This window comes from Streptomyces sp. NPDC043738 (assembly GCF_056436545.1).
The window spans coordinates 71,080-127,224 of sequence record NZ_JBWKCJ010000019.1; the positions used below are offsets into that span (position 1 = coordinate 71,080).

Annotated in this window: 52 protein-coding genes, 1 tRNA gene and 1 pseudogene (1 of these 54 only partly in view); 31 read left to right on the top strand and 23 right to left on the bottom strand. The window is 71.8% G+C overall.

What is annotated here, in order from left to right; translation table 11 throughout:
• Positions 1-110 precede the first annotated feature (110 nt).
• Positions 111-782, bottom strand: a complete 672-nt coding sequence (locus AC0680_RS23985) for a response regulator (protein ID WP_478632164.1) — start codon at positions 780-782, stop codon at positions 111-113.
• A 106-nt stretch (positions 783-888) separates the two neighbouring features.
• The gene (locus AC0680_RS23990; RefSeq protein ID WP_478632167.1) at positions 889-1,821 is read right to left on the bottom strand and encodes a RecB family exonuclease; all 933 of its coding nucleotides are present in this window, start codon (positions 1,819-1,821) and stop codon (positions 889-891) included.
• Positions 1,822-2,002: 181 nt separating this feature from the next.
• Between AC0680_RS23990 and AC0680_RS23995 the strand changes: the two genes are divergently transcribed.
• From AC0680_RS23995 to AC0680_RS24005, 3 genes are all read left to right on the top strand, one after another.
• Positions 2,003-3,265: a site-2 protease family protein gene (locus AC0680_RS23995; protein WP_478632169.1), complete on the top strand. Its 1,263-nt coding sequence runs from the start codon at positions 2,003-2,005 to the stop codon at positions 3,263-3,265.
• Between the two features lie 100 nt (positions 3,266-3,365).
• The gene (locus AC0680_RS24000) at positions 3,366-4,301 is read left to right on the top strand and encodes a tRNA (adenine-N1)-methyltransferase (RefSeq protein ID WP_384441351.1); all 936 of its coding nucleotides are present in this window, start codon (positions 3,366-3,368) and stop codon (positions 4,299-4,301) included.
• Positions 4,302-4,599: 298 nt separating this feature from the next.
• A complete protein-coding gene (locus AC0680_RS24005) occupies positions 4,600-5,184 on the top strand; it encodes a hypothetical protein (RefSeq protein WP_478632172.1) in 585 nt (194 codons plus the stop codon).
• 45 nt (positions 5,185-5,229) lie between these two features.
• Here the strand turns inward: AC0680_RS24005 and AC0680_RS24010 are convergent, their stop codons facing one another.
• Positions 5,230-5,523 carry a ferredoxin gene (locus tag AC0680_RS24010; protein ID WP_384441345.1) on the bottom strand — a complete coding sequence of 98 codons (294 nt, stop codon included), beginning with the start codon at positions 5,521-5,523 and terminating at the stop codon, positions 5,230-5,232.
• 249 nt (positions 5,524-5,772) lie between these two features.
• On the opposite strand from AC0680_RS24010, the gene arc reads away from it, so the two are divergent.
• The 6 genes and pseudogenes from arc (at position 5,773) to prcA (ending at position 11,869) form a co-directional block, all read left to right on the top strand.
• On the top strand, positions 5,773-7,539 hold the full coding sequence (gene arc / locus AC0680_RS24015; RefSeq protein WP_384441342.1) for a proteasome ATPase: 1,767 nt from the start codon (positions 5,773-5,775) through the stop codon (positions 7,537-7,539).
• Positions 7,540-7,816: 277 nt separating this feature from the next.
• Positions 7,817-9,328 (top strand): depupylase/deamidase Dop, encoded by a 1,512-nt coding sequence (gene dop, locus AC0680_RS24020; RefSeq protein WP_478632176.1) that lies wholly within the window; start codon positions 7,817-7,819, stop codon positions 9,326-9,328.
• A gap of 189 nt (positions 9,329-9,517) precedes the next feature.
• On the top strand, positions 9,518-9,736 hold the full coding sequence (locus AC0680_RS24025) for a ubiquitin-like protein Pup (RefSeq protein ID WP_006607619.1): 219 nt from the start codon (positions 9,518-9,520) through the stop codon (positions 9,734-9,736).
• A 205-nt stretch (positions 9,737-9,941) separates the two neighbouring features.
• A pseudogene (locus AC0680_RS24030) lies at positions 9,942-10,145 on the top strand (endonuclease VII domain-containing protein); the annotation flags it as partial.
• Positions 10,097-10,942 carry a proteasome subunit beta gene (gene prcB, locus AC0680_RS24035; protein WP_384490081.1) on the top strand — a complete coding sequence of 282 codons (846 nt, stop codon included), beginning with the start codon at positions 10,097-10,099 and terminating at the stop codon, positions 10,940-10,942. The pseudogene AC0680_RS24030 and the gene prcB, both read left to right, overlap by 49 nt.
• 66 nt (positions 10,943-11,008) lie before the next feature.
• Entirely contained in the window at positions 11,009-11,869 is an 861-nt protein-coding gene (gene prcA, locus AC0680_RS24040) for a proteasome subunit alpha (RefSeq protein WP_478632181.1), read from the top strand.
• A gap of 48 nt (positions 11,870-11,917) precedes the next feature.
• On the opposite strand, the gene AC0680_RS24045 is transcribed toward prcA, so the two are convergent.
• Positions 11,918-13,021, bottom strand: a complete 1,104-nt coding sequence (locus AC0680_RS24045) for a LacI family DNA-binding transcriptional regulator (protein ID WP_478632183.1) — start codon at positions 13,019-13,021, stop codon at positions 11,918-11,920.
• Positions 13,022-13,150: 129 nt separating this feature from the next.
• Here AC0680_RS24045 and AC0680_RS24050 point away from each other — a divergent pair, with 129 nt between their 5' ends.
• The 11 genes from AC0680_RS24050 to AC0680_RS24100 all read left to right on the top strand — a co-directional run bounded on the left by AC0680_RS24050 (position 13,151) and on the right by AC0680_RS24100 (position 24,507).
• Positions 13,151-14,410, top strand: a complete 1,260-nt coding sequence (locus tag AC0680_RS24050; RefSeq protein ID WP_478632185.1) for an MFS transporter — start codon at positions 13,151-13,153, stop codon at positions 14,408-14,410.
• A 9-nt stretch (positions 14,411-14,419) separates the two neighbouring features.
• Entirely contained in the window at positions 14,420-15,781 is a 1,362-nt protein-coding gene (pafA, locus tag AC0680_RS24055; RefSeq protein WP_384441322.1) for a Pup--protein ligase, read from the top strand.
• Positions 15,782-15,917: 136 nt separating this feature from the next.
• Entirely contained in the window at positions 15,918-16,907 is a 990-nt protein-coding gene (locus tag AC0680_RS24060; protein ID WP_478632188.1) for an FKBP-type peptidyl-prolyl cis-trans isomerase, read from the top strand.
• A gap of 68 nt (positions 16,908-16,975) precedes the next feature.
• Positions 16,976-17,350: an FKBP-type peptidyl-prolyl cis-trans isomerase gene (locus tag AC0680_RS24065; RefSeq protein ID WP_478632191.1), complete on the top strand. Its 375-nt coding sequence runs from the start codon at positions 16,976-16,978 to the stop codon at positions 17,348-17,350.
• A gap of 144 nt (positions 17,351-17,494) precedes the next feature.
• Positions 17,495-18,463 (top strand): helix-turn-helix transcriptional regulator, encoded by a 969-nt coding sequence (locus AC0680_RS24070; protein ID WP_478632194.1) that lies wholly within the window; start codon positions 17,495-17,497, stop codon positions 18,461-18,463.
• 17 nt (positions 18,464-18,480) lie between these two features.
• On the top strand, positions 18,481-19,431 hold the full coding sequence (locus AC0680_RS24075) for a helix-turn-helix transcriptional regulator (protein ID WP_384441310.1): 951 nt from the start codon (positions 18,481-18,483) through the stop codon (positions 19,429-19,431).
• A gap of 84 nt (positions 19,432-19,515) precedes the next feature.
• On the top strand, positions 19,516-19,761 hold the full coding sequence (locus tag AC0680_RS24080) for a hypothetical protein (RefSeq protein WP_384441307.1): 246 nt from the start codon (positions 19,516-19,518) through the stop codon (positions 19,759-19,761).
• A gap of 16 nt (positions 19,762-19,777) precedes the next feature.
• Entirely contained in the window at positions 19,778-19,981 is a 204-nt protein-coding gene (locus AC0680_RS24085) for a hypothetical protein (protein WP_384441306.1), read from the top strand.
• Between the two features lie 231 nt (positions 19,982-20,212).
• Complete coding sequence (tatA, locus tag AC0680_RS24090) at positions 20,213-20,512, top strand: Sec-independent protein translocase subunit TatA (protein WP_478632198.1); 300 nt, start codon at positions 20,213-20,215, stop codon at positions 20,510-20,512.
• Positions 20,513-20,577: 65 nt separating this feature from the next.
• Positions 20,578-21,543: a twin-arginine translocase subunit TatC gene (gene tatC, locus AC0680_RS24095; RefSeq protein WP_478632201.1), complete on the top strand. Its 966-nt coding sequence runs from the start codon at positions 20,578-20,580 to the stop codon at positions 21,541-21,543.
• 144 nt (positions 21,544-21,687) lie between these two features.
• The gene (locus tag AC0680_RS24100; protein ID WP_478632204.1) at positions 21,688-24,507 is read left to right on the top strand and encodes a DEAD/DEAH box helicase; all 2,820 of its coding nucleotides are present in this window, start codon (positions 21,688-21,690) and stop codon (positions 24,505-24,507) included.
• A gap of 120 nt (positions 24,508-24,627) precedes the next feature.
• Here AC0680_RS24100 and AC0680_RS24105 read toward each other — a convergent pair whose 3' ends face one another.
• Entirely contained in the window at positions 24,628-25,107 is a 480-nt protein-coding gene (locus AC0680_RS24105; RefSeq protein ID WP_478632206.1) for an ABA4-like family protein, read from the bottom strand.
• On the bottom strand, positions 25,104-26,030 hold the full coding sequence (locus AC0680_RS24110; protein WP_478632326.1) for a hypothetical protein: 927 nt from the start codon (positions 26,028-26,030) through the stop codon (positions 25,104-25,106). Before AC0680_RS24110 ends, AC0680_RS24105 begins: the two co-directional genes overlap by 4 nt.
• A 196-nt stretch (positions 26,031-26,226) precedes the next feature.
• On the opposite strand from AC0680_RS24110, the gene AC0680_RS24115 reads away from it, so the two are divergent.
• Positions 26,227-26,880, top strand: coding sequence for a MerR family transcriptional regulator (locus tag AC0680_RS24115; protein ID WP_478632209.1), 654 nt, complete (start codon positions 26,227-26,229; stop codon positions 26,878-26,880).
• A 99-nt stretch (positions 26,881-26,979) separates the two neighbouring features.
• Positions 26,980-27,417, top strand: coding sequence for a phage tail protein (locus AC0680_RS24120; protein ID WP_478632210.1), 438 nt, complete (start codon positions 26,980-26,982; stop codon positions 27,415-27,417).
• Positions 27,418-27,452: 35 nt separating this feature from the next.
• Here the strand turns inward: AC0680_RS24120 and AC0680_RS24125 are convergent, their stop codons facing one another.
• Together AC0680_RS24125 and AC0680_RS24130 are read right to left on the bottom strand one after the other, a co-directional pair.
• Positions 27,453-28,304 (bottom strand): siderophore-interacting protein, encoded by an 852-nt coding sequence (locus AC0680_RS24125; protein ID WP_478632213.1) that lies wholly within the window; start codon positions 28,302-28,304, stop codon positions 27,453-27,455.
• 49 nt (positions 28,305-28,353) lie between these two features.
• Entirely contained in the window at positions 28,354-29,268 is a 915-nt protein-coding gene (locus AC0680_RS24130) for a 5'-3' exonuclease (RefSeq protein ID WP_478632328.1), read from the bottom strand.
• Positions 29,269-29,495: 227 nt separating this feature from the next.
• Between AC0680_RS24130 and AC0680_RS24135 the strand changes: the two genes are divergently transcribed.
• Positions 29,496-30,668, top strand: coding sequence for a quaternary amine ABC transporter ATP-binding protein (locus tag AC0680_RS24135; RefSeq protein ID WP_478632215.1), 1,173 nt, complete (start codon positions 29,496-29,498; stop codon positions 30,666-30,668).
• Positions 30,661-33,258, top strand: a complete 2,598-nt coding sequence (locus AC0680_RS24140) for an ABC transporter permease/substrate binding protein (RefSeq protein ID WP_478632218.1) — start codon at positions 30,661-30,663, stop codon at positions 33,256-33,258. The genes AC0680_RS24135 and AC0680_RS24140 overlap by 8 nt, the downstream gene beginning before the upstream one ends.
• A 141-nt stretch (positions 33,259-33,399) precedes the next feature.
• Here AC0680_RS24140 and ehuA read toward each other — a convergent pair whose 3' ends face one another.
• The 4 genes from ehuA to ehuB are packed head-to-tail and all read right to left on the bottom strand — an operon-like array spanning position 33,400 to position 36,533.
• Entirely contained in the window at positions 33,400-34,227 is an 828-nt protein-coding gene (gene ehuA / locus AC0680_RS24145; RefSeq protein ID WP_478632220.1) for an ectoine/hydroxyectoine ABC transporter ATP-binding protein EhuA, read from the bottom strand.
• Positions 34,217-34,834: an ectoine/hydroxyectoine ABC transporter permease subunit EhuD gene (gene ehuD, locus AC0680_RS24150; RefSeq protein ID WP_384431236.1), complete on the bottom strand. Its 618-nt coding sequence runs from the start codon at positions 34,832-34,834 to the stop codon at positions 34,217-34,219. The genes ehuA and ehuD overlap by 11 nt, the downstream gene beginning before the upstream one ends.
• Before the next feature lie 32 nt (positions 34,835-34,866).
• Entirely contained in the window at positions 34,867-35,598 is a 732-nt protein-coding gene (gene ehuC, locus AC0680_RS24155; protein WP_478632223.1) for an ectoine/hydroxyectoine ABC transporter permease subunit EhuC, read from the bottom strand.
• On the bottom strand, positions 35,595-36,533 hold the full coding sequence (ehuB, locus tag AC0680_RS24160; RefSeq protein ID WP_478632225.1) for an ectoine/hydroxyectoine ABC transporter substrate-binding protein EhuB: 939 nt from the start codon (positions 36,531-36,533) through the stop codon (positions 35,595-35,597). The genes ehuC and ehuB overlap by 4 nt, the downstream gene beginning before the upstream one ends.
• A 130-nt stretch (positions 36,534-36,663) precedes the next feature.
• Here ehuB and AC0680_RS24165 point away from each other — a divergent pair, with 130 nt between their 5' ends.
• Complete coding sequence (locus AC0680_RS24165; RefSeq protein WP_478632227.1) at positions 36,664-37,164, top strand: DUF3830 family protein; 501 nt, start codon at positions 36,664-36,666, stop codon at positions 37,162-37,164.
• Here AC0680_RS24165 and AC0680_RS24170 read toward each other — a convergent pair.
• Positions 37,145-38,566 carry an amidase gene (locus AC0680_RS24170; RefSeq protein WP_478632229.1) on the bottom strand — a complete coding sequence of 474 codons (1,422 nt, stop codon included), beginning with the start codon at positions 38,564-38,566 and terminating at the stop codon, positions 37,145-37,147. The genes AC0680_RS24165 and AC0680_RS24170 overlap by 20 nt on opposite strands.
• Before the next feature lie 82 nt (positions 38,567-38,648).
• Complete coding sequence (locus tag AC0680_RS24175) at positions 38,649-39,623, bottom strand: D-2-hydroxyacid dehydrogenase (RefSeq protein WP_478632231.1); 975 nt, start codon at positions 39,621-39,623, stop codon at positions 38,649-38,651.
• 207 nt (positions 39,624-39,830) lie between these two features.
• Here AC0680_RS24175 and AC0680_RS24180 point away from each other — a divergent pair, with 207 nt between their 5' ends.
• The 3 genes from AC0680_RS24180 (at position 39,831) to AC0680_RS24190 (ending at position 42,857) form a co-directional block, all read left to right on the top strand.
• Positions 39,831-40,754 (top strand): maleate cis-trans isomerase family protein, encoded by a 924-nt coding sequence (locus AC0680_RS24180; RefSeq protein ID WP_478632232.1) that lies wholly within the window; start codon positions 39,831-39,833, stop codon positions 40,752-40,754.
• 145 nt (positions 40,755-40,899) lie between these two features.
• A complete protein-coding gene (locus AC0680_RS24185; RefSeq protein WP_478632234.1) occupies positions 40,900-41,625 on the top strand; it encodes a maleate cis-trans isomerase family protein in 726 nt (241 codons plus the stop codon).
• A gap of 104 nt (positions 41,626-41,729) precedes the next feature.
• On the top strand, positions 41,730-42,857 hold the full coding sequence (locus tag AC0680_RS24190; RefSeq protein WP_478632237.1) for an LLM class flavin-dependent oxidoreductase: 1,128 nt from the start codon (positions 41,730-41,732) through the stop codon (positions 42,855-42,857).
• A gap of 77 nt (positions 42,858-42,934) precedes the next feature.
• On the opposite strand, the gene AC0680_RS24195 is transcribed toward AC0680_RS24190, so the two are convergent.
• Complete coding sequence (locus AC0680_RS24195) at positions 42,935-44,731, bottom strand: putative bifunctional diguanylate cyclase/phosphodiesterase (RefSeq protein ID WP_478632240.1); 1,797 nt, start codon at positions 44,729-44,731, stop codon at positions 42,935-42,937.
• A 360-nt stretch (positions 44,732-45,091) separates the two neighbouring features.
• Here AC0680_RS24195 and AC0680_RS24200 point away from each other — a divergent pair, with 360 nt between their 5' ends.
• Positions 45,092-46,330: a M6 family metalloprotease domain-containing protein gene (locus AC0680_RS24200; RefSeq protein WP_478632243.1), complete on the top strand. Its 1,239-nt coding sequence runs from the start codon at positions 45,092-45,094 to the stop codon at positions 46,328-46,330.
• 94 nt (positions 46,331-46,424) lie between these two features.
• Here the strand turns inward: AC0680_RS24200 and AC0680_RS24205 are convergent.
• The 6 genes from AC0680_RS24205 to AC0680_RS24230 all read right to left on the bottom strand — a co-directional run bounded on the left by AC0680_RS24205 (position 46,425) and on the right by AC0680_RS24230 (position 52,109).
• Positions 46,425-46,498 (bottom strand) — tRNA-Lys (locus tag AC0680_RS24205).
• A gap of 56 nt (positions 46,499-46,554) precedes the next feature.
• On the bottom strand, positions 46,555-47,163 hold the full coding sequence (locus AC0680_RS24210; protein ID WP_478632245.1) for a bifunctional DNA primase/polymerase: 609 nt from the start codon (positions 47,161-47,163) through the stop codon (positions 46,555-46,557).
• 255 nt (positions 47,164-47,418) lie between these two features.
• Positions 47,419-47,745 carry a hypothetical protein gene (locus AC0680_RS24215; RefSeq protein WP_478632247.1) on the bottom strand — a complete coding sequence of 109 codons (327 nt, stop codon included), beginning with the start codon at positions 47,743-47,745 and terminating at the stop codon, positions 47,419-47,421.
• 155 nt (positions 47,746-47,900) lie between these two features.
• Complete coding sequence (locus AC0680_RS24220; protein WP_478632250.1) at positions 47,901-49,265, bottom strand: AAA domain-containing protein; 1,365 nt, start codon at positions 49,263-49,265, stop codon at positions 47,901-47,903.
• 40 nt (positions 49,266-49,305) lie between these two features.
• Positions 49,306-50,856, bottom strand: coding sequence for a hypothetical protein (locus AC0680_RS24225; RefSeq protein ID WP_478632252.1), 1,551 nt, complete (start codon positions 50,854-50,856; stop codon positions 49,306-49,308).
• On the bottom strand, positions 50,847-52,109 hold the full coding sequence (locus AC0680_RS24230; protein WP_478632254.1) for a hypothetical protein: 1,263 nt from the start codon (positions 52,107-52,109) through the stop codon (positions 50,847-50,849). Before AC0680_RS24230 ends, AC0680_RS24225 begins: the two co-directional genes overlap by 10 nt.
• Positions 52,110-52,274: 165 nt before the next feature.
• Between AC0680_RS24230 and AC0680_RS24235 the strand changes: the two genes are divergently transcribed.
• Entirely contained in the window at positions 52,275-52,868 is a 594-nt protein-coding gene (locus tag AC0680_RS24235; RefSeq protein WP_478632256.1) for a histidine phosphatase family protein, read from the top strand.
• Positions 52,869-52,884: 16 nt separating this feature from the next.
• Here AC0680_RS24235 and AC0680_RS24240 read toward each other — a convergent pair whose 3' ends face one another.
• Positions 52,885-54,312: a tetratricopeptide repeat protein gene (locus AC0680_RS24240; RefSeq protein WP_478632259.1), complete on the bottom strand. Its 1,428-nt coding sequence runs from the start codon at positions 54,310-54,312 to the stop codon at positions 52,885-52,887.
• 213 nt (positions 54,313-54,525) lie between these two features.
• Here AC0680_RS24240 and AC0680_RS24245 point away from each other — a divergent pair, with 213 nt between their 5' ends.
• Positions 54,526-55,005: a hypothetical protein gene (locus tag AC0680_RS24245; protein ID WP_478632261.1), complete on the top strand. Its 480-nt coding sequence runs from the start codon at positions 54,526-54,528 to the stop codon at positions 55,003-55,005.
• Between the two features lie 50 nt (positions 55,006-55,055).
• On the opposite strand, the gene AC0680_RS24250 is transcribed toward AC0680_RS24245, so the two are convergent.
• Positions 55,056-56,145 carry the 3' portion of an NAD(P)-binding domain-containing protein gene (locus AC0680_RS24250; protein WP_478632330.1) on the bottom strand. It continues 209 nt past the right edge of the window, so the window shows 1,090 of its 1,299 coding nt (coding positions 210-1,299); its start codon lies off the right edge, out of view — the gene reads right to left on this strand; its stop codon occupies positions 55,056-55,058.

Here is a 56,145-nt window from a genome sequence, read left to right on the forward strand (position 1 = left end):
AGAAAGACAAACCCCCCCCTGCTCCCGCACACCACCCCCCAGATGGCGGTCCGCCCCCCCCCCCCCCCCCCCCCCCCCCCCCCCCGCCGCCGTATGCGTGCACCAAGGCCTTACTGCGCGCCCGGGCGCACCAGACCGCTCTCGTAGGCGTACACCGCCGCCTGCACCCGGTCGCGCAGCCCCAGCTTCGTCAGTACGTGGCCCACATGCGTCTTGACCGTCGTCTCGCTGACGAACAGATCCGCGGCGATCTCCGCGTTCGACAGCCCGCGCGCCACCAGCTTGAGCACCTCCACCTCGCGCTCGGTGAGGGTGTGCAGGGTGTCCGGCACCGGTTCCTCGCCCGACGTCAGATGCCCGGCGTACTTGTCCAGCAGCCGGCGGGTGATGCTCGGCGCCAGCATCGCCTCGCCCGCCGCCACCACCCGGATCGCCTGCACCAGCTCATGGGCCGGTGCGTCCTTCAGCAGAAAGCCGCTGGCCCCGGCCCGCAGCGCCTCGACGACGTACTCGTCCAGGTCGAACGTCGTGAGCACCAGCACCTTGGCGGGGCCGTCCTTGGCCGGACCGGTGATCTGCCGGGTCGCCTCGACACCGTCCATCCGGGGCATCCGGATGTCCATCAGCACCACGTCGGGCTGCAGCGCCCGCACCTGCTCCAGTGCCTGCAGACCGTCACCGGCCTCCCCGACGACCGCCAGATCCTGCTCCGCCTCCAGAATCATCCGGAATCCCGTACGCAGCAGGGGCTGGTCGTCGACCAGCAGGACGCGGATGGCCACGAGCTCTCCTTCGTTGTGCCCGGACTGGGCCCGGGGTCTGTCCGATGGGTCACGGCCGGGCCCGCGACGCCTGGCCCGGCTCTTCCGGCCCCGGCCCATGGCAGACCTAGATCGTCCCCATTCTGCCCTGCGGCCCCCCGGCGCCGTCCGCCGGGCGCACCTGCAGCGGGTACACCGGGGGAGTGCCGCCGAATTCCGGACAGTGCGCCTGGTGGTCGCACCAGCCGCACAGCTTCGTCGGACGCGGCCGCCAGTCGCCGGTCTCCGTCGCCAGCCGGATCGCCTCCCACAACGCCAGCAACTTCCGCTCCACGCCCCGCAGATCGGCCTCACTCGGGTCGTACGTCAGCACATCGCCGCTGCCCAGATAGACCAGCTGCAGCCGCCGCGGCACCACCCCGCGCAGCCGCCACACCACCAGCGCGTAGAACTTCATCTGGAACAGCGCGCCCTCGGCGAACTGCGGCCGCGGCGCCTTACCGGTCTTGTAGTCGACGATCCGCACCTCGCCCGTCGGCGCGAGATCCACCCGGTCGATGAACCCCCGCAGCCGCAGCCCCGAATCCAGCTCCGTCTCCACATACAGCTCACGGTCGGCCGGCTCCAGCCGCGTCGGATCCTCCAGCGAGAACCACCGCTCGACCAGCGCCTCGGCCTCGGCCAGCCACCCCGCCAGCCGCTCGCCCTCCGCGTCCTGCGCGAACAGCTCCGCCAGCTCCGGCCGCTTCGCCAGCAGCCGCTCCCACTCGCCCGCCACCATCGCCCGCGCCGCGGTCGCCGTACGCTCCGCCGCCGGCGAGTCGAAGAGCCGCTCCAGCACCGCATGCACGACCGTGCCCCGGGTCGCCGCCGCGCTCGGCTTCTCCGGCAGCTTGTCGATCACCCGGAAGCGGTACAGCAGCGGGCACTGCATGAAATCGCCGGCCCGCGACGGCGACAGCGCCATCGGCGGACGTGCCTGCCGGCCCTCGTCCGACCCCGCCGCGGCCGCCTCGGCATCCTGCGTCCCCGCCCCGGCCTGCTCCGTGCTCCATCCCATGCCACCAAACCCTACGGCCCGCCACTGACAAGCGCCGAACGGCCACGAGCGGTAAGGGCCCCGCAGCGGACCGGGCCCGAACGCTCCGCATACCATCGACGCCGGACCCTTTCGCCCTGCATGATCGAGATATCAGGCCGAGCAGGGGCGAATGCCGTATTCGATGAGGGGACGCCACACCGTGGACGACAGCGGGAAGCCGCAGGATCCCGAGGAGTCCGTGCGGCCCCGGCCGCCCGAACCGTCCAAGGGGGACGACGGGCCGAAGGTGACGCCGCCGGGCAAGAAGCCCGGCGGAGGCGGCATCCTGATGGGCCGTCCCTTCGGCGTGCCGGTCTACGTGGCCCCCAGCTGGTTCCTCGTCGCGGCCCTGATCACCTGGGTCTTCGGCGGCCAGCTGGAGCGGGTGCTGCCCGAACTCGGCGCCGCCCGCTACCTGGTCTCGCTCTTCTTCGCCGTCGCCTTCTACGCCTCGGTGCTCGTCCACGAGCTGGCGCACACCGTCGCCGCGCTCCGCTTCAAGCTCCCCGTACGCCGCATCCAGCTGCAGTTCTTCGGCGGCGTCTCGGAGATCGAGAAGGAGACCGAGACGCCCGGCAGGGAGTTCGTCCTCGCCTTCGTCGGCCCCCTGCTCTCGCTCGTCCTCGCCGGCGTCTTCTACGCCGGGATGCACATGGTCGAGCCCGGCACGGTCCCCGGCGTCCTGCTCGCCGGCCTGATGATCTCCAACCTCATCGTCGCGGTCTTCAACCTGCTGCCCGGCCTGCCCCTGGACGGCGGCCGGATGCTGCGCGCCGTCGTGTGGAAGATCACCGGCAATCCCATGCGCGGCACCGTGGCCGCCGCCTGGGTCGGGCGCGCGCTCGCCGTCACCGTCCTCATCGGGCTGCCGCTGCTCACGCACACCGGGGCCCTGGGCAACGACCGGCCCGAGCTCGGCGGCGCCGACTCTCTCACCGACGCCCTGCTCGCCGCGATCCTCGCCGCCATCATCTGGACCGGCGCCGGCAACAGCCTGCGCATGGCCCGGCTGCGCGAGCGCCTCCCGGACCTCACCGCCCGCACCCTGACCCGGCGCGCGGTGCCCGTCGAGACCGCCACGCCGCTCTCCGAGGCGCTGCGCCGCGCCAACGACGCCGGCGCCCGCGCCCTGGTCGTCGTCGACCCGCAGGGCACGCCCACCGCGCTCGTCCGGGAGGCCGCCATCGTCGGCGTCCCCGACCACCGCCGCCCCTGGGTGCCCGTGGGCACCCTCGCCCAGGACCTCAAGGACGGTATGCGGGTCTCCGCCGAGCTCGCCGGCGAGGACCTCCTGGACTACCTGCGAGCCACCCCCGCCACCGAGTACCTCGTCGTCGAGGAGACCGGCGAGATCTACGGCGTCCTGTCCACCGCCGACGTCGAGCGGGCCTTCGTCTCCGCCATGGCCCGCAAGGCGGCCTGACGGGGCCCGGTCCGCCTCCGGGGGCGGCTCGCCCGCCCTGAGCCGCGCCCGGCCCCGCCCACTGGTCCGCGGCGCCCCGACGGGCCGGTAGGCTGGTCACATGTCCGAACCGACCGGTGCCGCCCGCCGTCGCGGGCCCTTCAAGGTCGGGGACCAGGTCCAGCTCACCGACCCCAAGGGACGCCACTACACCTTCACGCTCGAAGAGGGCAAGAGCTTCCACACCCACAAGGGAGCCTTCCCCCACGACGAGCTGATCGGTGCTCCCGAGGGCAGTGTTGTCCGTACCACCGGGAACGTCGCCTACCTTGCGCTGCGCCCGCTGCTCCCCGACTACGTCCTGTCCATGCCCCGCGGCGCCGCCGTGGTCTACCCCAAGGACGCGGGGCAGATCCTGGCGATGGCCGACATCTTCCCCGGCGCCCGCGTCGTCGAGGCCGGTGTGGGCTCCGGCTCGCTCAGCAGCTTCCTGCTGCGCGCCATCGGCGACGACGGCATGCTGCACTCCTACGAGCGCCGCGCCGACTTCGCCGAGATCGCCACCCAGAACGTCGAGCGCTACTTCGGGGGCCCGCACCCCGCATGGACGCTCACCGTCGGTGACCTCCAGGACAACCTCTCCGACACCGACGTCGACCGCGTCATCCTCGACATGCTCGCCCCCTGGGAGTGCCTGGAGGCCGTCTCCAAGGCCCTGGTCCCCGGTGGCATCCTCTGCGCCTACGTCGCCACGACCACGCAGATGGCCCGCACCGTCGAGGCGATCCGCGAGCACGGCACCTTCAACGAGCCGTCGGCCTGGGAGACCATGGTCCGCACCTGGCACGTCGAGGGCCTCGCCGTCCGCCCCGACCACCGCATGATCGGCCACACCGGCTTTCTGCTGACCGCCCGCCGCCTCGCCGACGGCGTCGAGCCCCCGCTGCGCCGCCGCCGCCCCGCCAAGGGCGCGTACGGCGAGGACTACACCGGCCCCGGTGGGCGGGACACCGCCGCCTCCGGGAAGGACCGGGCCGCCGCCGACGGGCGCGACTGACGCCCCACGGCAACCGGCCGGATCGGGCCACCGAACCCACAGGCGCCGCCGACGAGTTCCCCCCACCGGGGAACCGCCGGCGGCGCCCCTGCGTTCACCGGCCAGGGGCCTGCCCGACCCCTACGGGACGCCCGCGCGACGCCCTACGGGACGCCCGCGCGACGCCTCCCTGTGACCCCCGCGTGAGGCCCCATGGGAAACCCGTAAAACTCCGGCCCAGCCGGTTCCTTGCCGCCCCCTCCTGTGGAACGATGCTGGGCACTCCCACCGGCACAGCACTTCACAGGAGTTACCCCGCGTGCAGCCCATGGCAGGCCAGGACCTCTTGCACACCCAGCCGCGCCCCATGCACTGGCTCGCCACCGCCACCGCCGTCTCGGCGGTCGTCGCGGCCGCGTCCCTCGTCCAGCCCCCCGATGCCACCGCCACGCCCGCCCGCGACGCCCGGGCCGGCAAGGCCTCCGCGGCCGCCCCCGACCCGAGCCGGGTGTCCTTCCCCGTCGACTGCGGACCCAGCCGCCTCGACGTGGTGAAGAAGGCCTCCGGCGACCTCGACGGCGACGGTACGACCGAGACCGTCGCGGTGGTCCGCTGCCACAGCGAGACCGGCACTCCGCCCAGCGGTGTCTTCGTCCTCGCCCAGCCCACCGACGCGAAGGCCGCACCACGGGTCGTGGCGACGCTCCTCGCGCCCGCGCAGCGGCTCAGCGTCCAGACCCTGGCCCTCAAGGCCGGCGCGGTCTCCACGGAGCTCCTGGGCTACTCCGACCTCGACGTACCGCGCTGCTGCCCGGACGTGCACAAGAACGTCAAGTGGCAATGGCGAGGCGGGAAGTTCGTTCAGAGCGAACTTCCCGCGGCCATGGGTGCCAGGAGTGTCTGACCGGTCACCCGGTGTGCCCGAGGGGAGCGTTCCGCTCCCTGAGGGCTACTCCGCGTCCGGTCCGTAGACCTCGACGAGGTCGTTCACGCGGCGGACGTGGATGCAGTCCCCCGGGCACTCCTTCGCGGAGTCCCGCACGTCGGCGAGCAGCTTCAGCGGGACGGGCGTTGTGGCCCCCTTCTCCTGCAGCAGCTCGTCGTCGGCGCTCTTCACATAGGCCAGACCGTCGATATCGAGCTCGAAGACCTCCGGCGCGTACTGCGCGCAGATGCCGTCCCCGGTGCACAGGTCCTGGTCGATCCAGACTTCCAGCTCCGGGGCTTCGTCCTGTGCGGTCATCTCGCCTGCCGTTCCTGCGTACGTGAACCGTTTTTGTCTAAGTGGCGCCAGCCCTGACGGGTGTTGACCGACTCGACGATACAACCGCTCGCTTTCCGATGTTGATGGGTGGGTATTCCCTTGGCGTGAGGACGTGCGCAAGGGTGAAGATCGGACACACCCCGACAGTCTTTTCGATCTAGGGGTTTCAACCTGCACCGGCCCAGGTAGGGTCAGGAAGCGTCCAGCTCCTTGGAGGAGGTGAGGACCGTGGCAGCCCACGACGACGACATCAACCGCGGCATCCGGCCGGGGCGGGGGTCTGAAGATCCCGCCGGTCAGGTTGCCTATCTCGAGCAGGAGATCGCCGTCCTGCGACGCAAGCTCGCCGACTCTCCGCGTCACACGAGGATTCTCGAAGAGCGGATCGTCGAGCTGCAGACCAACCTGGCCGGCGTCTCGGCGCAGAACGAGCGTCTCGCCAATACTCTCCGCGAGGCCCGCGACCAGATCGTCGCCCTCAAGGAAGAGGTCGACCGGCTGGCACAGCCGCCGGCCGGCTTCGGTGTCTTCCTGCAGGCGAACGAGGACGGCACGGTCGACATTTTCACCGGAGGCAGAAAACTCCGGGTCAATGTCAGCCCGAGCGTGGAGTCGGAGGACCTCAGGCGCGGCCAGGAGGTCATGCTCAACGAAGCGCTCAACGTGGTCGAGGCCATGGAGTACGAGAGCGCCGGCGACATCGTCACCCTCAAGGAGATCCTCGAGGACGGCGAGCGCGCCCTGGTCATCGGGCACACCGACGAGGAGCGGGTGGTGAGGCTCGCCGAGCCGCTGCTGGACACCACCATCCGCCCCGGCGACGCCCTGCTCCTCGAACCCCGCTCCGGCTACGTCTACGAAGTCATCCCCAAGAGCGAGGTCGAGGAACTGGTCCTCGAAGAGGTCCCGGACATCGACTACACCAAGATCGGCGGTCTGGGTGGCCAGATCGAGCTGATCCGGGACGCGGTCGAGCTCCCGTACCTCTACCCCGACCTCTTCAAGGAGCACGAACTGCGCCCGCCCAAGGGCGTCTTGCTCTACGGCCCGCCCGGCTGCGGCAAGACGCTCATCGCCAAGGCGGTCGCCAACTCCCTTGCCAAGAAGGTCGCCGAGGTGACCGGGCAGCCCGCGGGGAAGAGCTTCTTCCTCAACATCAAGGGCCCCGAGCTGCTCAACAAGTACGTCGGTGAGACCGAGCGGCACATCCGGCTGGTCTTCCAGCGCGCCAGGGAGAAGGCCAGCGAGGGCACCCCCGTCATCGTCTTCTTCGACGAGATGGACTCCCTCTTCCGGACCCGGGGGTCCGGAGTCAGCTCGGACGTGGAGAACACCATCGTCCCCCAGCTGCTCTCCGAGATCGACGGTGTCGAAGGCCTCGAAAACGTGATCGTGATCGGCGCCTCGAACCGCGAGGACATGATCGACCCGGCGATCCTGCGCCCCGGCCGCCTCGATGTGAAGATCAAGATCGAGCGCCCGGACGCGGAGGCCGCCAAGGACATCTTCTCGAAGTACCTCACGGAGAATCTCCCGCTGCACGCCGACGACCTCGCCGAACACGGCGACTCGCGCAAGGCGGCGGTCAGCGGAATGATTCAGTCCGTCGTCGAGCAGATGTACGCGGAATCCGAGGAGAACCGCTTCCTGGAGGTCACCTACGCCAACGGTGACAAGGAAGTCCTCTATTTCAAGGACTTCAACTCCGGTGCGATGATCGAAAACATCGTAGGACGCGCAAAGAAGATGGCCATCAAGGCCTTCCTCGAACACAATCAGAAGGGTCTGCGGGTCTCCCACCTCCTCCAGGCGTGCGTGGACGAGTTCAAGGAGAACGAGGACCTGCCCAACACCACCAACCCGGACGACTGGGCCCGGATCTCCGGAAAGAAGGGCGAGCGGATCGTATACATCCGCACCCTGGTCACCGGAAAGCAGGGCGCCGACACCGGCCGTTCCATCGACACGGTGGCGAATACCGGCCAATACCTGTAACACCGCTCTCCGGCTGCGGATGTCCTGCACGGGGCGTCCGCAGCCGGACGCATTTCCGGGAGCATCGCCGACGCTCCCGATAAAGAGCGCGATGGACCAGGGAAAACCGGACTGGAGCAATGACTGTAATGATCTCCCCAGCGCCGCAAAGGCGTTCTAGGCTCTTCGGTACCGCTGCGTCACGCTGTGCGGGCGTGGGGCACGCACACGGAACGCAGACTCAGCGGTACTTGAGCGCCGACCCCATCCGGGGGCGCCGCCGGGCAAGGAGGGCCGCATGACCGTACGGCGAGTAATGGGAATCGAGACGGAGTACGGGATCTCCGTCCCCGGCCACCCGAACGCCAATGCCATGCTCACCTCATCCCAGGTAGTCAACGCCTACGCGGCCGCGATGCACCGGGCACGCCGTGCCCGCTGGGATTTCGAGGAGGAGAACCCGCTGCGGGACGCCCGCGGCTTCGACCTCGCACGTGAGAACGCCGACGCCAGCCAGCTCACCGACGAGGACATCGGCCTGGCCAATGTGATCCTCACGAACGGTGCCAGGCTCTACGTCGACCACGCACACCCCGAATACAGCGCCCCCGAGGTCACCAATCCGCGTGACGCCGTCCTGTGGGACAAGGCCGGCGAGCGGATCATGGCCGAGGCCGCCGAGCGGGCCGCCCAGGTGCCCGGCGCCCAGCCCATCCACCTCTACAAGAACAACACCGACAACAAGGGCGCCTCCTACGGCACGCACGAGAACTACCTGATGAAGCGGGACACCCCCTTCTCGGACATCGTGCGGCACCTGACGCCGTTCTTCGTCTCCCGCCAGGTCGTCACCGGCGCCGGCCGGGTCGGTATCGGCCAGGACGGCCACGAGCACGGCTTCCAGATCAGCCAGCGCGCCGACTACTTCGAGGTGGAGGTCGGCCTGGAGACGACCCTCAAGCGGCCCATCATCAACACCCGCGACGAACCGCACGCCGACGCGGAGAAGTACCGGCGGCTACACGTGATCATCGGCGACGCGAACCTCTCCGAGATCTCCACCTACCTCAAGCTGGGCACCACCGCCCTGGTGCTGTCCATGATCGAGGACGGCTTCATCGCCGTCGACCTCGCCGTCGAGCAGCCCGTACGCACCCTCCATCAGGTCTCGCACGACCCCACCCTGCAACACCTGATCACCCTCCGCAGCGGCCGTTCGCTCACCGCCGTACAGCTCCAGATGGAGTACTTCGAGCTGGCCCGCAAATACGTCGAGGACCGCTACGGAGCGGATGCGGACGAGCAGACCAAGGACGTCCTCACCCGGTGGGAGGACGTGCTCGGCCGGCTGGAGAACGATCCGATGAGCCTGTCCGGCGAGCTCGACTGGGTCGCCAAGCGCGAGCTCATGGAGGGCTACCGCCGCCGGGACGGCCTGGACTGGGACGCGGCCCGGCTCCACCTCATCGACCTGCAGTACGCCGACGTACGCCCCGAGAAGGGCCTGTACAACCGTCTGGCGGCCCGCGGGAAGATGAAGCGGCTCCTGGACGAGCCCGACGTCCAGCGCGCCCAGCAGAAGCCCCCAGAGGACACCAGGGCGTATTTCCGCGGCCGCTGCCTGGAGCAGTACGCGGACGACGTCGCGGCCGCCTCGTGGGATTCGGTCATTTTCGATCTGCCCGGTCGTGACTCCCTGCAGCGGGTTCCCACGCTGGAGCCGCTGCGCGGGACCCGCAGGCACGTCAAGGAGCTCCTGGACCGCTGCCGTACCGCAGAGGAGCTGGTGAGGACGCTTTCCGGCCGCTGATGCACGGCAGGTGCACGACAGATTTCGCGGCGATCCACAGCTGCTTCGCGGCTGAAATCGCCGCGATGCGGGAATCATCGAGGTGACTCCCGGGCGTTGCAGCAAGTGCAGGGCCGATGTCGGGCCCTGCTTGTAGGGTCGGATCTTGAAGGTCACATCGAGCGGGGCGAACCGAGCGGGGTGAGGGATATGGCGACCAAGGACAGCGGCGGCGGACAGGCCAAGGCCACGCGTTCCACGGAAGAGGTCGAGGAGCAGACACAGGACGCGCAGGCCTCGGAAGACCTCAAGGAACGCCAGGAGAAGCTGAGCGACGACGTGGACTCCGTCCTGGACGAGATCGACGACGTGCTCGAGGAGAACGCCGAGGACTTCGTGCGCTCCTTCGTGCAAAAGGGCGGACAGTAATCACGTACGTGAACGAGGGGGGCGAAGCGCCGGACCGGACGTGAGCGAGTGCTGCCACTCGCTCCGTTCGTGGCGGATCGCCATCGGCGTGACGGGCTCCAGGGGTGATGTCGGCGGTGGGCGGCCGGGCGTTCGGCCGCCACCGCCGGCATCGCCGACGCCGAGCACGCCGCGCTGAAACACGGAGCGGCGCCGGATGTACGTGATCTGCCTGGATGCCGACCCCGTACATGTGGATCACGATCACGAGGCGGGTAAGGTCCGAGGCGTACTGTGCTTCAGTTGCAACGCAGCCTTGGGCCAATTCAAGGATCGGCCGGACGTCTTGAGGCGGGCGGCCGAGTATCTGGAAGGAATCGTGTGGAAGCCAACACTCGAAGCACCGGGCGTCTACCAGCTGCCTTCCTGACGCCTGGATCCTCGTCGTTCATGGACTTTCTCGGGGCGCACTCGCCCGAGCTGCTGCCCGGCAACCGACCGTTGCCGCCGGTGCAGGGTGCCATCGAGGCGCCGCACGGCACGACGATCGTGGCCGCGACGTTCTCCGGCGGCGTGGTGCTCGCCGGTGACCGGCGGGCCACGATGGGCAACGTCATCGCGCAGCGGGACATCGAGAAGGTCTTCCCGGCCGACGAGTACAGCGCGGTGGGCATCGCCGGCACGGCCGGCCTCGCGGTCGAGATGGTCAAGCTCTTCCAGCTGGAGCTGGAGCACTTCGAGAAGGTCGAGGGTGCCCAACTCTCCTTGGAGGGCAAGGCGAATCGTCTGTCGACGATGATTCGCAGCAATCTCGGGATGGCCATGCAGGGCCTGGCCGTGGTGCCGCTGTTCGCCGGCTTCGACCTCGACCGCGAGAAGGGCCGGATCTTCTCGTACGACGTGACCGGCGGGCGCTCGGAGGAGCAGGGATTCGCGGCGACGGGGTCCGGCTCGGTCTTCGCGCGCAGTGCGCTGAAGAAGCTGTTCCAGGAGGACTTCACGGAGGATCAGGCCGCCACCGCCGTCGTCCAGGCGCTGTACGACGCCGCCGACGACGACTCGGCGACCGGCGGGCCCGACATGGCCCGGCGGATCTACCCGATCGTCACGGTCATCACCGATGAGGGCTTCAAGAAGCTGGCCGATTCCGAGGTCGCGGAGATCGCCCGTGCGATTCACGAGCGCCGCCTCGACCAGCCCGACGGCCCGCGTGCCGCGCTGCTCTGACGGGACGGATGTTCCGCTATGCATTCGCCACTGAACGAGCTCTTGACAGGAAGGGACGGATAGCCGGTGTCGACGCCGTTCTATGTCTCACCCCAGCAGGCCATGGCCGATCGCGCCGAGTACGCCCGCAAGGGCATCGCGCGCGGCCGCAGTGTCGTGGTGCTGCAGTACACCGACGGCGTGGTCTTCGTCGCCGAGAATCCCTCCCGGGCCCTGCACAAGGTCAGCGAGATCTATGACCGGATCGCCTTCGCGGCGGTCGGGAAGTACAACGAGTTCGAGAACCTGCGGATCGGCGGGGTGCGCTACGCCGATCTGCGGGGCTACACCTACGACCGCGAGGACGTCACCGCGCGCGGCCTGGCCAACGTCTACGCCCAGACGCTCGGCACGATCTTCTCCAGCGCCGCCGAGAAGCCCTACGAGGTCGAGCTGATCGTCGCCGAGGTCGGCAGCGCCCCCGAGGACGACCAGATCTACCGGCTGCCGCACGACGGCTCGATCGTCGACGAGCACGGCTCGGTGGCGGTCGGCGGCAACGCGGACCAGATCAGCAGCTACCTCGACCAGCGCCATCGCGACGGCATGACGCTGTCCGAGGCGCTGAAGCTGGCCGTGGAGTCGCTCTCGCGCGACACCAACGGCGGTGAGCGCACGCTGACCGCCGAGCAGCTGGAGGTCGCCACCCTGGACCGTACGCGGCCCCAGCAGCGCAAGTTCAAGCGGATCCTGGGCCGTCAGCTGTCCCGTCTGCTGGAGGGCGGCGGCGAGGCGGGTGCCGAGGAGCCGGCGGCGGACGCCGACGCGGCGGCAGGCGAGTCCGGGGCCGCCCCGGAGGAGAGCGGCACCAAGGGCGCCAAGGGCAAGGGAGCCAAGGGCCAGGACGGTACGGACAAGGACGGTCCCGAAGGGGAGCCGCTGCTCTGACGTACCGCTTCCGGGCCGGTGGTCCGGATCGCGCGCCCCGGTGGGTCATCACCCGCCGGGGCGCGCGGCGTTGTCGCCGGCCGCCGCCGGGGCGGTGGAGCCGCGGGTGACCAGCTCCACCGGCAGGGTGGGGGACGGTTCGGGGCGGCCGTCGAGCACAGCCATCAGCGCCCGCATACCGGCCTCGCCGAACTCCTCGGCGGGCAGCCTTACGGTCGTCAGCTCCGGCTCGACGGCGAGTGCGAGGGCGAGATCGTCGAATCCGGTGACGGAGACGTCCTCGGGGACCCGTAGGCCGAGGCGCCGGACGGCCTTGCAGGCGCCCGCGGCGATGATGTCGTCGTCGCAGAGCAGGGCCGTGGGGCGGGGGCCGGGGCCGGTCAGGGCGGCATGCGCGGCGCGCAGTCCGGCGTCGACGCCGAGAGCGGCCGGCTCGCGGCGCAGCAGCGCGCCGGGGACGCCGTCGAGGGCCGCGGAGACGGCGCGGGCGCGTACGTCGAAGGTCCAGGAGTCCACCGCGGCCGCGAGGTGGGTGATGCGGCGGTGGCCGAGGGCGAGCAGATGGCCGGTCAACTGCCGTACGCCGTCGGCGATATCGAGGTTGACGGTGGCCGAGGCCCGGTCGTCTCCGGGGTCGCTGTCGAGCATGACCAGCGGCAGGCCGGCGGTGCGCAGGGCGGTGAGCGCCTCGGCGGCCATGGAGGAGGCGAGCACGCCGTCGAGGGTGGCCGCGGCGGAGTCGAAGGGGTCGCGCGCGGGGCCCACGCCCTCGGGCGAGGGGTACAGGACGACGCCGAAGCCGTGGTCGGCGGCGATCCGGGCCGCGCCGGTGTAGACCCGGGCGAAGAATTCGGTGGTCAGGGCGGGAACGACGAGGAGCACGGTGCGGGTGCGGCCCATCCGCAGGCTGCGGGCGGCGAGGTTGGGGCGGTAGCCCAGTTCGCGGGCGGCGGTGCGCACCGCCTCGGCCTTGCCGGGGGAGACCCGGCCCTGCCACTTGTCGCCGAGGACGAGGGAGACGGCGGCCTGGGAGACCCCGGCGGCGCGGGCCACGTCCCGGCTGGTGGCCGGGCGACCAGGGCGCGCGGCGCCGACCGCTCCGGGGGAGCCGGCGCTCGTACCGGGGGATGGCGTGGCCTCGTTGCTGGTCACCGGGTGCTTCACTCCTCGCTTTCGGCCGCTGCGGGGTGGACCGCGGGTTGTCGCCATGGTACGTATAACGACGAAGGTTATACGTAACACGTGCGCACGTTCGATTGGTCCGGACGGAAAGGAGCGGCGATGGCCGCGGGATATGCGGAGCTGCTCAGGACCCGTTACGCGGTCCGGCTGCTGACGGGGACCCTTGTCGGCAGACTGCCGAACGCCACCGCGGCGCTGGCCGTGGTGCTGTTCGTACGCGCCGAGGGCGGCGGATACGCGCTGGCCGGCGCGCTCTCCGCGGTCTACGGAGTGTGTACCGCCATCGGCCAGCCGCTGCTCGGCCGGGCCGTGGACGTCTACGGCCAGCCCCGGGTGATGCTGCCCGCCGCGGTGCTCTCCGCCCTCGGGATGGCGCTGCTGGCGGTCGTCGGCCTGGAGGTGCTGTGGCTGTCCTACGCCGCCATGGTGATCGCCGGAGTCTTCACCCCGCCCCTGGAGGGCGGTCTGCGGGCGCTGTGGCCGGGGGTGCTCCGGCGCGCGGACCAGGTGCACGCCGCGTACGCGCTGGACGCGGTGGCGCAGGAAGTCATGTTCGCGGTGGGGCCGTTGCTGGTGACGCTGTGCGTGGCGGTCTGGTCGGCGGGGGCCGCGCTCCTGGTCATCAACGCGATGGGGGTGCTCGGCGCGCTCTCCGTCGTGGTCTCCGAGCCGTCCCGGCGGTGGCGCAGCGCGCCGCGGGAGGCGCACTGGCTGGGGGCCCTGCGCTCGGCGGGGATGCTGGTGCTGATCGGGGCGTTCTTGTTCGTGGGGCTGGCACTGGGGTCGATAGCGGTCGCGGCGGTGGCGTACGCCGACGAGCACGGCGGCGGGATGATCTCCAGCTGGCTGCTCTCCGCGCTGGGCGCGGGCGCACTGCTCGGTGGCATCGTCTACGGAGCGCGGCAGTGGCCGGGACAGCCGGAGGGGCGGCTGCGGCTGCTCGTCGCGCTGCTGGCACTGGGGTATCTGCCGCTGGCGCTGGTGCCCGGTGTGGCCGGGATGACGGCGCTGACGGGGGCGGCCGGGGTGTTTCTGGCGCCGGCGCTGGCCTGCGCGTTCGTGGTCGTGGACCGGCATGCGCCCAAGGGGACGGTGACGGAGGCGTTTTCGTGGCTGGTGACGACGTTCGGGGTCGGTTCGGCCGTGGGCGCCTCGGTGGCCGGCCCGGCGGTGGAGGCCGGCGGTGCGGCGGCGGGATTCGCCGTGGCCGGGGCGGGTGGTCTCGCCGCGTTGTCCGTCCTTTTGTCGACGAAGCGATTTCTCGGGGAGCCCCGGCCGCGTACGACGGAGGCGGCTCCGGCGGAAAATGATCGAAACGGGGCCGTCGAACCCGGTTTCAGAGCAGGCCGTCAGGCGTAATGTTCAGTCATGGACCGCCGCATTTTCGGGCTGGAGAACGAGTACGGCGTCACGTGCACGTTCAGGGGACAGCGCCGACTGTCGCCTGACGAAGTGGCGCGGTACCTCTTCCGCCGTGTCGTGTCATGGGGCCGCAGCAGCAATGTCTTCCTGCGGAACGGCGCCCGCCTGTACTTGGACGTGGGTTCGCACCCGGAATACGCAACTCCCGAGTGCGACAACGTGACCGAGCTGGTCACCCACGACAAGGCCGGCGAGCGCATTCTCGAGGGCCTGCTCGTCGACGCCGAGCGCCGCCTGCATGAGGAGGGAATCGCGGGCGACGTCTATCTCTTCAAGAACAACACCGATTCGGCGGGAAACTCCTACGGCTGCCACGAGAATTATCTCGTCGCCCGCCACGGCGAGTTCTCCCGGCTCGCGGACATCCTCATTCCGTTCCTCGTCACCCGTCAGCTGCTGTGCGGCGCGGGCAAGGTGCTGCAGACCCCGCGGGGCGCGGTCTACTGCGTCAGCCAGCGCGCGGAGCACATCTGGGAGGGCGTCTCCTCGGCGACCACCCGCTCCCGTCCGATCATCAACACCCGGGACGAGCCGCACGCGGACGCCGAGCGCTACCGCCGGCTGCACGTCATCGTCGGCGACTCCAACATGTCCGAGACGACGATGATGCTCAAGGTGGGCGCCACGGATCTCGTCCTGCGCATGATCGAGGCGGGCACGGTCATGCGCGATCTGACGCTGGAGAACCCGATCCGGGCCATCCGCGAGGTCAGCCACGACATCACCGGCCAGCGCAAGGTGCGGCTGGCCAGCGGGCGCGAGGCGTCGGCGCTCGAAGTCCAGCAGGAGTACTACGAAAAGGCCGTGGATTTCTGCGAACGCCGCGGAATCCGTACGGGCCTCGTCGAGCGGGTCCTGGAGCTGTGGGGCCGGACGCTGGAGGCGATCCGGGACGAGGATCTCGACCGGATCTCCACCGAGATCGACTGGGTGATGAAACATCATCTGATCGAGCGTTACCGCGCAAAGAACAACATCACCATGTCCCATCCGCGCGTGGCGCAGATAGACCTCGCGTATCACGACATTCACCGTCGCCGGGGGCTTTACTACCTCCTGGAGCGGAAGGGCCAAGCGGCGCGGATCTGCAATGACTTGAAGATCTTCGAGGGCAAGTCGGTGCCGCCGCAGACGACTCGGGCCCGGCTGCGCGGTGACTTCATTCGCCGGGCCCAGGAACAGCGGCGCGATTTCACCGTCGACTGGGTGCACCTCAAGCTCAATGATCAGGCGCAGCGCACGGTCCTGTGCAAGGACCCGTTCCGTTCGGTGGACGACCGGGTGGAGAAGCTGATCGCCGGGATGTGACCCGCGGGGAAGGGGTGGTGTGCCGGGAGCGGGCAGCTCCCGGCACATCGCTGTGTTGTGCCGGGGGAGGTCCACGGGGACAGGTCGTAGAGTGGCTGGCATTGCCCACCTTCCCCACAAGCCCCGAGATGGACACATGAACCTCACGAAGAACACCTGTCGCGCCGCTGCGGCTGCGCTGACCGTGCCCCTCCTGCTGTTCACCGCCGCCTGCGGGTCCGACGACGGCAAGGGCTCGTCCGGCGAGGCCGTCGTCAAGGTCGAGGGCAAGGCGGGGGCGCAGCCCAAGATCACCGTGCCCAAGGGCGCCAAGCCGTCCGACACGGCCGTCACCAAGACCCTGATCAAGGGGGACGGCGCGGTCGTCAAGAAGGGGGACCTGGTCCGGCTGGACTTCTCCGCGGAGTCGATGAAGGGCCAGAAGCTCGGCAGCACCTGGACGCCGCAGCCCGGTGGCAAGAAGGGGGCGCCGCGTACCCAGGTCGTCAGCGAGGTCACCGACCAGATGACCCAGCAGATGCTGCCGCCGAAGGTGCTGTCCGCGGTCGCCGGGCAGAAGGTCGGCAGCCGCTTCGAGGTCGAGGGCACCGCCAAGGCGCTGATCGGGGAGGGCCTCAACCCCCAGTCCGGCATCAAGCCGGGGGACGGCCTGGTGTGGGTCGTCGATGTGGTCGGCGCCCAGAAGGTCGACAAGAAGGCGCACGCCGAGGGCGAGCAGGTGGCGCCGGAGAGCGGCATGCCCGAGGTGAAGGCGCCGGACGGCAAGGCCGCGACGATCACCGTCCCCAAGGGTGAGAAGGCTCCCAAGGACCTCAAGGAGCAGGTCCTGATCAAGGGCAAGGGCCGCGAGGTGAAGGCCGGCGACGGGCTGATCGCGCAGTACACCGGGGTGAAGTGGGAGGACGGCAAGAAGTTCGACTCGTCCTGGGACCACGGTGGCGCGACCGCGTTCCAGATCGGCACCGGGCAGGTCGTCCAGGGCTGGGACAAGGCCCTGGTGGGCAAGCACGTCGGTGACCGCGTGGAGATCGTGATCCCGCCGAAGCTGGGTTACGGCGCGAGCCCGCAGCACGAGCTGGCCAAGAACACCCTGGTCTTCTCGGTCGACATCGTCGGCACGGTCTGATCGCGCCCTCGGCGAGATCTGCGAGACTGACCCGGCAATCGTAAAGATTCGTAAGTAGGAGCACATTCGTGAACATCGACAAGCCCGAGATCGACTTTCCTGAGGGCCCGGCTCCCACCGAGCTGGAGATCGTGGACCTGTGGGAGGGCGACGGGGCGGTCGCCAAGGCCGGGGACTTCGTCAAGGTCCACTACGTCGGCGTCGCCTTCAGCTCGGGCGAGGAGTTCGACGCGAGCTGGAACCGCGGCACGCCGCTGGAGTTCCAGCTCGGCGCCGGACAGGTCATCGCCGGCTGGGACCAGGGCGTGCAGGGCATGAAGGTCGGCGGCCGCCGCCGGCTGACCATCCCCGCGCACCTCGCCTACGGCGAGCGCGGCGCCGGCGGCGGCCGCATCGCCCCGGGCGAGACGCTGATCTTCGTCTGCGACCTGGTCGCCGTCTGAGACGGCCGCCGGTCCCGGCCCGGGACCGCGCGCCCGCGAGGCATCCGAGGGCCCGTGCCATCCCTGGCACGGGCCCTCGGCTTTTGCCTGGACCACCCCGAGCGGTACGGTCAACGATCGGGAGTTCAACGAGAAAGGGCGTCGATGGCGATTGCCAAGGCCGAGCGGCTGATGAACCTGGCGCTGTGCCTGCTGGGGACGCGACGCCCGCTGACCAAGCGCGAGCTGAGATCGTCCATCGAGGCCTACATCGAGGCGAGCGGCGACGACTCCTTCAACCGCATGTTCGAGCGGGACAAGGACGATCTGCGCGAGCTCGGCCTGGTCATCGAGACCGTCGAGGGCATCGAGGGCGACATCGGCTACCTCGCCCGCCGCGACAGCAACCGCCTCCCCCCGATCACCCTGGACGCCGAGGAGGCCGCCGCCCTCGGGCTCGCCGCCAAGATCTGGCAGCAGGCCCGGCTGGCCGGCGCCGCCAGCGGCGCGCTGCAGAAGCTGCGCGCGGCCGGGATGCCGCTGGCCGGCGACGGCGAGGACTACGACGCCGGGCAGCCGCACAGCGCCCTGGAACCCCGCATCCCCGCCCACGAGGCCGCCTTCGAGCCGCTGATGCTGGCCTGCCGCGACCGCCGCCCGGTCGTCTTCGACTACCGCAAGTCCACCGCCGCCCACCCCGAGCAGCGGCAGGTCGAACCGTGGATCCTGGAGTGCTGGCGCGGCCACTGGTACCTCGCCGGCTGGGACCGCGACCGCCAGGCCGAGCGGGTCTTCAGGCTCTCCCGGATCACCGGCAAGGTCCGTTCGCGGCAAGGGAAGTTCACCGCCCCGGTGCCCGATCACGTCACGGTCCGCGAGACCGTGGAGAGCTGGGCGGGGGAGACCGCCACCGGCACCGCCAGGATCAAGCTCCGCGCCGAGCACGGCTATCCGCTGCGGGCCCGTGCGCTGACCGTCCGCGATCTGGGCGACGGCTGGGACGAGCTGGAGATCCCCAGCGGCCATGGACTCGACGCCTGGCTCGTGGAGTTCGGGCCCGACGTGGTCGTGCTGGAACCCGCCGAGCTGCGTGCCGAGGTCATCGACCGGCTGCGCGCCGTGGCCAAGGGCTGAGAGGGACGAACGACTCCATGGCTACGAACGCGATCGACCAGACCCGCCGGATGCTGTCGCTGGTGACGTATCTGCGCGAGCGCCCCGGCGCCCGCGTCGGCGACGTCGCCCGCGCCTTCGGCATCACCGAGGACGAGCTGATCGCCGACCTCGACGTACTGCCGATGTGCGGGACGAGCTTCCGCGGCGGCGACCTGCTCGACATCGACACCGACGGCGACCGCATCTGGTGGCACAACCCCGACGATGTCGCCGAGCCGCTGCGGCTGGCCGCCGACGAGGCGACCGCCCTGCTGGTCGCGGCCCGCGCCGTGGCCACCCTGCCCGGGCTGCGCGAGGGCGACCGGCAGGCGCTGCTGCGCGCCACCGCCAAGCTGGAGGCGGCGGCCGGCGAGGCGGCCGGTGCCAGCGCCCGGCTCTCGGTGACCTTCGAGTCCGAGGGCGGGGTCTTCGCCGACGTCGACCGCGCCATCGCCGAGCGGCGCCGGCTGTGGCTGCGCTACTACTCCCCGGCCCGCGACGAGCTGACCGAGCGCGAGGTGGACCCGATCCGGCTCTTCGCGGTCGGCCACACGTACATGGAGGCCTGGTGCCGGCTCTCGGAGGCCCGGCGCACCTTCCGGCTCGACCGGGTCGCCGAGATCAAGCTGCTCGACGCGCCCGCCGATCCGCCGCCGGTCGAACTGCGCGACCTGTCGGAGGGCCTGGTGCAGCCGGCCGCCGAGGACCCCGAGGTGTCCATCGAGGTCGGCCCCGGCGGCCGCTGGGTCGCCGAGTACTACCCGCACGACAGCGCCGAGGAGCTCCCCGACGGCGGGCTGCGCATCACCCTGCGCACCCCCGACCCGGCCTCGTTGCGGCGGCTGGCGCTGCGGCTGGGCAGGGACGGCCGGATCGTGGCGCCGCAGGCGCTCGCGGACAGCGCGCGGCGCGCGGCGGACCAGGCGCTCGCGGCGTACGGCGAGTGAGCGCGCGGCGCGCCGGGATCGCCCGGGGCGTCGGGCTCACCGCGGACCGCGTGCACGGCAGGGAGAAGGAGGAGGCAGCGAAGGATGACGACCATGATGGCGGGCGCAACCGCTCCGGTGCTCTTCAAGGCGGCCTGCCCGGACTGCCGGGGCCGCTTCGAGCTGGCCTCGGACGCCTTCCGGCTGGCGATCGGCGCCAGCAGCCGCACCACCTTCTACTCCTTCACCTGCCCCGACTGCGGACGGGCGGTGCGCAAACCGGCCGGCGAGCGGATCGTGGAGCTGCTCACCGGCGGCGGGGTGCGCACGCTGCGGCTGCACATCGGCTGACCGATAGGCTCGCTCCATGCTCTGGCCCATGATCGCTGTCGCCCTCGGCTTCGCCGGGATCGCCGTGCTCGGCGTCCTCGCCGTCCGCGTCTTCGTCGAGGTACGGCGGCTGGCCCGCCAGGTCGGTGCGACGTCGGAGCGGATCCAGCGGGCCGCCCAGGACCTGGAGCGCGCCGCCACCCCGCTGGCCTCCCGGATGTACGAGGCCGGCCGGGACTGACCTCCGGGGCCGGGACGTCGCCGCGGGCGTCGGCGCTCTGCTGCCGCGCGGGGGTGGAGGGGTAGGCTGATCCGCGGTTCAGACAGCGCGGCGGTCGGGGCAATCGGGAGTATGCAAGGGGATTGCCCGGCGTTCACCACCGAACGTTACGATCGATGCAGCACCAGCACGCCAGTCCGACCCATCGGCAGGCAACCAGCAGACGCCGCCCCGGCGAGAAGGTAGTCGCACATGCTCAGCAACCTGAGGGCCCCCGAGATCATTCTGATCCTCGTTGTCATTGTGCTGCTGTTCGGCGCGAAGAAGCTGCCGGACATGGCGCGTTCGCTCGGCAAGTCCGCTCGCATCCTCAAGAGCGAGGCCAAGGCGATGAAGAAGGACGGCGAGGCGGAGGGCGGTGCCACCACCGGTACGACGTCCGAGGCTTCCTCCGAGGCCGCGCAGCCGGCCCCTCGTACGATCCAGGCGGCTCCCGGTGATGTGAGCAGCTCGCGCCCCGTGGCCGAGCCGAACACCACCAAGCAGAGCTGACCGAACCGATCCAGTCGCACCGGCCCGGGGTCGGTCACGGCTGATGCACGAGACGAGGAAGTGGGTTGCTCAAGTCTGCCCGCAAGCAGGAGAAGGACCCCGAGGGGCGGATGCCGCTCGCGGCGCACCTGCGTGAGCTGCGTAACAGGCTGCTGAAGTCGGTGCTGGCGATGGGTGTGGTCACCGCCGTTGCGATGTGGCAGTACGAGTGGATCGCTCACTTCATCACGGGCCCGGTGATCGACACGGTGGGATGCCCCAAGGGCACCACGGCGGCCGCGCCGCGGGACCATCCGTGCGTCGTGGTCACCGCGAACGGTCTGCTGGCACCGTTCACGATCATGCTCAAGCTCTCCCTCACCACGGGCGTGGTCATCGCCAGCCCGGTGTGGCTCTACCAGCTCTGGGCCTTCCTCGCCCCGGGGCTGCACCGGCACGAGAAGAAGTACGCGCTGAGCTTCGTCGGCGCCGGCGTGCCGCTGTTCCTCGGCGGCGCCTACCTCGCCTACGCGGTGCTGCCGACCACCGCGGGCGCGCTGGTCGGGCTGACGCCCAGCGACTGGGCCAACCAGTTTCCGGCCGACGAGTTCTTCGACATCGTCACGCGCATGGTGCTGGTCTTCGGCCTCGCCTTCGAACTGCCGCTGGTGCTGGTACTGCTCAACTTCGGCGGGGTGCTCACCGGCCGCCGGATCATGAGCTGGTGGCGGTTCATGGTGCTGGGCATCACGATCTTCGCGGCGCTGGCCACGCCGACCGGTGACCCGCTGACCATGGGCCTGCTGGCCGCCCCGATCGTGGTGCTGTACTTCGGTGCCGCCGGCGTCTGCCTGCTCAACGACCGCCGCCGCAGGCTGGGCAACCCGGACGCGGGGCTGAGCGACGACGAGGCCTCCGAGCTGGACCTGACGCCCGAGCGGGTCGGCGAGATCGAGTCGGTGTCGTCCGGGCGGATGCTCCCCGAGCAGGCGGGCGGGGACGCCGGCGAGGGCGGCACGGCGCGTCGCGGCGGCTACGACGACGTGACGTAACGGTTCATGACATGCCGTGACGGCCCCGTGCTCGACGAGCCGGGGCCGTCGCGCTGTGCGGACCCGGGCGTCACATCCGCTCGGTAAAGGCCGCACATAAAGATCGGGTCGTTGTCAGAGGTGGCCGGTAGTCTCGTAAGCACGATGACCGAGGACATGTCCCCTGCTGAGCGCTATGCCGCCGCCAAGCTCCGGGCGGCCGAGCAGGCCACCGCACTCGCCCCGTTCCGAGAGATGTACGACTTCGATCTGGATCCGTTCCAGGTCGAGGCATGCCAGGCCCTGGAGGCCGGAAAAGGCGTGCTGGTCGCGGCCCCCACCGGGTCCGGCAAGACGATCGTCGGCGAATTCGCCGTCCATCTGGCCCTGGAGCAGGGCCGCAAATGCTTCTACACCACGCCCATCAAGGCGCTGTCCAACCAGAAGTTCCAGGATCTGGTCAAGCGTTACGGCGCGGACAAGGTCGGTCTGCTGACCGGCGACAACAGCGTCAACTCCGAGGCGCCGGTGATCGTGATGACCACCGAAGTGCTGCGGAACATGCTGTACTCCGGCTCCCAGTCGCTGGTCGGCCTCGGCTATGTGGTCATGGACGAGGTGCACTACCTCTCCGACCGCTTCCGCGGCGCCGTATGGGAAGAGGTGATCATCCATCTCCCCGAGTCGGTGACGCTGGTGTCACTGTCGGCGACGGTCTCCAACGCCGAGGAGTTCGGCGACTGGCTGGACACGGTCCGTGGCGACACCGCCGTGATCGTCTCCGAGCACCGTCCGGTGCCGCTGTGGCAGCACGTCCTGGCCGGCCGCCGGATCTACGACCTGTTCGAGGAGCGGGACGGCCGGAGCGGCGGTGGCCGCCGCGAGGTCAACCCCGACCTGGAGCGGCTGGCGCGGATGGAGAACAGCCGGCCGACCTTCGGCAGGGACAAGCGCCGGGGCCGCAATCTGCGCGAGGCGGACCGTGAGCGGGAGCGGCGCCAGCGCGCCCGGATCTGGACGCCGAGCCGGCCCGAGGTCATCGACCGCCTGGACAACGAGGGCCTGCTGCCCGCGATCACCTTCATCTTCAGCCGGGCCGGCTGTGAGGCCGCCGTCCAGCAGTGCCTCTATTCGGGACTGCGGCTCAACGACCAGGAGGGCCGTGAGGAGGTCCGCCGCATAGTGGAGGCGCGGACGGCCGGTATCCCGGACACCGATCTCCATGTGCTGGGCTACTACGAGTGGTTGGAGGGCCTGGAGCGGGGCATCGCGGCGCACCACGCCGGCATGCTGCCGACCTTCAAGGAGGTCGTCGAGGAGCTGTTCGTCAAGGGCCTGGTCAAGGCCGTCTTCGCGACCGAGACACTGGCCCTGGGCATCAACATGCCCGCGCGGTCGGTGGTGTTGGAAAAGCTCGTGAAGTGGAACGGCGAGCAGCACGCCGACATCACCCCCGGCGAGTACACCCAGCTGACGGGCCGGGCCGGGCGCCGCGGCATCGACGTCGAGGGCCATGCGGTGGTGCTGTGGCAGCGGGGGATGAACCCCGGTGCGCTGGCCGGCCTCGCCGGGACGCGTACGTATCCGCTGCGTTCCTCCTTCAAGCCGTCGTACAACATGGCGGTCAACCTCGTCTCCCAGTTCGGCCGGCACCGCTCGCGGGAGCTGCTGGAGATGTCCTTCGCACAGTTCCAGGCCGACAAGTCGGTCGTCGGGATATCGCGCCAGGTGCAGAAGAACGAGGAGGGGCTGGCCGGCTACCGCGGCTCGATGACCTGCCATCTCGGCGACTTCGAGGAGTACTCCCGGCTGCGGCGGGAGCTGAAGGACCGGGAGACGGAGCTGGCCAAGCAGGGCGCGGCACAGCGGCGGGTGGCCGCCGCGGCCGCCCTGGAGAAGCTCAAGCCCGGCGATGTCATCCATGTGCCCACCGGAAAGTACGCGGGCCTGGCGCTGGTCCTGGACCCCGGCATGCCCTCGGGGCGGACCAACGGCCACCGCGGCTTCGACGCCCAGGACGGCCCGCGGCCGCTGGTGCTGACCGCCGAGCGGCAGGTCAAGCGGCTGGCCTCGATCGACTTCCCGGTGCCGGTCGCGGCGCTGGACCGGATGCGGATCCCCAAGTCGTTCAACGCCCGCAGCCCGCAGTCGCGCCGCGATCTGGCGTCCGCGCTGCGGACGAAGGCGGGCCATATGGTGCCGTCGCGGCATCGCAGGCCCCGTTCGGAGGCGGCCGACGACCGCGAGATCGCCCGGCTCCGTACGGAGCTGCGCGCGCACCCCTGCCATGGCTGCGACGAGCGCGAGGACCACGCCCGCTGGGCGGAGCGCTACCACCGGCTGCTGCGCGACACCCGCCAGTTGGAGCGCCGGATCGAGGGCCGGACGAACACCATCGCCCGTACCTTCGACCGGATCTGCGCGCTGCTGACCGAGCTGGACTACCTCGAAGGCGACACGGTCACCGACGAGGGACGACGGCTGGCCCGGCTCTACGGCGAGCTGGATCTGCTGGCGAGCGAGTGCCTGCGCGACGGCGTCTGGGAGGGACTCGGCCCGGCGGAGCTGGCGGCCTGCGCCTCGGCGCTGGTGTACGAGGCGCGGCAGGCGGACGACGCGGCGGCGCCCAAGCTGCCGTCCGGCAAGGCCCGGGACGCCCTGGGGGAGATGGTCCGCATCTGGGGCCGGCTGGACGCCCTGGAGGAGGACCACAAGATCAGCCAGGCGGAGGGCGTCGGCCAGCGCGAGCCGGACCTCGGCTTCGCCTGGGCGGCTTACCGCTGGGCCTCCGGCTTCGGCCTCGACGAGGTGCTCCGCGAGGCCGAGATGCCGGCCGGCGACTTCGTCCGCTGGTGCAAGCAGCTGGTCGACATCCTCGGCCAGATAGCGGCGGCCGCCCCGCCCGAGGGCTCGGTGGCGCGGACGGCCCGCCGGGCGATGGACGGTGTGCTGCGGGGCGTGGTGGCGTACTCGTCCGTGGGCTGACCGGCAGGCCCCGGCCCCGGCACTGCGGCGGCGCCGCGTTCCCGTACGCAGGGGGCGCGGCGCCGCCGTGTTCACCGGAGGGCGACCGGCCCGTCGGGACTCCCGCCACGACTCTTGTTGTCAAGGAGTGGAGAGCCGTCGGTGTGCCGCGGGGTGCCGCTCTCCGGTGGCGCGGCGCCTGCGGAGGCGGACGGCCGCGCGCAGACCGAGGAAGAGCAGCACGCCGAGGGGGGAGAGCAGCACGGTCAGCACCAGCAGCGGCCCCATCACCAGCGGATGGATCCCCAGGGCGCGGGCCTCGCGGTACATCCACTGCCCCAGGAACAGATCCCAGGCGATCACCTGCGCCCAGATCGCACCGGCGCCGCCGCCCAGCCGCAGCAGTTCCTGGAACGCCGCGAGGCCGGGGTGGCTGACGGCGGCCCACAGCTGCGGGAAGACCGGGACTGCCAGGGCGAGATAGACCGCGAGGACCGGCACCATTGGCAGCGGCGAGGCGGCGATCCGGTCGGTCCAGCGCCATCCGGGGGCCAGGACCAGCAGCGCCCAGAACGGTGCCGCGAGCAGGAAGGCCAGGTCGAAGAGGGTACGGTCGCTCATGCGGTCAACTCCGGTGCGGGGGTGGCGGATTCCGTGCTGCGGTCGTCTTGGGTGGGGGCGTCCGCGGGTCGCCGCAGCGCCGCGTACGTCCCGATCGCGGCGGCCGCCCCGATGGCACCCAGCGCGCCCAGCGTCAGCGCGTCCGGATGGACCAGCGCCTGGCCGCGCAGCGCCTGCCAGGTCACCAGCGCCAGCAGCGCGGTGAGGAGACCGGCCGCGACCAGCACCAGCCGCAGTCGCACCCGCTCGTGCCGCAGCCGGGCGAACCGGCCGGCCAGTGCCTCGATCCCGTACAGGAACAGGGGCAGCGCCTGGAGGGCGTGCATGCCGACGAAGTGCGGGATGCGCAGATCGCCGCCGGTGGTGTTCCAGCCGGTCAGCGGCATGGCCGGACCGCCGTCGGGGACGCCGACGCTGTGTGCGCCGACGACGGTGCTCAGTTGGCCCGCGGCCTGTTGCTGCGGGGTGGGCGCCAGCATCAGCCCGCCGAGCAGCAGCCCGGCCAGTGCGATCAGCAGACCGAGCCGGATCGCCCAGGTCGCGGCCCGGTCGCCGAGGCGGGCCCGGAAGAGCAGCAGCGCGATGACGAGGGTGGCCGTCCACAGGACCACGATGGTGAGGCCCATGACGACGAACAGGCCCTGGTCCAGGGGGGTTTCGATGTTGAAGTGGCTGCGCCGGCCGCGGATCGCCTGTCCGGTGATGATCGCCATTTCGATGGTCCCGGCGGCCACGACGGTGTGTGCGGCCCATTGGGCGGCCCGGCTTCGGACCGGGCGCCGGGACAGCATCCAGGCGAGCGTCAGCCCGTAGGCCACGAACGACACCGCGAACTTCAGCGGCTTGAACCAGATCGGTGCGCCGGCCAGGACCCGGTCGTCGACGACCAGGCCGACCGCCGCGACGACCGCGAGCGCGGCCATCGCCCAGGAGAAGGCGAGCAGCGAACGATATCTGGACATACGGGTCCCCCTGAAGCGAAGAATGGATAGTGGCGCTTACCGCTATCTGATAGCTGGACTATCTATGATGGGGACCGGATTGGCAAGGCCGGGAGCGGGCGGGGCGCCCCGGGAGGCAAGGAGCGCCGGGCGGTGGCCGGGCGCGGGAAAGGGCGGCATGCGCATCGGGGAGTTGAGTCGCGCGACCGGCGTCGCGGTTCCGACGATCAAGTACTACGTCCGGGAGGGGCTGCTGCCCGCGGGCCGGCTGAGCAGCCCCAACCAGGCCAGTTACGACGAGAGCCACGTCCGCAGGCTGCGGCTGATCCGCGGGCTGATGGACGTCGGCGGGCTCTCGGTCTCGGCCGTCCGCGAGGTGCTGGCCGCCGTCGACTCCCCCGGCGAGTCGGTGCACAAGGTGCTCGGCGCCGCGCAGCTGGCGATCACCCCGCCGCCGACCGCCACCCCGGACGGTATGGAGGAGGCGCGGGGCAAGGTCGCGGCGCTGATCCGCCGGCGCGGCTGGCGGGTGGAGCCGGAGAACCCGGCGGTCGAGGCGCTGGCCGTCGCGCTGGCCACCTTCCGGGGCATCGGGCACGGCGAGTTCGAGGAGATCGTCGACGACTACGCCGAGGCCTGCGAACGGGTGGCCACCGCCGATCTCGCATGGGTGGGCCGCAATGCGGAGGTCGACGGCCTGGTGGAGAGCGTGGTGGTGGGGACCGTACTGGGGGACGCGGTCCTCATGGCGATGCGGCGGCTGGCGCATGTGGAGGCGTCGGCGCGCAGGTACGAGCAGGGGGAGGGCCGGGGCGGGCCGGACCAGGGTTGAGGTGCGCTACCTGGCCCGCCGTCGGTCGTTGTGAGGAGTGGTCAGGCGGCCGGGGGGCGTCCCCGGCCGCCCACGCGCGAACCGCAGGAGGCCCTGCCCATGTTGACCGGCGATGCTCTCACCAGCCATACCTTCACGATCGAACTCGGCAAGTTCCAGGTGGAGACCCTCCAGGACGTCTCCGGACTGACCCTGGGTCAGGACGTGGTCGAGGTGCGGCAGGTCTCCTCGACCGGCGAACTGATCGTGCGCAAGCAGCCGGGCGCCCTCCGGGCCGGCGAGGTCACGCTCACCCGTGGCATGGACAAGAGCACGGCGTTCACCGACTGGATCAAGTCCAGTCTGGACGGCGACGTCGACGGTGCGCGGCAGAACGTCACCATCACCGTGTCCGACGCCGCCAAGCAGCCGGTCCGGCGGATCCACCTCGCCAACGCCTGGGCGTCCTCCTGGACGGGCCCGGAGCTGGACGCGACCGGCTCCGGGCCCGCCACGGAGACGGTGACCCTCGCCTACGAGGACCTCTCCGTGGAGTAGCCGGGCGGTGTGGCGGGGGTGCGCGGTGACGCCGCTCAGGCCGCCGCGGGCGACTCCTGCTCGGCCTCCACCTGCTGGTTCCAGTCGCGCTTGGAGGCCTGCCAGCCGTCCTCGTCGTGGCCGGCGCGCCAGTAGCCGGAGATGGACAGGGACTCGCGGGGGACGCCGCGCTCGACGCGCAGCAGGCGGCGGAGTTCCTTGACGAAGCCGGCCTCGCCGTGGACGAAGGCCTGGACCCGGCCGGCCGGGAAGTCCAGGGCCTGTACGGCGGCGACGAGTTCGCGGCCGACGGGGGCGCCGCCGCGGTGGAGCCAGGTGATCTCGGCGCCGGCCGGGGCGGCGAGGTCCTGGTGCTCCTCCGGGCCGGCGACCTCGATGAAGGCGTGCACCGGTACGCCCGCGGGCATGCGGGCCAGGGAGGCCGCGATGGCGGGCAGCGCGCTCTCGTCGCCGGCGAGGAGGTGCCAGTCGGCGCCGGGCTCGGGGGCGTAGGCGCCGCCGGGGCCGAGCAGGAAGATCTCCTCGCCGGGCTTCGCGGCGGCGGCCCAGGGGCCGGCCAGGCCCTGGTCGCCGTGCACCACGAAGTCCACGGTCAGCTCGCGGGCGTCGCCGTCCCAGGCGCGCACGGTGTACGTACGGGTCCGGGGCCAGCGGTCGCGCGGGAAGTCGGCGCGGATCTGCGCGATGTCGAACGGCTCGGGGTACTCCACGCCGGGCAGCGGGAAGACCAGCTTGACGTAGTGGTCGGAGTACTCGCCCGCGGCGAACTCCGCCAGCCCCTCACCGCCCAGCACCACGCGGACCATGTGCGGGGTGAGCCGCTCGGTGCGCTGTACCCGGGCGCGGTGCACGGCGGGCTTCTTGCGGGACGGACGCTCTGCTGCCACGGCGGTCTCCCCTGATCCGGTACTTGTTAGGTATACCTAACCTAACAGGTCATCGGTGGAGGGTGACGAGCAAACGGTGCAGGGCGCCGCCCAGACCCCACCGTGTGGCGAGCGCTTCCAGCCACTCGGGGTCGGCCGGCTCGGTGGGCAGGGTGTGATCGACGTCCGGGACGGCGACGTCGCCGGCCACCTTCACCACCTTCGGGGCGACGGCGACGTACGGGCGCGCCTCCAGCAGGCGCTTGCGCTGGGCGGGGGTCACCTTCGAGGCGGGGTCCTCGGCGGCGGCCATGATGCCCGCGAGGTCGCCGTAGGAGGCGAGCAGCTTGGCGGCGGTCTTCTCGCCGATCCCCGGGACGCCGGGCAGGCCGTCGCTGGGGTCGCCGCGCAGCAGTGCCAGATCGGCGTAGCCGGGGCCGTCCACACCGTACTTCTCGCGCAGCAGCGCCTCGTCGGTGATCTGGAGCGTGCCGACGCCCTTGAGGGGGTACAGCACGCGGACCCCGCGCCGGTCGTCGACGAGCTGGAACAGGTCGCGGTCGCCGGTGACGATGTCCACCGGGCCCTTCGCCTGCGCGGTCAGGGTGCCGATGATGTCGTCGGCCTCGTAGCCGGCCGCACCGATACGGGCGATGCCGAGCGCGTCCAGGACGTCCTCGATGACCGGGACCTGCGGCGAGAGGGTGTCGGGGATCTCCTCCTCGTCGGGCTCCGCGGACCCGGCCGGGGCCTCTTCGGCGACCCGGTGCGCCTTGTAGGTGGGGATCAGATCGACCCGCCACTGGGGGCGCCAGTCGAAGTCCATGCAGGCGACCAGGTCGTCGGGGTGGTGGTCCTGGACGAGCCGGGCGATGAAGTCCAGCAGGCCGCGTACCGCGTTCACCGGCGTACCGTCCGGCGCCTTGACCGATTCCGGTACCCCGAAATAGGCGCGGAAGTAGAGAGAGGCGGTGTCGAGGAGCATCAGGCGTCGAGTCACACCTCGCATGATGCCGTATGCCCCATACGTCGCATCGTTGTGATCTAGAACACCGTCGTGTTTGAGCCGTATAAGGGCGGGCAGGCGCGCAGCCGGTGCGGACCCGGTGGAGATCCAAACTTTTCACCGGTGAAGGCGGGCCGAACCCGTCCCGCACCACGACCTGCCTGCGGGGGTGGCAGGTCGTTTCTCGTGCGACAAGAGAGGTTTATGTGTCCAGGCTGCAAGCCGAGCACCTGTACAAGGTGTTCGGCAGAAGACCCGAGGACGCGGTCCGCTCCCTCGAAGCCGGCGCGAGCCGGGACGAGCTGCGCACCGAAGGCACCACCGCCGCCGTGATCGACGCGTCGATCGAGGTGGACGAGGGCCAGATCTTCGTCGTCATGGGTCTGTCCGGATCCGGTAAGTCCACGCTGCTGCGCATGCTCAACGGGCTGCTGGAGCCGACCGCCGGAACCGTCCGCTTCGACGGCCAGGACCTCACCTCGCTCAGCGACCGGGAACTGCGCAAGGTCCGCTCCGAGAAGATCTCCATGGTCTTCCAGCACTTCGCGCTCTTCCCGCACCGCAGTGTGCTGGAGAACGCCGCCTACGGGTTGGAGGTGCAGGGCGTGCCGCGCGCCGAGCGCGAGCGGCGCGCCACCCAGGCGCTGGCCCTGACTGGGCTGGAGGGCTGGGAGAAGTCCTGGCCCGACGAGCTGTCCGGCGGTATGCAGCAGCGCGTGGGCCTGGCCCGGGCGCTGGCCACCGACGCCGACCTGCTGCTGATGGACGAGTCCTTCAGCGCGCTCGACCCGCTGATCCGCCGCGATATGCAGGACCAGCTGCTGGAGCTGCAGAAGACCCTGAAGAAGACCATCGTCTTCATCACCCACGACCTCAACGAGGCGATGCGCCTCGGCGACAAGATCGCGGTGATGCGGGACGGGCGGATCGTCCAGACCGGCAGCGCCGAGGACATCCTCGTCCGGCCCGCCAACGACTATGTCGCGTCCTTCATCCAGGACGTGGACCGCAGCCGGGTGCTGACCGCCGGCGCGATCATGACCGGGACCGGCACGGTGCTGGGCACCACGGCGCCGGACGGGCGCGAGCTCGCCACCGAGGCGGAGTTCCGGGCCGCCGCGCCCGCGACCGTCGGCCTCGACACCCCGCTGGCCGAACTGTTCGCCCCCTGCTCCACCAGCACCGTTCCGGTCGCCGTGACCGACGACGAGGGCGCGCTGGTCGGTGCCGTGCCGGCGGAGCGGCTGCTGGCCGTGCTCGGCGAGTCCGGCGCGGCCCAGGACCCGGCCCCGGCCGTCGCCCCCGCCCGGTCCGTGGCGAAGACCGCCGCCAAGGCCGCGGACAGCGAGCCCAAGGGCAAGGTGATCGCCGGTGCCTAGGATCCAGATAGGCAGCTGGGCCAATGACGCCGTCAACTGGCTGCGCGACAACCTCGACTGGCTCTTCACCCTGATCACGAAGGTCCTGAACGGCCTCTACGACGGGATCCACACGGTCCTCGCCGGGCCCGAACCGCTGCTGCTGGCCGGCATCCTCGCGGTGCTCGCCTGGTGGCTGCGCGGTCTGCCGGCCGCCCTGCTCACCTTCCTCGGGTTCGCGCTGATCGACTCGATCGAGCAGTGGGGCCCGACCATCGAGTCGCTCTCCCTGGTCCTGGTGGCCTGCCTGATCACCGTCGTGGTCGCCGTGCCGCTCGGCATCTGGGCGGCCCGCAGCCGGGTCGTCGGCGGTGCGCTGCGCCCGGTCCTGGACCTGATGCAGACCATGCCGGCGATGGTCTACCTCATCCCCGGCATCCTCTTCTTCGGCCTCGGTGTGGTCCCCGGCATCGTCGCCACCATCGTCTTCTCCATGCCGCCCGCGGTCCGGATGACCGAGCTCGGCATCCGGCAGGTCGACCAGGAACTGGTCGAGGCCGCCGAGGCGTTCGGCACCCACCCGCGGCGCACGCTCTTCCGCGTCCAGCTGCCGCTGGCGCTGCCCACGATCATGGCCGGCATCAACCAGGTCATCATGCTGGCGCTGTCCATGGTCGTCATCGCCGGCATGGTCGGCGGCGGCGGACTGGGCTCGTCCGTCTACAACGCGATCAGCTCGGTCAACGTGGCGCTGGGCGCCGAGGCGGGCCTCGCGGTCGTCATCCTCGCCATGTACCTGGACCGGATGACCGGCGCGCTCAACCAGCGGGTCTCCCCGCTCGGCCGGCGGGCGCTGGCCAAGGCGCAGGCGGCGCTCGGCGGACTGAAGTTCCTGCAGTGGCGGCCCGCCACGTCCGTGGCGACGGTCGGTGTGGTCGTCCTCGCGCTGGTCGCCGGCGGGATGGGCGTGTTCGGCAAGGGCGGCGGCCAGGGCGGCGGCAACGGCCGGCCGATCAGCCTCGGCTACGTCAACTGGGACGAGGGCAAGGCCACCACGTACCTGTGGAAGGAGATCCTGGAGCAGCGCGGGTACAAGCCCAAGGTGCAGGCCCTGGAGGCCGGTCCGCTGTTCGCCGGGCAGGCCCGAGGTGACGTAGACGTCCAGACCAACGCCTGGCTGCCGACCACGCACGCCTCGTACTGGAAGAAGTACGCGGACCAGCTGGAGGACCTCGGCGCCTGGTACGACAAGACGTCGCTGGAGATCGCGGTGCCGTCCTACGTCAAGGGCGTCAAGACCCTCGACGACCTCAAGGGCAGGGGCGGCGAGTTCGGCGGCAAGATCACCGGCATCGAGCCGGGCGCCGGCGAGATGAAGATCCTCAAGGAGAAGGTCCTCAAGGACTACGGCCTGGGCGGCGAGTACCGGGTCCAGGAGTCCAGCACCGCCTCCATGCTCAGCGAGCTGGACCGCGCCGTGCACCAGAAGAAGCCGATCGCGGTCACGCTGTGGTCGCCGCACTGGGCCTACGACAAGTACCCGCTCACCAAGCTCAAGGACCCCAAGGGGTCGTTCGGCTCCGGTGACAGCCTGCACCTGCTGGGCCGCAAGGGCTTCGCGAAGGACGAGCCCGAGGTCGCCCGGTGGATGAAGAACTTCCACCTGGACGAGAAGCAGCTCACCAGCCTCGAGAACGACATCAAGAGCGCCGGCGAGGGGCATGAGCAGGACGGCGTCCGCACCTGGCTGAAGAAGAACCCCGGCCTGGTCGACAAGGTCGCGCCGGGCGGCGAGGCCACCTACGCCAAGGGCAGGGACGCGGGCCGGGCGCCGAACATCGGCTACCCCGCCTGGGACGAGGGCATCGCCACCACCTACCTGTGGAAGAACGTCCTGGAGAAGCGCGGCTACCGGCCGAACATCCGCAACCTCGACATCGGCCCGATGTGGACCGGGCTGTCCACCGGGCAGATCGACGTGGAGACCGACGCCTGGCTGCCGGTCGCGCAGAAGCAGTACTGGGACAAGTACGAGAAGGACCTCGTCGACGTCGGACCGTGGTACGACAAGACCTCGCTGGAGATCGCGGTGCCGTCCTACGTCAAGGGCGTGAAGACCCTCGACGACCTGCGCGCCCACAAGGACGAGTTCAAGGGCAAGATCATCGGAATCGAGCCCGGTACCGGCGAGATGAAGCGGCTCAAGGACACCGTCGCGCCGGCCTACGGCCTGGAGGACTTCGAGGTCACCTCGGCCGGTACCAGCGCGATGCTCGCCGAGCTGGACCGGGCGTACCAGAAGAAGGAGCCCGTCGCGGTCGTGCTGTGGTCGCCGCACTGGGCGTACAGCAAGTACAAGCTCACCAAGCTCGCCGACCCCAAGGGCACCTGGGGTGCCAACAACCAGATCAAGACGGTCGGCAACAAGAGCTTCCCGGAGAAGTTCCCGGAGTTCCACGGCTGGCTGAAGAACTGGAAGATGAGCGCCGACGAGCTCGGCAGCCTGGAGAAGGCGATCCAGGACGCCGGCAAGGGCAACGAGGACAAGGGCGTCGAGAAGTGGATCGACGACCATCCGGGCATCGTCGACGAGATGGCGCCGGTGAAGTAGGCGCCCTGGGCGCGTAGTTCACCTGTGGGGGGGGGGGGGGGGGGGGGGGGGGGGGGGGGGGGGGGGGGGGGGAGGGGGGGGGGCCCCCCCCCCCCCCCCCCCCCCCCCCCCACCTCTCTCACCGCGCCCATGGCGCGCGGTTCAAAGCACGGCGCTCAGGAACTCCCGGGTGCGTTCGTGCTCCGGCTCGGTGAAGATCTTCTCCGGGGAACCGGACTCGATGACCCGGCCGGCGTCGAACATCAGGACGTCGTCGGAGATGTCCCGGGCGAAGTTCATCTCGTGGGTGACGCACAGCATCGTGATGTCCGTGGTGTGCGCGATGTCCCGCAGCACGTCCAGCACCCCGGCCACCAGCTCCGGGTCGAGCGCCGAGGTCACCTCGTCCAGCAGCAGCACCTGCGGGCGCATCGCCAGCGCGCGGGCGATGGCGACCCGCTGCTGCTGGCCGCCGGAGAGCTGGGTGGGGTACTTGTCGAGGTGCTCGGTCAGCCCCACCAGGTCCAGCAGCTCGCGGGCCCGCTCCTCGGCGGCGTCCTTGCTCATGCCCAGGACGTGCACCGGCGCCTCGGTGATGTTGCGCAGCACCTTCATGTTGGGGAAGAGGTTGAACTGCTGGAACACCATGCCGATGTTCTTGCGGACCTCCCGGGTGTGCTTCTCCCCGGCCGGTACGAGCCTGCCGCCCTTCTCCTCGTGCGTCAGGTACTCGCCGCCGACCTTGATGGTGCCCTCGTCCGGCTTCAGCAGCGTCATCAGCAGCCGCAGAATCGTGGTCTTGCCGGATCCGGACGGGCCGATGAGGGTGACGTGCTTGCCCGAGGAGACGGTGAAGTCCAGCGCGTCCAGGACGGTGTTGGCCCCGAAGCGCTTGGTGACGTTGTCGAAACGGATCAGCTCGCTGCCCTCACCCGCGGGGGCCGCCGCTTCCTCGGAGTGGTCCTTGGGGGAATTGCTGTCAGCGGACAAGACGACGCTCCAGGGCTCGCAGAAGCAGGGAGGTGGGGTAGGAGATGACGACGAAGAGGATGCCGACGACGGTGATCGGCTCCAGGTAGTCGAAGGTGGTGGCGCTGATGCTGTTCGCCTGGAAGAGCATGTCGGCGACGGTGATGCCGGCCAGCATCGGCGTGTCCTTGAACATCGCGATGACGTAGTTGCCGAGCGCGGGCACCACCCGGCGGAACGCCTGCGGCAGGATCACCGCGATCCAGGTGCGCCGGCGCGGCAGGCTCAGCGCCGTGGCGGCCTCCCACTGGCCGGGCGGCACGCCGTCGATGCCGGCGCGGTAGACCTCGGCGGTGTACGTCGAGTAGTGCAGGCCCAGACCGATCACGCCCGTGGTCAGCGGCGCGAAGGTCAGCCCCCAGCTCGGCAGCACGAAGAACAGGAAGAACAGCTGCACCAGCAGCGGGGTGTTGCGGATGAATTCGACGACGGCGCTGACCGGCCAGGTCACCCAGCGGCTCGGCGAGCGCAGGGCCAGCGCCCACACCAGCCCGAGCGCGAAGGCCACCAGTGAGCCGTAGATCGTCGCCTGGACGGTGATCCACAGCCCCTTGAGGAGGTCGGGCATGATGTCGCCGATGTAGCTCCACGACCAGTTGTTCACGGCTTACCTCCGGTGGCCAGCGCCTCGGGTCCCTGCTTCTCGACGGGCAGCTTGCGGGAGAACCAGCCCTCGCCCTTGGGCACCGCCCGGCCGACCGAGGCCTTGGCGCGGCGCTCCAGCACCCGCATGATCCGGGTCACCAGGAACGCGACCACGAAGTACAGCACGAGGATGATTCCGTAGACCTGGGCGCTCTGGCCCGTCGACAGCCGGGCCAGCTTGGCCTGGAAGGTGAGCTCGCCGATGGACAGCAGCGACGCCAGCGCGGTGCCCTTGAGCAGCTCGATCAGCAGGTTGTTGAACGGCGGCATCATCTCGGGAACGGCCTGCGGCAGCAGCACCTTGCGCAGCCGCTGCCAGGGCGAGAAGCTCAGCGCGATGGCCGCCTCCCGCTGGGCGGCCGGCACCGCCTGGAGGGCGCCGCGCACGATCTCGGAGCCGTACGCGCCGTACGACAGGCCCAGGGCCAGCGTGCCCGCCCAGATGCCGACGAGCTGCCAGCCCAGCAGCGGCAGCGCGAAGAACAGCCAGAACATCAGTACCAGCGCCGAGGTGCCGCGGAAGAACTCCACGTACACACCGGACAGGAAGCGCACGATCCAGAAGCGCGAGGTGCGCGCCAGGCCGATGCCGAAGGCGACAGCGGCGGCCAGGGCGGCGCTGTAGACCATCAGCTGGACGGTGATCCACAGCCCCTCGAAGAACAGTCCCCACAGCGCAGAGGTCACTTGTTACAGAGCTCCTTCGCGGTGAGGTCGGTCATGAACTCCTCGGTGAAGCCGTACGGCTTGGCGATCCGCAGCAGCTCGCCGCTCTTCTTCATCTTGTGCAGCTCGCGGTTGAAGGCGTCCCGCAGCTTGGTCTCGCCGATCCGGAAGCCGTAGCCGCCACCGTCGCGCTGGGGCTTGCCGTCGACCTTCGGGGTGAACGGCGCGGTCATCTCCACCTTGGGGTGCTGACCGGTCTTCAGGGCCTCGATCATGGTCAGGGCGGTCCCGGCGAAGGCGTCGATCCGGCCCGCCTCCAGCGCCTCCATGCCGGCGATCTGGTCGCCGTAGGTCTGGATCGCGCCCTGCTTGACGCCGTTGCCGACCGCGTAGTCGATCTCCGCGTAGCCGATGCCGGTGCCCATGCGCAGGCCCTGCTTGGCGATGTCCGGATAGTCCTTGATCTTCTTCGGGTTCCCCTTGGGGACGAGGAAGGCGTCCTTCGACTCGTAGTCCGGGTCGGAGAAGAGCACCGCCTGGCAGCGCGCCTTGTTGATGAACATGCCCGCGACGATCACGTCGTACTGGAAGGAGTGCAGGCCGGGCACGAGCGCGCCGAACTCGACCGGCACCGGCTCGAAGTTCTTGATCCCCAGCCGCTGGAAGATCGTCTTGGCCACCGCCGGCGCCTCGCCGGTGAGCTCGCCCTTGCTGTTGATCGAGGCGTACGGTGGTTCGCTGGCGATGCCCATCCGCACGGTGCCCTTGCTGCGCAGGTCCTCGAGCAGATGGCCGCCGCCCGTCGCGCCGGTGACGTCGACCCGGGAGCAGCCGGCGGACGCCCCGGCGACACCCGCCGCGCCGAGCGCCGCCACCCCCGCGAGCAGCGATCGGCGGCGGATGCCGCGTGTCAATTGGCTTGTGGTTTCTGTGGTGTTCCATGGTGGTGGAGCCATGGGCGCGCGGCTACCCGAACGCCTGGCGAGTATGCCGATCGTTTCCGGCCCTTGATACAAGCGGTTGGGAGTCGTGCCGTACTGTTCCATGCCGTTCCGTACGCCGGGATTGCCCCCTACGATCCGAAGCATGACCGATCGCTTCATCGAAGTCTCGCTGGACAAGCGCGGCGTGCGCTGCACGGCGAAGTTGCTCGACGACCGCGCGCCGATCACCTGCAACGCCGTATGGGACGCCCTCCCGCTCGGCGGCGACGTCTACCACGCGAAGTACGCCCGCAACGAGATCTACGCCCTGCTGGCGCCGTTCGCGCCCGAGGAGCCGCCGCTGGAGAACCCCACGATCACCCCGATCCCCGGCGACCTGTGCTATTTCACCTTCAGCGACACCCAACTGGGCACCGCGTCCTACGGCTACGAGAGCCAGGCCGAGCACCAGGGCCGCGCCACCGTCGTCGATCTCGCGCTCTTCTACGAGCGCAACAACCTGCTGATCAACGGTGACGCGGGCTGGGTGCCCGGCATCGTGTGGGGCAGCGTCGTCGACGGCCTGGGCCGGATGGCCGACGCCTGCCAGGACCTGTGGCGGGCCGGCGCACTGGGGGAGACCCTCAACTTCCGGCGGGCCTAGGCGCCGGGATCTGTGCCACCCCCGCCTCGTAGAGGGCGTGCGCGGCGCGCAGCACCAGCGCGTCCGCGTGCCGCGCACCGACCAGCTGGACGCCGATCGGCAGCCCGTCGCCGTCCACCCCGCAGGGCAGCGACGCGGCCGGCTGCTGGGTGAGGTTGAAGGGGTAGGTGAACGGCGTCCAGCCCGTCCAGCGGGTGTGGCCGGATCCGGACGGCACTTCCGCGCCGGCCTCGAAGGCGGTGATCGGTTCGGTCGGGGTCACCAGCAGGTCGTAGGCGCTGTGGAAGCGCCCCATCGCCTGGCCGAGCGCCATCCGCGTGTCGACCGCGGCCAGATAGTCCAGCGCGCTGTAGCGGGCACCCTGCTCGCAGATCTCCCGCAGCCCCGGGTCGAGCAGCGCGCGGTCCGCGTCGTCCAGGTGCTGCACCACCCGCGCCGCCCCGCTGAACCACAGTGTGTGGAACGCCTCCACCGGGTCCGCGATGCCCGGGTCGATCTCCTCGACGGACGCGCCGAGCCCGGCGAGCGTCTCGACGGCGTCCCGCACCGCCGCGGCGACCTCCGGAGCGACGGCCACGTCCCAGCCGAGCGACGGGCTGTAGGCCACCCGCAGCCCGCAGACCGGACCGGCCAGCGCGTCCCGGAACGAGCCGGCGGCCGGCCCGAGCTGCGACCAGTCCCGCCAGTCCGGGCCGGTGATCACATCCATCATCAGCGCCGCGTCCGCCGCGTCGCGGGTCATCGGGCCGACGTGCGCCAGCGTTCCGAACGGGCTCGCCGGATAGTGCGGCACCCGCCCGTAGGTCGCCTTGAGCGCGAAGATCCCGCAGAAGGACGCCGGGATGCGCACCGAGCCGCCGCCGTCCGTGCCCAGGCTCAGCGGCCCGGCGCCCAGCGCCACCGCCGCCGCGCTGCCGCCGCTGGAGCCGCCCGCGGTGCGCTGCGGGGCGTAGGGATTGCCGGTCACCCCGTGCCGCGGGCTGTCGGTGACCCCCTTCCAGCCGAACTCCGGGGTGGTGGTCTTGCCGACGAACACCGCACCGGACTCCCGCAGCCGGGCCACCGACGGCGCGTCCTCCTCCCACGGCCCCTCGGCCCGCACCGTCCGCGAACCGCGCAGCGTCGGCGCGCCCCGCGTCAGCAGGATGTCCTTGACGGTGACCGGCACCCCGTCCACCGGACCGGCCGGCTCACCGGCCCGCCAGCGCTCCGCCGACTCCTTGGCGCCCGCCAGCGCCTCGTCCGCGTCGATCCGGGTGAAGCAGTTCGTGGCGGCCTGCGCGGCCTCGGCGCGTTCCAGGACCGCGCGGGCGGCCTCGACGGGGGAGAACTCGCCGGCGGCGTACCCGGCCGTCAGTCGGGTGGCGGTCAGGTCGGCGAGGTGAGTCGGTTCGGTGGTCATGCGTCCTCCGCGCGTCGGCCGCCCCGGGGCGGGGCGGTGGGTGGGGGCGCCGCGCCGCGCCGCGGCCCGGCGGTCCGCGCCGTCACTGCACCGGTACGTACCCGAGCCGCTTGTCGACGACGTTGTGCAGCGGCTCGCCGGCCGACCACTGGTCGAAGTTGTCCTGGAACTGCTCGGCCAGCGCATCGCGCCAGCCCAACGTGTCGCCGCTCATGTGGGGCGAGATGATCAGATGCGGCACGTCCCACAGCGGGCTGTCCGCCGTCAGCGGCTCGTGCTCGAAGACGTCCAGCGCCGCCGCCGCGATCCGCCACCCGCGCAGCGCCGCGACCAGGTCGTCCTCGACGACCAGCGGGCCGCGCCCGACGTTGATGAACCGCGCCCGCTCCGGCATCCGCGCGAACGCCGCCCGGTCGAACAGGCCGCGGGTGGCGTCCGTCAGGGGTGCCGCGCAGACCACCCAATCCGCCCGGGGCAGCAGGTCGTTCAGCGCGTCACTCGGGTGTACGAGGCCGAATTGCGGGTCGTCGCTCCGCTCCCGCCGGCCGACCAGATCGACCTTGACACCCAGTGCCAGGAGGGTGGTGCCGATGGCGCGGCCGATCGGCCCGGAGCCCACCACGACCGCGCGGGTGCCGCCCAGCCGCAGCGTCTCGCGGTGCTGCCAGCGCCGCTGCCGCTGCAGCTCCCAACTTCCGTAGAAGTCCTTGGCCATGGCGATCACCAGGCCGGCGACGTACTCGGCGATGGGCTGCTCGAAGACGCCGCGGGCGTTGGTCACGATCGTGTCGTCGGCGATCAGGGCGGGGCACAGCAGCCGGTCCACGCCCGCGCTCGCGGTGTGCACCCACCGCGGTCTGGGGCCCTCGCGGGGCCAGGCCTCGCGGATCGCGTCGGAGGTGAAGTCCCAGGCCAACAGCACGTCGGCGGTGGGCAGTAGCTCCGCCAGCGAGGTCTCGTCCGCGAAGATCACCCGGGCCCGGCCGGTCAGCCGGTCGAGCTTCGGCGGCGGATCGGACCCCAGGACGAGGACCGTGCTTCCGGTGCTTTCGGACATAGGCCAGAAACCGTTCTGAAACGTGAGCCCCTTTCACTGAAAAGGGGCGCCGACAGATGCCTGAGATGCGAGGATTGACCACGCTAAGAAGTCGTATCTACCGTGTCAACAACGGCATCTGTCCCGACGTCCCGGCTTGATCCGGCTGCACACCCTTCCCCCGGCCACTGGCCTGGCCGTCAGCCCTTCGTTTTCTAGGGGCCTTCAATGGACGTCTCCTTTCTGGGTGGTCCCCAGCCTCAGCTCGGTGTGGGCGTTGTCGCCCCTTTTGACTTCGCGCTCGACCGCGAGCTGTGGCGCTGGGTTCCCGACGACGTGTCCCTCCACCTCACCCGAACTCCGTTCGTGCCCGTCGAGGTCAGCCTCGACCTGGCCCGTCTGGTCAGCGAGCACGAAACACTGGACGCCGCCGTCCAGGCGCTGTGCGCGGTATCACCGCAGGTCATCTGCTATGCCTGCACCTCCGGCAGCTTCGTCGGCGGGGTCGCGGGCGAGCGGGCCATGTGCGCTGCCATGGCCCAGGCGGGGGAGGTTCCCTCCCTCACCACCTCGGGCGCACTGATCGAGGCGCTGCGCGAGATCGGCGCGCGGCGCATCGCGGTGGTCACGCCCTACACCAAATCGGTCACCGACTCCCTGGAGGACTATCTCGGCGAGGCGGGCATCACGGTCACCGGCCGCGCCTACCTCGGACTGACCCGGCACATCTGGAAGGTGCCCTACCGCGACGTCGTCGACATGGCCCGCGCGGCCGTGATCGGCGCCGCCGACGCGCTCTTCATCAGCTGTACGAACCTGCCGACCTACGACGTCATCCCGCAGCTGGAGGCCGAGCTGCGGATGCCGGTGCTGTCCGCCAATCAGGTGACGATGTGGGCCGCGCTGCGTGCCATCGGCGTACCGGCGGTGGGCCCGTACCAGGCGCTGCTCGATCCGGTGGCGCGCCGCGGCCCGGCCGCGATGAGCGGGTCGGAGCCGGTGGTGCCGCAAGGACCGGGAGCCGGCGCACCGCGGGCGACCCCCGAGGCGGCCTTCGCCGGACCCCCCGCGCCCCCGGAGGGGGAGCCGGTGGACGGTGTCGATCCGTCGCCCTACCCACCCGAGGATTCCGGTCCGCTGCCCCCGGTTTGACGGTCCCGGCCCCGGTCCCGGGCGCTGCCGGCGCCGCGCGTGCCGCCGGCAGCGCTCCTGCCCGACAGCTCACCGCACCCCCCGCGAGCGCACCCGCACCCTGAACACCACGGCACCCGCAGCCGCACACGCAAGGGAGACCTGAATGGCATCGGTCGGCTTCCTCTACCCCGGCCACTCCGCCGAGGACGACTACCCCCGGCTGGAGGAGATCCTGGGCGGCGCGGTCCGCCTGCCGCTCGTGCACACCGACATCGGCGAGGACGCCCACCGGGTCGACGCGCTGCTGGAGATGGGCTCCGCCGCCCGGCTGGCGGCCGGCGTGGCGGAACTCAAGGAGCGCGGCGCCCAGGCCGTCGTCTGGGCTTGTACGAGCGCCAGCTTCGTCTTCGGCTGGGAGGGCGCGCGCGTTCAGGTCAGGGAGCTGTCCGCCACCGCCGGCCTGCCCGCCTCCAGTACGTCCTTCGCCTTCGCGCACGCCGTCCGGGCGCTCGGCGTCCACCGGGTGGCGATCGCCGCGACGTACCCGGAGGACGTGGCCGAGCACTTCCGGTCGTTTCTGAAGTCCGCCGGTGCGGAGGTCGTCGCCACCCGCGGCAGCGGCATCATCACCGCCGCCGAGGTCGGCACCTGGGGCCGCGAGGAGGTGCTCGCGCTCGCCCGCGCCGGCGACCACCCGGACGCCGAGGCCGTGCTGCTGCCCGACACCGCCCTGCACACCGCCGCGCATCTGCCCGCCCTCGAAGCGGCACTGGGCAAGCCGGTGCTCACCGCCAATCAGGTGACGGCCTGGGAGGGGCTGCGGCTGCTGGACCGGACGATCTCCTGCCCGCGACTGGGGGCGCTGTTCTCGCCGACCCCCCGCCCGTAGCGGACCGCGCCGCACCGGCCGGGAACAACCGGCCGGGAATAAGTGGAGATCCTCTCCGGTTGTCGACCTCGCAGACCCAGCGCCAAGCGAGGAGGACCCGCACTGTGAGCGGCGAAGACGACGAGACCCGGGCCGGCCGCGAGGCGGGCCGCGACGGCGGCGACGGGATACGGGGCAGTGCCCAGGGCAGCGCCCCGGTCCCGCTGTCGGTGCTCGACCTGGTGACGGTGGGCGCGGGCGCCACCGCATCCGGCGCGGTGCGCACCGCCGTCGACCTCGCCCGTACGGCCGAACGCCGCGGCTTCCACCGCTACTGGGTCGCCGAGCACCACTCCATGCCCGGCGTCGCCTCCTCCTCCCCCGCGGTGCTGCTCGCCCATCTCGCCGCGCACACCCGGCGGATCCGGCTCGGCTCCGGCGGCGTCATGCTGCCCAACCACGCCCCGCTGGTCATCGCCGAGCAGTTCGGCACACTGGAGGCGATGGCCCCCGGCCGGGTCGATCTGGGCCTGGGCCGCGCTCCGGGCACCGACGGCGCCACCGCCGCCGCGCTCCGCCGGACCGAGCGCCTGCACGAGGGCGCCGATGAATTTCCGCAGCAGCTGGCCGAGTTGACCCGCTTCCTGGACGGCTCCTTCCCCGACGGGCACCCGTACGCCAAGATCCACGCGGTCCCCGGCCCGGTCCAGGCCACCTCGCCCGGCGGCGTGCAGTCCCCCCACCGGCCGCCGGTGTGGCTGCTGGGCTCCTCCGGCTTCAGCGCCCGGCTCGCCGGCACCCTCGGTCTGCCGTTCGCCTTCGCGCACCACTTCTCCGCGGCCAACACCGTCCCCGCGCTCGACCTCTACCGCGCCGCCTTCCGCCCCTCGGAGGTGCTCGCCGAGCCGTACGCCCTGATCGGGGTCGGGGCGCTGGCCGCCGAGGAGGAGCGCGAGGCCCGCCGCCAGGTGATGACCGGCGCCCTGGCCATGGTCCGGCTGCGCACCGGCCGCCCCGGCCTGGTCCCCAGCCCGGAGGAGGCCGAGGCCTACCGCTTCAACGAGTTGGAGCGCGGCTTCGTCGACAGCTGGCTCGGCAACGTCGTCCACGGCACCCCCGACGCGGTCCGCCAGGGCCTGGACGACCTCGCCAAGCGCACCGGCGCCGACGAGCTGATGATCACGGCCAACGTCCACAGCGGCGAGGCGCGCCTGCGCTCGTACGAGCTGATCGCGGACGCCTACGGCATATAGCCGCCCCAAGGGCTGTCCGACGGGTCATGGCCGGGCCCGCGCCCCGACCCGTCGGACAGGCCCTAGGCGTGGTGTCCCTAGATGAAGAGCGCCGCGACCCGTTCCGGGGCCACCGGCCTGGAGTACAGCCAGCCCTGGCCGGTGTCGCAGCCGATCCGCCGGAGGCGCTCGGCCTGCTCGGCGCTCTCCACGCACTCGGCGGTGACCGTCAGGCCCAGGCGGTGCGCCAGCGCCACCAGCGCCTCGACGATCATCTCGTCCGCCGGATTGGGGTGCTCCTGGGAGCGGAAGCCGTGGACGAAGGAGCCGTCCAGCTTCAGTACGGAGACCGGGAGGCGGCTGAGGTAGGCGAGGTTGGAGTAGCCGGTGCCGAAGTCGTCGATGGCGATGCGCACGCCCATGTCGCTCAGGGCCTGCAGGGCCTGGAGCGGCCGGCCGGCCGAGCCCATGACCGCCGACTCGGTCAGCTCCAGCTGCAGCAGCTCCGGCGGCAGCCCGGTCTCGGCGAGGATCCCGGCCACGTCCGCGACCAGGTCGGAGTCCCACACCTGACGCACGGCCACATTGACGCTGACGAAGAGCGGCTGGCCGCCGGGGTGCGCCAGCTGCCAGGCGCGCGCCTGATGGCAGGCCCGCTCCAGGACCCACCGGCCCAGCTCGACGATCGCGCCGTTCTCCTCCGCCAGTGCGATGAACCGATTCGGCGACAGCGTCCCGAACTGCGGATGCCGCCAGCGCACCAGGGCCTCCACGCCCTGTGCCCGGCCGTCACCGAGGCCGACGAGCGGTTGGTACTCCAGGGTGAACTCGCCGCGGTCGACGGCCGGGCGGAGCGTGCTGGAGAGCGCCTGGCGCGTCATCCGGTGTGCGTTGCGCTCCGGGTCGAAGAGCGTCCAGCGGGCCTTGCCGTCCTCCTTGGCCCAGTACAGCGTGGTGTCCGCGGCCTGCATCAGACCGGTCGCGGTGGTGCCGGTGGCGGCCCGCTCCACGACGCCGATGCTCGCCGACACCGACAGCCGCTGCCCGGCCAGATCGAACGGGCGCTGCAGCGCGTCGAGCACGCACTGGGCGAGCTCGGCCAGCTGGTCGGTGCCGGTGGAGTCCTCCACCAAAAGAGCGAACTCGTCACCGCCGAGCCGCGCCACCAGATGCTCGCCGCGCCCCGTCGCGCGCTCCACCGCGCTCTGCGCGCAGCGCGTCAGCCGCTGCGCCACCGCGCTCAGCAGCCGGTCGCCGACGCGGTGCCCGAGGGTGTCGTTGACGGCCTTGAAGCCGTCCAGGTCGAGGTAGCACAGCCCGATCCGGCCGGTGCCGGTCGGCTCGAAGGACGCCGTCTCCAGCGCCGTGGAGAGCCGCTCGAAGAACAGCGCACGGTTGGGCAGGCGGGTCACCGGGTCGTGCATCTGCAGATGCCGCAGACGGGCCAGCAGGTCGTGCCGGTCGCTGATGTCGGCCACCGACAGCAGCATCCGCTCCTCGCCGCTGAGCGGCTCCGGGGTGAGCGGCTCGACGGTCACCTCCACCCAGACCGAGTGCCCCTCGGGGTGTTTGAGGCGGCGGGTGCAGCGCAGCCGTTTGCTGCGGCCGCACAGTACCTCGCGGTAGGCGGTCCACACCCGAGGGTCGGCGCCGAGGTCGGTGAGGTCCGCCGCGGTGGCGGCGACCAGCTGGTCCGGGTCGGTGCCGACCAGCTCGCCGAAGGCGGGGTTGGCCGCGAGGACCAGCCCGTCGCGGTTGAGGACGGCCATCGCCAGGCGTCCGGCGTGGAAGGCGGCGCGATAGTCGCCGAGCGAGGCGGCGGTGTCGTCGCAGCAGCCGGTGGGGGTGCGCCGGGCGTCGGCGGATTCTTTGGTCGTGCCGTTACGTTCCGTCACTGAGGGCAGTGTCGCTCCGGGTGTGCGGCCCGGGCCGTCGGGGTGTCCGCTCACTGCTCGCTCCCGCATGGCGCTTGTCTCGTATGGAGGGTGCTTCTCGCGCTGGAAAGTGTGGCGATCATAGAGGCTGGCACAACAGCCGAGCCAGCGACGCAGCCGTGATCGTCGGCACCCATGACGGAACTTCAGCCATTTCTGCTCGGCTCTGTTCGTACTGATTGCCCCCTTGGTCGTTTGTGACTTTCCGTTACGAGACGGTGGGGACGCGCCGGTCACTCGTCTGGTCCTCCGAAACAGGACGAATAGCTTTAAATCCCGACAGGGTAGATGAGGTCTCCGAATCCGTCCCTGGAGGTATATGTGCCGCGCGCCCTGACGCCCGACGGGGCGGACCACCGCCTGCGGCGCGTGGCGGCCGTCATCACGTCCTTGAGCGCACTGATCGCCACCTCCGTCGTCGCCGGACCCGCCACCGCCTCCGAGGCCGCCCTGGCGTGTGCGCTGGGCCGCTCCGACGCGCACCACTCCGAGGGCGTGGACAGCTGGAACGGCTCCTACACGCGCCCGGACCGCCCGCTCAGCGCCGTCATGATCTACCTCTCCTTCCCGGACTCCCGGCCCGCCGCCGCCCCGCGGGCGCTCTCGCGCGACTACTTCCCCGCCACCTCCGCCTTCTTCGCGCGCGCCTCCTACGGGAAGTTCCGGCTGCGCGCGCATGTGCACCCCGCCTGGGTGAAGATGCCGCGCTCGTCGGACGCGTACGGGATACGGCGCGACTGGGACTCCGCCCGGCGCGCGTCCTATCTGCGCGACGCGGTCGCCGCCGCGGATCCGTCGGTGGACTTCAGCCGCTACGACATGGTCTATTTCGTCGCCGATCCGGACGCTCCCGGCGTCGATTCGGACGCCACCAAGGTCGTCAACCTCGATCAGCCGATGCATGCCGACGACCGTGACCTGCATCGATTCGTCACCGTCTTCGAGCAGAGCCCGCCGGACCGCAATGTCCTCGCCCACGAGACCGGTCACGTCTTCGACCTGCCGGACCTTTACCACCGTCCGCGGGACGGCAAGGGTGACTGGGACACCTATGTGGGTGACTGGGACCTCATGGGCAGCCAGTTCGGGCTGGCCCCCGACCCCTTCGCCTGGCACAAGTGGAAGCTCGGCTGGATCGCCGACAACCAGGTCGACTGCGCCGGTCTCGCCGGCCCCACCATGCATTCGCTGCGGACCCTGTCCGCCCCCAGGGAGCCCCGCAGCCAGCGCCGGCCGCGGCTGCTGGTGGTGCGTACGGGGGAGGACAGCGCGCTGGTGATCGAGGCACGCGGTGCCGTGGGCAACGACCGCGGCGTGTGCACCGAGGGCGTCCTGGTCTACCGCGTGCGCAGCGAGACCCCCTCCGGGGCGGGGCCCGTCCAGGTCCTCGACGGGCACCCCGGCACCTCCGCCTGCTGGGGCACGTCCGTCTACCCGCCGCTCGCGGACGCGCCGCTGGGCGTGGGGGAGAGCATGGACGCCGCCGAGGACGGCGTGCGCATCCAGGTCGCGGGGCGGTCGAGCGACGGGGACTGGGCGGTCAAGATCGGGCGCGGCTGAGGCCCGCGGTGGTGGCGCACGAGCGGTGGCGCACCAGGCGGCGTGCCGGCACACGACGAAGGCCCCCACCGGAGTGAGGGCCTTCGACTGTCTGTGCGCCGCCAGGGACTCGAACCCCGGACCCGCTGATTAAGAGTCAGCTGCTCTAACCAACTGAGCTAGCGGCGCCTGCTGACGGGGAAAACATTAGCATCATGGTCGGGGAGGACAAAAATCGGTTTCCCTCAGCCCGGCATCAGGGCCGAAACGGGGTGCTGAGCTGCGGCTTCCCGCTCCGCCCCGGCGGTCGCGCGGGCGGCGCGGACACAGGCCCACAGCAGGACGTCGGGCCCGGGGAGCCAGGGATCGCGGGTGTCGGGGGCGACCAGCCAGCGGGAGGCGGCGGGGCCGGCGGGGTCCTGCGGAACGCCGGCCGGGCCGGTGCGGGGGTGCAGCGGCGGGATGGTCACCGCGTCGCCGCTGCCGTGGCACAGCAGCGGCGGGACGGCGGCGGACCACTCCTCCCAGACGAGCAGGGCGGGCAGCCGCTGGGCCGTGCCGGGCGCGGCGAAGAGCAGGATCCGGCCGCGGTGCGCCGCGACCGGCCCCGAGCCGGGGCCGTCGGACCATAAGCGGTCCACCATGCGCCGCCCGAAGAGCGCCGGAGCGTTGATCACGTCGAAGGCGGTGCCGCACGGCAGCGCGCTGGGCGCGGTCGGCTGCAGCGCCCACAGCGCGTGCATCTCGTCCGGACGGGGGCTGGCGGAGGCGAGCCACTCGGCGCCCGCGAGCGTGACGTATGCGGTGGTGGGGAAGTCCAGGGTGCGGGGAGTCTCGGGCAGCCAGTCACTCATGCCGAAACCTCGCTTCGCTCGGCCTCGCATTCGCGACGCGCGCACCTTTTCACGATTCGCTCCCTGCGCTCACTCATGGGGACAGGTCTACCGATACGACGCGTACGGCCTTGGCTGATTGGCGGAAATCAGGACGGGGCGGTACGCGACCGGGTATCTTGCCCCCTCGCATATGCCAGCGGCTCATGGTCACGGACCATGAGCCGCACAGAGGGGTGGGAGGGTGTGCGCGCCGTCCGGCGCGACCTGGTGTGCTCAGGCCATGTCGCCCGGCAGGGTGCTGCCGCTGCGCATCAGGCTGCGGCCGAACTCGACCATCTTGCGGGCGTAGTCCTCGGTCCACTCCGCCTGCTCGGCCAGCACGGCCAGCGGCAGCCGGTCGAACCTGCTGGGGTCGGACAGCTGGGCGGCGGCCAGCGCCTGGAACTCCGTGGCGCGGTCGGCCGCGGCGCGGAAGGCCAGGGTCAGCTCCGTGGCGCGGCTGAGCAGCTCGCGCGGGTCCTCCATCGACTCCAGATCGAAGAAGTGCTCGGGGTCGGCGGTGGCCTCCGGGGGCTCGAAGAGCAGTTGCGCGGGCCTCATGCGCCGGGGCCCCGGCGCCGTACCACGTGGGTCGGGAGCCGGTCGCGGCTCGGACATGTACCTACCTCCAGATCGTGTGCCGCATTCCATTGTCCCGCCCCGCGCAAGGGGGCCGGAAGCCGTGGGCCCCTGGGGCCCGACCCATCGGACAGGCCCTAAGGACGCCAGGCGACGCGATGTTCGTCCAGATGTGCCAGCACGGAGTGGTGGGCCTCCCAGCCGTCCGGGAACTTGACCGTGACGCCCAGGCTGACCGGCTCGGTCGAGGGGTGCTCGTCCAGGAGGTCGGTGACGCCGGCGCGGCAGACGACGATGCAGGCGTGGCGGTGCCGCGAGGCGAGCACGCACAGCCGGCCGGTCTCCAGATGGAAGGCGGTGGCGTCGGGGCGGCCGGAGAGCGGATGGAGGACGACCGTGACGTCGAATTCGCGGCCCTGGAGGCGGTTGGCGGTGTCCACCGTGACCTCGGCGACGCCCAGGCCCGCGAGCGCGGCGCGGACGGCCGCGGCCTGGTCGCGGTGCGCGGTGCCGACCGCGATCCGGTCCGCCGTGAGCGGCGCCGGATCGGCCGAGAGCTCGCTGGTCGCCGCGCCGCCGCGGTCCAGCAGCCGGCGCACCACCAGGGCCACCGCACGCACCGCCTCGGGGTCCGTGCGCGGCGTATGGCGGGCGGGCAGCTCCAGCAGGCCCCAGCCGGACTCGGCGGCCTCGTCCAGGACGCGGTCCACGCCCGAGCCGTCGCCCGGCACGCCGAACGCCAGCCGGCGGTCGCCGTGGCCGGTGCCGCTGCGGAACGGGGTGTAGGGGTAGAACGCGGCGGAGACCAGTGGCGCGGCCGAGGCGGGCAGGCGCCAGGAGACGGGCAGGCGGTGCTGTGGCAGGCCGGGGTTGTGGGCCAGGAGGGTGGCGACCGCGCTGGACGAGGGGTCGTAGGCGAGCCCGGCCCACTGCTCGGCCCCCACGACGCTGAAGGGGTCCAGCTGCCCGGGGTCGCCGACGAACAGCGCCCGCTCGAAGAGCCCGGCCACGCTCAGCAGCGCGTCCGACCGCATCTGGTAGGCCTCGTCCACGATGGCGTGCCGCCAGGGCTCGGCGACCTTGGTGTAGGCCCACTTCGCGGCCGTCGAGACGACGATGTCCATCCCGGCCAGATCGGCGACCTTCGCGGACGTACGGACCGCCGGCAGCTCGGCCAGCGCCGGGTCGAACGCGCCGGGCTCGCTGCTGTGCAGCCGGCCGACCGGCAGCTCGGGGTCCTTGGCGGCCAGTCGCAGGACCAGGTCGTCGACCTGGGCGTTGGTCTGCGCCACGACCATCAGCGGGCGCCCGGCGGCGGCCAGTTCGCGGGCCGCGCGGACCACCAGGGTGGACTTCCCGGCACCGGGAGGGGAGTCGACGACCACGCCGCGTCCGGGGCCGTGCAGCGTGTCGTGCAGGATCGCGTCGGTGGCCGCGGCGGCCGCGGCGCCGGGGTCGAAGGCGGACCGGGCGGTGGCGGAAGGGTCCTGGCCGGCCGTCATACGGCGGTGTGCTCCGGGTCGGTCCAGCAGCGGGCGCGCATCACAGGAAGTCCTCCGGTGTCACGGGGTCGGGGGTCTCGTTCGGCGCGTCCCCGGCGGCGGGTGGCGGGCCGCCGTGCGTCCAGGGCGTGTCCTCGGGGTCCGGCAGCTCCGGGCCGCCGCGCGGGGCGTGTTCGAACAGCGTCCAGCACACCGTGTCGTCCGGCTCCGGTAGGGAACCGGGCTCCGGTGTCCTGCCGCGCCCCATGCCGCCCGTCAGCCGCACCACCAGCCTGCCCGGCCCGCAGTCCGCATACGCCACGAACTCGGCGGGCTGGGTCCTTCCGTCCGCCAGGGCGCGGTGGAGCCTGGTGCCCCGGGACAGCTGCGGGAGGTCGGCCGTCTCCAGGGTGACCAGCGGGCGCGGCATCGGGCGCCGGCCCTCCGACATCGCCATCTCGACCGCGGTGACCGTGCCCTCGAACGCCTCGCCGGCCAGCCGGCGCCCCGCCATCACCAGCGGGTCGTCCAGGGCTTCCTGGGCGTCCAGTTGAGCCTGCGCGGTCTCCCGCGCGGACAGCTTCTGCGCGGCGGTGACCGCGTCGTCCCGCTTGGGCTGCGGCGGCTCCCCGGCGCGCACCCGGTCGCGGTGCGCCGTGTACGACCAGCGGTCGCGCTTCCAGCGGTCGGCGACACGGGCGCCCTCCGGGAGCGCGCGCAGCAGGTCGACACCGTGCCACACGGCGTCCCAGGCCGGCCGCAACTGGCTTGCCACCAGGGCCCGGAGCGCGTCCTCGGCGCCCGGCAGCCCGGCGTCGTAACGGGCCGTCGCGGGGGCGAGCAGCCGGTTGTCGAACGCCGGGTCCGTGGCCGGGCCGGCCGGCGGGCACAGCAGCTGCCCGTCCGCGTCCCGCGCCGACTCCGCGCGCTCGGCCGCCTCCTGGCCCGACATGCCGTGCGGAGGGTCGATCCAGGAGAGCAGCGCGCCCAGATGCTGGTCCTCCAGCGCGCTCTGGCCGCTCACCCAATGGCGGGTCAGCAGGCCCGTCATGGACTGCAGGAGGCCGGATCCGGGGACCCTGGCCCGCTCGCCGAAGTGCGTCAGCCAGCGGCCCAGCAACGGGACGTGCGGCGGCGCGGGATACGGCGCCTCCGGCTCCTGCTCGGCCGTCCGCCGAAAGCGCATCGAACGGCCCAGCAGCCGGACGTAGTCGATGCCGGCGGCGCTCGGAACGATCAACTGCGGTGCGTCCGCGCACAGTTCGACCTGCACCGGGACCTTCTTGCCGGTCTCCGGGTCGGTCTCCTTGCGCTCCTCCCACTCGACGGCGTCCGCGAAGCCGTCCACGTAGGGCAGCATCGCATCGGCCAGCTCGGCCAGGAACGCGAAGCGCAGATCGCGGTCGCGCGGCTGCGGGACGACCAGCAGCGCGGGCTTGTCGCGGTCCGTGCCGACCAGCGCGCCCAGGGGAGCGCCGGCCTCGCCGGCGGTCGTCAACGGGACGAGGACCAGCGGCCGTTCGGACAGATGGCGGTGGCGGACCGTGCACCGCGGCTGGGCGCGGCCGGCCGCCACCGCCTCCATCCGGGCCAGCGTCTCGATCATCGACATACCGGCTCCGATGCCCGCGAAGCCGCGCCGGCCAGCGCCTGGGCGCGCAGTGCGGCCGCCCGGCGCAGGGCGAGGACCGCCGGGTCGTCCGAGGCGCCGGGGTCCGTCGTGGCGGCCGCGGCCAGCACCTCCTCGACCGTGCCCAGCCCGCCCAGCTCGCCCCGTACGCCGCGCCCCAGGGCCTCCACCGCGCCCTCCTGGCGCGACCGCTTGCGGCAGTGGAAGGCCAGCTCGCAGGCGGCCAGGCACTCGGGGGCGTAGGCCGCGCCGACCGCCTCCACGGCCTCGGCCAGTTCCTCGGGCGGGCGGGTCGGGGTCCGGCCGTCGTCCGCGAGCCGGAGGTCGAACGTCGTGCCCTGCGGGAGGGACGCGGCGATCTCCTCGACCCGGGTGAGGCGGGTCAGCTGCCGCCGGGTCGTGGCCAGCTGCTTGCGGACGTCGACGGCGGCGGCCGCGGGGAGGTTGGAGAAGTCCTTCGGGCACACCAGCAGCACCCGGTCGCTCACCCGCACCGCGCGGCCCGTATGCGCGGCGGCATGCCCGGCGACCTGTTCCAGGGCGAGCACATAGACCGCCGCCTGGCGGGCCGCGGCCCCCACCTTGGCGGCGTCGGCCGAACCGTCGATCATCGGGAAGGACTTGATCTCGACGACCGTCCAGCCGCCGTCCGGATGCACCACCACCGCGTCCGGCTCCACATAGGCCGGCGAGCCGGCCACCTCCAGGACCAGCATCGGGTGGTCCAGCAGCGCCCAGCCGCCGGCCGCGGTCGCCTCGCGCAGCGCCAGCGCCGTACGCGCCGCCCGACCCTCGGGCCCGGCCGCGGACAGATCGGGGGCGGCGATCTCCTCGGGCCCGGGCGGCGGGGTACCGGGCGCGAGCCGCTCGTGCAGCAGCCGCAGCAGCTCCGTGCCGCCGTCGGCCTTCACCCGGGCCTCGAACGCGTTGCCCCGGATGAGCGCGAACTGGGACTGGCCGTGCGTCGCGGGCGAGCCCAGCGCCTGGGCCAGCGCACCCTTGTCGATGCCCGCGCCGTCCAGCAGCGCGCGGCGCCGGCAGCCCGGGTTGGCGGCCAGCGCGGCGAGCGCGCGGGCGTCCAGCGAGCGGGGGCGTACGCCGGGGCCGCGCAGCTCGGTGAGCCTGGCCCGGCCCACGCCGGGTGGGGGCGCCGCCGGCCGCGGGCCCGGCGCCGGCGCCTGCCGCCCCGCTCCAGGGGCGGCCGACGCGGGTCGGCTGTCGCGGAAGGTGTTCACCCGCCGAAGTCTCGCATCCCGCACTGACACCCCACCGGCCCGTCCGCGATCCGGCCCCTCCCCGCCCGCGGACAAAACGCCCCCGTGCGCGAGAATGGGAGTCCCGCGGTCAACGTTGCCCGCACCGAGCAACGACCAGCCGAGCGATCGGCGAGAGGTACGACCATGGCAGCGCGCATATTCCTGGCCAGGCACGGGCAGACCGAGTGGTCCCTTTCCGGCAGGCACACCGGCCGTACGGACATCCCGCTGCTGGACGAGGGGCGGCGCGGCGCCAAGCTCCTGGGCGAGCGGCTGCACCACGCCCCCTGGGACGGCCTGCCGGGCGTCGAGGTCCGCACCAGCCCCCTGGTGCGCGCGAAGGAGACCTGCGAGCTGGCCGGCTTCGGCGACCGGGCGCAGGAGTGGGACGCGCTGATGGAGTTCGACTACGGCGCGTACGAGGGCCTGACCCCGCACGAGATCAAGGCCCGGCGGCCGGGCTGGCTGATCTGGCGCGACGGGGTCCCCGAGGGCGAGACGCTCGCCGAGGTGTCCGCGCGGGCGGACGAGGTCGTCGACTGGGCGCGGTCGGCCGACCGCGACGTGCTGGTCTTCGCGCACGGCCACATCCTGCGCGTCCTGGGCGCCCGCTGGCTGGGCCTGGACATCTCCTTCGCCGCCCGCATCCGGCTGGAGCCGACGTCCCTGTCGGTGCTCGGCTGGGCCTACGGGGAGCCGGCGATCGAGCGCTGGAACGACACCGGACACCTGGGCTGAGCGGCCCCGCCGCCGGTCAGCCGCCCGCGGAGGCCGCGACCGAGGCCGCGTGCCACTCCAGGAACGCGGCGACCGGCGCGATCCCGCGGTGCGGCCGCAGCGTACGGGCCGTGCGGTCGAGCATCGTACGGATCCGCGCCGAGTGGACCTGCTCCAGCAGCGCCAGCACCCGGGTACCGGCCGCGGCGGCCTCCTCGGGCGCCCCGCTGTCGGCGAGGTCGCCCGCCAGCTCCGCGGTGAACAGGGCGATGTTGCGGGTGAAGTGCGGATCCTGCAGGGCGACCGCGCGCTGCGCGTACTCCGCCGCGCGCTGCGCGTCGCCCAGCGCCGACCAGCACTGCGCCTCCAGGCCCGCCAGTTCCGCCTCGCCGTAGAACGTCATCCACTCCGGGTCGCCGTCCCGCTGCCCGGCCGCGAACAGCCGCTCCGCCCGGCCTAGCGCCTGCTCGCAGCCGGCGCGGTCGGCCAGCCCCGCCCAGCCGCCCGCCTCCCGCAGCGCCAGCAGGGACAGCAGCCGCGGCGAGGCCAGCCGCTTGGCGGCCTGCTGTGCGGCCTGCGCGGCGCGCACCGCCTCGCGCGGCCGGCCGGCGTCCCGGGCGAGGAAGGCCGTGTTGCAGAAGGCGTGCGCCTCCAGGGCGGCGTCGCCGCAGACCCGGGCGGTGGCCAGGGCCTCCGCGTAGTGTGAGCGGGCGTCGTCGAAACGGCCCGAGTCGTGCGCCAACCAGCCGACGGTGATGGCGAGTTCGCCCGCCCCGGAGTGCAGCCGGTCGGACACCTTGCGGTGCTGGACGTCTGCGTCCAGCAACTCGTAGGCGGCGCGCAGCGGCTGGGTGGCGCGGCGGTAGATGCCCTCCGCGCCGTGCCGGTCGTCCAGCAGCCGGATGTGGCGCACGGCCTGCTCGACGGCGGTGGCCTCGGCCGCGCCGGCCCGGCCGCCGACCGGGGTGCGCGGCGGCGGTACATGGGCGGACGCGGCGGTGGCAGCGGCTTCGACGGGGTGCAGGGCGGCGAAGCCCAGGGCTGCCGCCGGGCCGCCGGTGATGAACGCGCGACGCAGCACGTCGCTCTCCTCGCAGATCTGGATACAGGTATCGCGGTGGTCGGTGTCGGTTGCCAGGGGCACGGCGCTGACCGCCGCCGTACGCGCCCCCCGTCCGCGTACCGCCTCGCGAGGCGCGAAACCCATGTCGGGCAGCGTCAGCCCGGGGAACATGTGCCGAAACACCCGCTCGTAGGCGTAGTTCGGACACCGGATCTCCCCGGACTCGACGCGGCCCACATAGCGGGCGTCGCACGAGACCTGCTCACCGATCTCACGGGCGGCCCGTCGGACCGCCGCCGCGAACTCGCCTGGTGACAGCCGGCCGCGCAGCTGCCGGAATGCGGTGTTCGGGCGAGCGGGTACGGTGCGGGACGACGCTGAACGTGTTGCTGGCGACGCCATGGCGGACCCTCTCCGTGCCATCTTGTGGCGATGCCGCCTCCTGGCGGTGCGGCGGGACGACCGTACCGGCTGGCAGGGCGCCGATACACACACTTTGGCTACAAATCGGATATCTCGCGCGTGATCTGCCATGAACTGCCATCCTTTGCAGCGTTACGCCGCCGTAGCTGTTGACGTGCCCGTCCGTTGAACTCGGTGTAAAGGGTGCGGCGCGTGCAGGAGGAGGGGTTCTCCGTGTGGGAGACCGGCGTGAGCAGGGGCGGCAACGGGTCCGCGGGCCAGGTCCGGGGCCGGCGCAAGCAGGTCGTCCCCGGCGGCACGGCCGCCGTACCGGTCCAGCCCTGTGACCTCGTCACGGTGCCCGCCCGGCAGGGGCTGGAGGCCGTCGACATCCTCCGGCTGCGCGACGGCGTCGGCCCCGTACTGCACGACGGCGCCTGCGACACCCTCGGCTTCCTGGTGCCCGCGGGCACGGCCGACGGCTGGGACGTGCCGGGCAGCGCGTGCACCCAGACCTACGGGCGGGCCGGCGTACCGGCCGCTGAGGGCGGCGCGGCGCAGCCGCCGGTGACCGGCACCGGCTGGCTGGTGTCACCGGAGGGCGCGGGCGCCGCCGCCACCGACCCGGCCGTGCTGCGCGCGGCGCTCGGCGAGGCGGCGCGCACGATCGAGGCCTGCGACCGCTGCCAGTGAGCGCCGGGCCGGTGGCGGGCCGGGCCGCTGGGCCGGGCCCGCTGGCCGGGTCAGTGCGCGGGCTCGCCGGCCGCCGCCTCCGGGGCCGGGCCGCTCGCGGCGGCCGGAGCACCGTCCCGTGCCGGGCGCGGGATGGTGGGGGCGCCCCGCCGGTCGCCCAGTCGCCGCTGTACACCGCGCAGCAGCCGCGCCGCGGTGAAGCCCGCCCCGTGCACGAGGTGCATCGACGGGCCGAACGACGGGGCGCTGAGCAGCCCCGCGAAGAACAGCCCGGGCCAGGACGATTCGAAGCCGGAGCTCAGCTCGGGCGCGCGGCTGCCGGCCACGGTCCGCAGGGTGGTGCGCACCCGGGGGTGGAGCAGGCGCAGCCGCCGGAGGTCGGGGGTGAATCCGGTCGCCGAGACCACATGGTGGGCGTCGACGGTCTCCGAGCCGCCATCCGTATGGGTGAGATGGAGCCGCACCCCGTCGCCGTGCGGGACCGCGGCCCGGACCCGGTGGCCGAGCCGGGCGGGCACCGCGGGCTCGAAGCGCCCCCGCAGCCACCAGGCGCCGGCCGGGGCCGGCCCGGTCTCGGCGATCCGGACCCGGCTCGCCGCGGGCAGCCGGCGCACCGCCCACGGCAGCCGCGCCCACACCCAGTTGGGCCAGCCGGTGCCGAGTCCGGAGCGCGGATCGCGCAGCGCGCGCAGCAGGCCGCGGTCCAGCGGCTGCGGCGGGCTGTTCCAGTTCAGCCGGTCCGCGCGGGCCACCAGCGTGGGCCGGGCGCCCTGTTCGGCCAGCAGGGCCGCGGTCTCCAGCGCGGACTGCCCGGAGCCGATCACCGCGACGTCCCGGCCGGCGAAGCGGCGCAGATCGCGGTGGTCGCTGCTGTGCGAGGCGAGTTCCGGGGGCAGTTCGAGCAGTGACCAGGGGCGGTGGGCGAACGGCACCATGCCGACGGCGAGCGCGACGGTCCGCGCCGCGATCAGCTCGCCGGTGTCGGTCTCGACCTGGAAGCCGTCCTCGCCGTCGGGGCGTACGGCGGTGACGGCGACCTCCTCGACCTGCGGCACCGCCCGCTCGCCGAACCACCTGCCGTAGGCGAGGTAGGTCTCCAGGGTCAGCGGGACGCCGTGCTCGGCGGTCAGGCCGTGGACG

What these genes read in the sequence shown, in the direction of transcription:
- pafA (WP_384441322.1), top strand. Translation starts at nt 14,420, where the DNA reads ATGGACCGCCGCATTTTCGGGCTGGAGAACGAGTACGGCGTCACGTGC.
- AC0680_RS24110 (WP_478632326.1), bottom strand. Translation starts at nt 26,030, where the DNA reads ATGGCCGCGCTCGCGGTCGTCGCGGCGGTCGGCCTGGTCGTCGACGAC.
- AC0680_RS24025 (WP_006607619.1), top strand. Translation starts at nt 9,518, where the DNA reads ATGGCGACCAAGGACAGCGGCGGCGGACAGGCCAAGGCCACGCGTTCC.
- AC0680_RS24120 (WP_478632210.1), top strand. Translation starts at nt 26,980, where the DNA reads ATGTTGACCGGCGATGCTCTCACCAGCCATACCTTCACGATCGAACTC.
- AC0680_RS24105 (WP_478632206.1), bottom strand. Translation starts at nt 25,107, where the DNA reads ATGAGCGACCGTACCCTCTTCGACCTGGCCTTCCTGCTCGCGGCACCG.
- AC0680_RS24185 (WP_478632234.1), top strand. Translation starts at nt 40,900, where the DNA reads ATGGCATCGGTCGGCTTCCTCTACCCCGGCCACTCCGCCGAGGACGAC.
- dop (WP_478632176.1), top strand. Translation starts at nt 7,817, where the DNA reads ATGACCGTACGGCGAGTAATGGGAATCGAGACGGAGTACGGGATCTCC.
- ehuB (WP_478632225.1), bottom strand. Translation starts at nt 36,533, where the DNA reads ATGGCTCCACCACCATGGAACACCACAGAAACCACAAGCCAATTGACA.
- AC0680_RS24060 (WP_478632188.1), top strand. Translation starts at nt 15,918, where the DNA reads ATGAACCTCACGAAGAACACCTGTCGCGCCGCTGCGGCTGCGCTGACC.
- AC0680_RS24225 (WP_478632252.1), bottom strand. Translation starts at nt 50,856, where the DNA reads ATGTCGATGATCGAGACGCTGGCCCGGATGGAGGCGGTGGCGGCCGGC.
- ehuD (WP_384431236.1), bottom strand. Translation starts at nt 34,834, where the DNA reads ATGCCCGACCTCCTCAAGGGGCTGTGGATCACCGTCCAGGCGACGATC.
- AC0680_RS24220 (WP_478632250.1), bottom strand. Translation starts at nt 49,265, where the DNA reads ATGACGGCCGGCCAGGACCCTTCCGCCACCGCCCGGTCCGCCTTCGAC.
- AC0680_RS24010 (WP_384441345.1), bottom strand. Translation starts at nt 5,523, where the DNA reads ATGACCGCACAGGACGAAGCCCCGGAGCTGGAAGTCTGGATCGACCAG.
- AC0680_RS24085 (WP_384441306.1), top strand. Translation starts at nt 19,778, where the DNA reads ATGCTCTGGCCCATGATCGCTGTCGCCCTCGGCTTCGCCGGGATCGCC.
- AC0680_RS24235 (WP_478632256.1), top strand. Translation starts at nt 52,275, where the DNA reads ATGGCAGCGCGCATATTCCTGGCCAGGCACGGGCAGACCGAGTGGTCC.
- AC0680_RS24215 (WP_478632247.1), bottom strand. Translation starts at nt 47,745, where the DNA reads ATGAGGCCCGCGCAACTGCTCTTCGAGCCCCCGGAGGCCACCGCCGAC.
- AC0680_RS24240 (WP_478632259.1), bottom strand. Translation starts at nt 54,312, where the DNA reads ATGGCGTCGCCAGCAACACGTTCAGCGTCGTCCCGCACCGTACCCGCT.
- AC0680_RS24210 (WP_478632245.1), bottom strand. Translation starts at nt 47,163, where the DNA reads ATGAGTGACTGGCTGCCCGAGACTCCCCGCACCCTGGACTTCCCCACC.
- AC0680_RS24050 (WP_478632185.1), top strand. Translation starts at nt 13,151, where the DNA reads ATGGCCGCGGGATATGCGGAGCTGCTCAGGACCCGTTACGCGGTCCGG.
- AC0680_RS24000 (WP_384441351.1), top strand. Translation starts at nt 3,366, where the DNA reads ATGTCCGAACCGACCGGTGCCGCCCGCCGTCGCGGGCCCTTCAAGGTC.
- AC0680_RS24100 (WP_478632204.1), top strand. Translation starts at nt 21,688, where the DNA reads ATGACCGAGGACATGTCCCCTGCTGAGCGCTATGCCGCCGCCAAGCTC.
- AC0680_RS23990 (WP_478632167.1), bottom strand. Translation starts at nt 1,821, where the DNA reads ATGGGATGGAGCACGGAGCAGGCCGGGGCGGGGACGCAGGATGCCGAG.
- AC0680_RS24165 (WP_478632227.1), top strand. Translation starts at nt 36,664, where the DNA reads ATGACCGATCGCTTCATCGAAGTCTCGCTGGACAAGCGCGGCGTGCGC.
- AC0680_RS24115 (WP_478632209.1), top strand. Translation starts at nt 26,227, where the DNA reads ATGCGCATCGGGGAGTTGAGTCGCGCGACCGGCGTCGCGGTTCCGACG.
- AC0680_RS24075 (WP_384441310.1), top strand. Translation starts at nt 18,481, where the DNA reads ATGGCTACGAACGCGATCGACCAGACCCGCCGGATGCTGTCGCTGGTG.
- AC0680_RS24080 (WP_384441307.1), top strand. Translation starts at nt 19,516, where the DNA reads ATGACGACCATGATGGCGGGCGCAACCGCTCCGGTGCTCTTCAAGGCG.
- AC0680_RS24130 (WP_478632328.1), bottom strand. Translation starts at nt 29,268, where the DNA reads ATGCTCCTCGACACCGCCTCTCTCTACTTCCGCGCCTATTTCGGGGTA.
- AC0680_RS24180 (WP_478632232.1), top strand. Translation starts at nt 39,831, where the DNA reads ATGGACGTCTCCTTTCTGGGTGGTCCCCAGCCTCAGCTCGGTGTGGGC.
- AC0680_RS24170 (WP_478632229.1), bottom strand. Translation starts at nt 38,566, where the DNA reads ATGACCACCGAACCGACTCACCTCGCCGACCTGACCGCCACCCGACTG.
- tatA (WP_478632198.1), top strand. Translation starts at nt 20,213, where the DNA reads ATGCTCAGCAACCTGAGGGCCCCCGAGATCATTCTGATCCTCGTTGTC.
- AC0680_RS24070 (WP_478632194.1), top strand. Translation starts at nt 17,495, where the DNA reads ATGGCGATTGCCAAGGCCGAGCGGCTGATGAACCTGGCGCTGTGCCTG.
- AC0680_RS24175 (WP_478632231.1), bottom strand. Translation starts at nt 39,623, where the DNA reads ATGTCCGAAAGCACCGGAAGCACGGTCCTCGTCCTGGGGTCCGATCCG.